General features: G+C 41.1%; 52 protein-coding genes, 1 tRNA gene and 1 pseudogene (2 of these 54 cut by a window edge). 31 read left to right on the top strand and 23 right to left on the bottom strand.

Annotation, left to right across the window (positions count from 1 at the left end):
* On the bottom strand, nt 1-232 hold the 5' portion of the coding sequence (mraZ, locus tag KKC46_19120) for a division/cell wall cluster transcriptional repressor MraZ (protein MBU1055915.1). Its footprint begins 215 nt before the window's first position; the window shows 232 of its 447 coding nt (coding positions 1-232); it begins with the start codon at nt 230-232; the stop codon falls past the left edge of the window.
* 605 nt (nt 233-837) lie between these two features.
* On the opposite strand from mraZ, the gene ffh reads away from it, so the two are divergent.
* The 10 genes from ffh (at nt 838) to rsmI (ending at nt 6,882) form a co-directional block, all read left to right on the top strand.
* Nucleotides 838-2,169 carry a signal recognition particle protein gene (gene ffh, locus KKC46_19115; protein MBU1055914.1) on the top strand — a complete coding sequence of 444 codons (1,332 nt, stop codon included), beginning with the start codon at nt 838-840 and terminating at the stop codon, nt 2,167-2,169.
* Between the two features lie 15 nt (nt 2,170-2,184).
* Nucleotides 2,185-2,424: a 30S ribosomal protein S16 gene (rpsP, locus tag KKC46_19110; GenBank protein ID MBU1055913.1), complete on the top strand. Its 240-nt coding sequence runs from the start codon at nt 2,185-2,187 to the stop codon at nt 2,422-2,424.
* Between the two features lie 72 nt (nt 2,425-2,496).
* Entirely contained in the window at nt 2,497-2,727 is a 231-nt protein-coding gene (locus KKC46_19105; GenBank protein MBU1055912.1) for a KH domain-containing protein, read from the top strand.
* Nucleotides 2,728-2,730: 3 nt separating this feature from the next.
* The gene (rimM, locus tag KKC46_19100) at nt 2,731-3,243 is read left to right on the top strand and encodes a ribosome maturation factor RimM (protein ID MBU1055911.1); all 513 of its coding nucleotides are present in this window, start codon (nt 2,731-2,733) and stop codon (nt 3,241-3,243) included.
* A gap of 24 nt (nt 3,244-3,267) precedes the next feature.
* Nucleotides 3,268-4,053 carry a tRNA (guanosine(37)-N1)-methyltransferase TrmD gene (trmD, locus tag KKC46_19095; GenBank protein ID MBU1055910.1) on the top strand — a complete coding sequence of 262 codons (786 nt, stop codon included), beginning with the start codon at nt 3,268-3,270 and terminating at the stop codon, nt 4,051-4,053.
* Nucleotides 4,025-4,564: an RNA methyltransferase gene (locus KKC46_19090; protein MBU1055909.1), complete on the top strand. Its 540-nt coding sequence runs from the start codon at nt 4,025-4,027 to the stop codon at nt 4,562-4,564. The genes trmD and KKC46_19090 overlap by 29 nt, the downstream gene beginning before the upstream one ends.
* Nucleotides 4,565-4,659: 95 nt before the next feature.
* On the top strand, nt 4,660-5,007 hold the full coding sequence (rplS, locus tag KKC46_19085; GenBank protein ID MBU1055908.1) for a 50S ribosomal protein L19: 348 nt from the start codon (nt 4,660-4,662) through the stop codon (nt 5,005-5,007).
* Between the two features lie 32 nt (nt 5,008-5,039).
* The gene (locus KKC46_19080; protein MBU1055907.1) at nt 5,040-5,645 is read left to right on the top strand and encodes a ribonuclease HII; all 606 of its coding nucleotides are present in this window, start codon (nt 5,040-5,042) and stop codon (nt 5,643-5,645) included.
* 3 nt (nt 5,646-5,648) lie between these two features.
* A complete protein-coding gene (locus tag KKC46_19075; protein MBU1055906.1) occupies nt 5,649-6,020 on the top strand; it encodes a YraN family protein in 372 nt (123 codons plus the stop codon).
* Complete coding sequence (gene rsmI / locus KKC46_19070; protein MBU1055905.1) at nt 6,013-6,882, top strand: 16S rRNA (cytidine(1402)-2'-O)-methyltransferase; 870 nt, start codon at nt 6,013-6,015, stop codon at nt 6,880-6,882. The genes KKC46_19075 and rsmI overlap by 8 nt, the downstream gene beginning before the upstream one ends.
* Before the next feature lie 35 nt (nt 6,883-6,917).
* Here rsmI and larC read toward each other — a convergent pair whose 3' ends face one another.
* Together larC and KKC46_19060 are read right to left on the bottom strand one after the other, a co-directional pair.
* On the bottom strand, nt 6,918-8,081 hold the full coding sequence (larC, locus tag KKC46_19065; protein MBU1055904.1) for a nickel pincer cofactor biosynthesis protein LarC: 1,164 nt from the start codon (nt 8,079-8,081) through the stop codon (nt 6,918-6,920).
* 12 nt (nt 8,082-8,093) lie between these two features.
* A complete protein-coding gene (locus KKC46_19060) occupies nt 8,094-9,239 on the bottom strand; it encodes a M20/M25/M40 family metallo-hydrolase (GenBank protein ID MBU1055903.1) in 1,146 nt (381 codons plus the stop codon).
* Between the two features lie 183 nt (nt 9,240-9,422).
* Here KKC46_19060 and KKC46_19055 point away from each other — a divergent pair.
* From KKC46_19055 to KKC46_19035, 5 genes are all read left to right on the top strand, one after another.
* Nucleotides 9,423-9,520 (top strand) — tRNA-Sec (locus KKC46_19055).
* A gap of 274 nt (nt 9,521-9,794) precedes the next feature.
* Entirely contained in the window at nt 9,795-10,322 is a 528-nt protein-coding gene (locus tag KKC46_19050; protein ID MBU1055902.1) for a hypothetical protein, read from the top strand.
* Nucleotides 10,323-10,418: 96 nt separating this feature from the next.
* The gene (locus KKC46_19045) at nt 10,419-11,474 is read left to right on the top strand and encodes a UDP-glucuronosyltransferase (GenBank protein ID MBU1055901.1); all 1,056 of its coding nucleotides are present in this window, start codon (nt 10,419-10,421) and stop codon (nt 11,472-11,474) included.
* Nucleotides 11,475-11,480: 6 nt separating this feature from the next.
* Nucleotides 11,481-11,999, top strand: coding sequence for a hypothetical protein (locus tag KKC46_19040; GenBank protein ID MBU1055900.1), 519 nt, complete (start codon nt 11,481-11,483; stop codon nt 11,997-11,999).
* Nucleotides 11,980-12,126, top strand: a complete 147-nt coding sequence (locus KKC46_19035; GenBank protein MBU1055899.1) for a hypothetical protein — start codon at nt 11,980-11,982, stop codon at nt 12,124-12,126. Before KKC46_19040 ends, KKC46_19035 begins: the two co-directional genes overlap by 20 nt.
* A 188-nt stretch (nt 12,127-12,314) precedes the next feature.
* Here KKC46_19035 and KKC46_19030 read toward each other — a convergent pair whose 3' ends face one another.
* The 3 genes from KKC46_19030 to hflX all read right to left on the bottom strand — a co-directional run bounded on the left by KKC46_19030 (nt 12,315) and on the right by hflX (nt 15,072).
* A complete protein-coding gene (locus tag KKC46_19030; GenBank protein MBU1055898.1) occupies nt 12,315-12,515 on the bottom strand; it encodes a hypothetical protein in 201 nt (66 codons plus the stop codon).
* 3 nt (nt 12,516-12,518) lie between these two features.
* The gene (locus KKC46_19025; protein ID MBU1055897.1) at nt 12,519-13,301 is read right to left on the bottom strand and encodes an inositol monophosphatase; all 783 of its coding nucleotides are present in this window, start codon (nt 13,299-13,301) and stop codon (nt 12,519-12,521) included.
* A 139-nt stretch (nt 13,302-13,440) separates the two neighbouring features.
* Nucleotides 13,441-15,072: a GTPase HflX gene (gene hflX, locus KKC46_19020; GenBank protein MBU1055896.1), complete on the bottom strand. Its 1,632-nt coding sequence runs from the start codon at nt 15,070-15,072 to the stop codon at nt 13,441-13,443.
* Between the two features lie 314 nt (nt 15,073-15,386).
* On the opposite strand from hflX, the gene KKC46_19015 reads away from it, so the two are divergent.
* Both KKC46_19015 and KKC46_19010 read left to right on the top strand, forming a co-directional pair.
* On the top strand, nt 15,387-18,419 hold the full coding sequence (locus KKC46_19015; GenBank protein MBU1055895.1) for a response regulator: 3,033 nt from the start codon (nt 15,387-15,389) through the stop codon (nt 18,417-18,419).
* Between the two features lie 158 nt (nt 18,420-18,577).
* A complete protein-coding gene (locus tag KKC46_19010; protein MBU1055894.1) occupies nt 18,578-18,991 on the top strand; it encodes an acyl-CoA thioesterase in 414 nt (137 codons plus the stop codon).
* 223 nt (nt 18,992-19,214) lie between these two features.
* Here the strand turns inward: KKC46_19010 and KKC46_19005 are convergent.
* Nucleotides 19,215-20,267: pseudogene (locus KKC46_19005) on the bottom strand (efflux RND transporter permease subunit).
* Between the two features lie 353 nt (nt 20,268-20,620).
* Here KKC46_19005 and KKC46_19000 point away from each other — a divergent pair.
* Entirely contained in the window at nt 20,621-21,052 is a 432-nt protein-coding gene (locus KKC46_19000; GenBank protein MBU1055893.1) for a DUF1566 domain-containing protein, read from the top strand.
* A gap of 125 nt (nt 21,053-21,177) precedes the next feature.
* On the opposite strand, the gene KKC46_18995 is transcribed toward KKC46_19000, so the two are convergent.
* The 4 genes from KKC46_18995 to KKC46_18980 all read right to left on the bottom strand — a co-directional run bounded on the left by KKC46_18995 (nt 21,178) and on the right by KKC46_18980 (nt 26,215).
* Nucleotides 21,178-23,664 carry a glycogen/starch/alpha-glucan phosphorylase gene (locus tag KKC46_18995; protein ID MBU1055892.1) on the bottom strand — a complete coding sequence of 829 codons (2,487 nt, stop codon included), beginning with the start codon at nt 23,662-23,664 and terminating at the stop codon, nt 21,178-21,180.
* A 136-nt stretch (nt 23,665-23,800) separates the two neighbouring features.
* Complete coding sequence (locus KKC46_18990; GenBank protein ID MBU1055891.1) at nt 23,801-24,016, bottom strand: hypothetical protein; 216 nt, start codon at nt 24,014-24,016, stop codon at nt 23,801-23,803.
* Nucleotides 24,017-24,066: 50 nt separating this feature from the next.
* On the bottom strand, nt 24,067-25,665 hold the full coding sequence (locus KKC46_18985; GenBank protein ID MBU1055890.1) for a PilT/PilU family type 4a pilus ATPase: 1,599 nt from the start codon (nt 25,663-25,665) through the stop codon (nt 24,067-24,069).
* 37 nt (nt 25,666-25,702) lie between these two features.
* The gene (locus KKC46_18980) at nt 25,703-26,215 is read right to left on the bottom strand and encodes a DUF3795 domain-containing protein (protein ID MBU1055889.1); all 513 of its coding nucleotides are present in this window, start codon (nt 26,213-26,215) and stop codon (nt 25,703-25,705) included.
* Nucleotides 26,216-26,501: 286 nt separating this feature from the next.
* Between KKC46_18980 and KKC46_18975 the strand changes: the two genes are divergently transcribed.
* Nucleotides 26,502-27,722, top strand: a complete 1,221-nt coding sequence (locus KKC46_18975; protein MBU1055888.1) for an MFS transporter — start codon at nt 26,502-26,504, stop codon at nt 27,720-27,722.
* Nucleotides 27,723-27,931: 209 nt separating this feature from the next.
* Here KKC46_18975 and KKC46_18970 read toward each other — a convergent pair whose 3' ends face one another.
* The gene (locus KKC46_18970; GenBank protein ID MBU1055887.1) at nt 27,932-30,412 is read right to left on the bottom strand and encodes a glycogen/starch/alpha-glucan phosphorylase; all 2,481 of its coding nucleotides are present in this window, start codon (nt 30,410-30,412) and stop codon (nt 27,932-27,934) included.
* Between the two features lie 499 nt (nt 30,413-30,911).
* Between KKC46_18970 and KKC46_18965 the strand changes: the two genes are divergently transcribed.
* Together KKC46_18965 and nspC are read left to right on the top strand one after the other, a co-directional pair.
* The gene (locus tag KKC46_18965; GenBank protein ID MBU1055886.1) at nt 30,912-32,099 is read left to right on the top strand and encodes a saccharopine dehydrogenase family protein; all 1,188 of its coding nucleotides are present in this window, start codon (nt 30,912-30,914) and stop codon (nt 32,097-32,099) included.
* Nucleotides 32,086-33,225, top strand: a complete 1,140-nt coding sequence (gene nspC / locus KKC46_18960; protein ID MBU1055885.1) for a carboxynorspermidine decarboxylase — start codon at nt 32,086-32,088, stop codon at nt 33,223-33,225. Before KKC46_18965 ends, nspC begins: the two co-directional genes overlap by 14 nt.
* Nucleotides 33,226-33,233: 8 nt before the next feature.
* On the opposite strand, the gene KKC46_18955 is transcribed toward nspC, so the two are convergent.
* A complete protein-coding gene (locus tag KKC46_18955; GenBank protein ID MBU1055884.1) occupies nt 33,234-33,671 on the bottom strand; it encodes an amino acid-binding protein in 438 nt (145 codons plus the stop codon).
* Nucleotides 33,672-34,025: 354 nt separating this feature from the next.
* Here KKC46_18955 and KKC46_18950 point away from each other — a divergent pair, with 354 nt between their 5' ends.
* From KKC46_18950 to KKC46_18940, 3 genes are all read left to right on the top strand, one after another.
* Nucleotides 34,026-35,198, top strand: a complete 1,173-nt coding sequence (locus KKC46_18950; protein ID MBU1055883.1) for an efflux RND transporter periplasmic adaptor subunit — start codon at nt 34,026-34,028, stop codon at nt 35,196-35,198.
* The gene (locus KKC46_18945) at nt 35,198-38,350 is read left to right on the top strand and encodes an efflux RND transporter permease subunit (GenBank protein ID MBU1055882.1); all 3,153 of its coding nucleotides are present in this window, start codon (nt 35,198-35,200) and stop codon (nt 38,348-38,350) included. The genes KKC46_18950 and KKC46_18945 overlap by 1 nt, the downstream gene beginning before the upstream one ends.
* 87 nt (nt 38,351-38,437) lie before the next feature.
* Nucleotides 38,438-39,967 carry an efflux transporter outer membrane subunit gene (locus KKC46_18940; GenBank protein MBU1055881.1) on the top strand — a complete coding sequence of 510 codons (1,530 nt, stop codon included), beginning with the start codon at nt 38,438-38,440 and terminating at the stop codon, nt 39,965-39,967.
* Between the two features lie 23 nt (nt 39,968-39,990).
* Here KKC46_18940 and KKC46_18935 read toward each other — a convergent pair whose 3' ends face one another.
* Genes KKC46_18935 through atpD form a run of 9 tightly spaced genes read right to left on the bottom strand, consistent with a single transcriptional unit; the run spans nt 39,991 to nt 46,520 of the window.
* Nucleotides 39,991-40,869: a F0F1 ATP synthase subunit gamma gene (locus tag KKC46_18935; GenBank protein ID MBU1055880.1), complete on the bottom strand. Its 879-nt coding sequence runs from the start codon at nt 40,867-40,869 to the stop codon at nt 39,991-39,993.
* Nucleotides 40,870-40,874: 5 nt separating this feature from the next.
* Entirely contained in the window at nt 40,875-42,392 is a 1,518-nt protein-coding gene (locus tag KKC46_18930; GenBank protein MBU1055879.1) for an alternate F1F0 ATPase, F1 subunit alpha, read from the bottom strand.
* Complete coding sequence (locus tag KKC46_18925; GenBank protein MBU1055878.1) at nt 42,389-43,144, bottom strand: hypothetical protein; 756 nt, start codon at nt 43,142-43,144, stop codon at nt 42,389-42,391. The genes KKC46_18930 and KKC46_18925 overlap by 4 nt, the downstream gene beginning before the upstream one ends.
* Nucleotides 43,145-43,147: 3 nt before the next feature.
* The gene (locus KKC46_18920) at nt 43,148-43,426 is read right to left on the bottom strand and encodes a F0F1 ATP synthase subunit C (protein MBU1055877.1); all 279 of its coding nucleotides are present in this window, start codon (nt 43,424-43,426) and stop codon (nt 43,148-43,150) included.
* Nucleotides 43,423-44,124 carry a F0F1 ATP synthase subunit A gene (locus tag KKC46_18915; protein MBU1055876.1) on the bottom strand — a complete coding sequence of 234 codons (702 nt, stop codon included), beginning with the start codon at nt 44,122-44,124 and terminating at the stop codon, nt 43,423-43,425. The genes KKC46_18920 and KKC46_18915 overlap by 4 nt, the downstream gene beginning before the upstream one ends.
* On the bottom strand, nt 44,108-44,410 hold the full coding sequence (locus tag KKC46_18910; protein MBU1055875.1) for an ATP synthase subunit I: 303 nt from the start codon (nt 44,408-44,410) through the stop codon (nt 44,108-44,110). Before KKC46_18910 ends, KKC46_18915 begins: the two co-directional genes overlap by 17 nt.
* A complete protein-coding gene (locus KKC46_18905; protein MBU1055874.1) occupies nt 44,400-44,735 on the bottom strand; it encodes an AtpZ/AtpI family protein in 336 nt (111 codons plus the stop codon). The genes KKC46_18910 and KKC46_18905 overlap by 11 nt, the downstream gene beginning before the upstream one ends.
* Nucleotides 44,728-45,114 (bottom strand): F0F1 ATP synthase subunit epsilon, encoded by a 387-nt coding sequence (locus KKC46_18900; protein ID MBU1055873.1) that lies wholly within the window; start codon nt 45,112-45,114, stop codon nt 44,728-44,730. The genes KKC46_18905 and KKC46_18900 overlap by 8 nt, the downstream gene beginning before the upstream one ends.
* On the bottom strand, nt 45,111-46,520 hold the full coding sequence (gene atpD / locus KKC46_18895) for a F0F1 ATP synthase subunit beta (GenBank protein ID MBU1055872.1): 1,410 nt from the start codon (nt 46,518-46,520) through the stop codon (nt 45,111-45,113). Before atpD ends, KKC46_18900 begins: the two co-directional genes overlap by 4 nt.
* Nucleotides 46,521-46,856: 336 nt before the next feature.
* On the opposite strand from atpD, the gene KKC46_18890 reads away from it, so the two are divergent.
* Nucleotides 46,857-48,965 carry a 6-phosphofructokinase gene (locus KKC46_18890; protein ID MBU1055871.1) on the top strand — a complete coding sequence of 703 codons (2,109 nt, stop codon included), beginning with the start codon at nt 46,857-46,859 and terminating at the stop codon, nt 48,963-48,965.
* A 50-nt stretch (nt 48,966-49,015) separates the two neighbouring features.
* On the opposite strand, the gene KKC46_18885 is transcribed toward KKC46_18890, so the two are convergent.
* Nucleotides 49,016-50,569, bottom strand: a complete 1,554-nt coding sequence (locus KKC46_18885) for a sigma-54 dependent transcriptional regulator (protein MBU1055870.1) — start codon at nt 50,567-50,569, stop codon at nt 49,016-49,018.
* A gap of 252 nt (nt 50,570-50,821) precedes the next feature.
* Here KKC46_18885 and KKC46_18880 point away from each other — a divergent pair, with 252 nt between their 5' ends.
* The 6 genes from KKC46_18880 to KKC46_18855 form a co-directional block, all read left to right on the top strand.
* Nucleotides 50,822-52,534, top strand: a complete 1,713-nt coding sequence (locus KKC46_18880; GenBank protein MBU1055869.1) for an NAD(P)/FAD-dependent oxidoreductase — start codon at nt 50,822-50,824, stop codon at nt 52,532-52,534.
* Between the two features lie 31 nt (nt 52,535-52,565).
* Entirely contained in the window at nt 52,566-54,305 is a 1,740-nt protein-coding gene (locus tag KKC46_18875) for an NAD(P)/FAD-dependent oxidoreductase (protein ID MBU1055868.1), read from the top strand.
* An 81-nt stretch (nt 54,306-54,386) separates the two neighbouring features.
* Nucleotides 54,387-55,448, top strand: coding sequence for a phosphotransferase family protein (locus KKC46_18870; protein MBU1055867.1), 1,062 nt, complete (start codon nt 54,387-54,389; stop codon nt 55,446-55,448).
* A 50-nt stretch (nt 55,449-55,498) separates the two neighbouring features.
* A complete protein-coding gene (locus KKC46_18865) occupies nt 55,499-56,491 on the top strand; it encodes a hypothetical protein (GenBank protein ID MBU1055866.1) in 993 nt (330 codons plus the stop codon).
* 33 nt (nt 56,492-56,524) lie between these two features.
* Entirely contained in the window at nt 56,525-56,815 is a 291-nt protein-coding gene (locus tag KKC46_18860; GenBank protein MBU1055865.1) for a hypothetical protein, read from the top strand.
* Between the two features lie 672 nt (nt 56,816-57,487).
* On the top strand, nt 57,488-57,671 hold the beginning of the coding sequence (locus tag KKC46_18855) for a hypothetical protein (GenBank protein MBU1055864.1). The gene runs 1,484 nt beyond the window's last position; only the first 184 of its 1,668 coding nucleotides appear in the window; the start codon lies at nt 57,488-57,490; its stop codon lies beyond the right edge, outside the window.

Below are 57,671 nucleotides of genomic sequence, written 5' to 3'. Positions count from 1 at the left end.
CGCCTATAAATACTCTCCTGAAGCGGCGCATGCTTTCGCTTTTTTCTGCAAGTGATAGTATTTTATTTTCTATTTTTCTCCATTCTTCAAAAGTGTAAGCATAAAGGGTTCCGTCCATCCGGGATACAAAAACGCCGTCATTCTCTGAATTTCTTATTATTTCCCGAAATCTTGCAGGAATGATTATGCGCCCTTTTTTATCTATGGTATGAAAGGATGTCCCTCTGAACATATTAGGCCTTTTTATTTTTTGGTTTTATTTATTGTTCACATAAAACCACTATTATTCAGATATAACCACTTTGCTCCACTATTTTTATAAATGCTATATTTAAACGAAAGTGTCAAGAAAAAAATAAAATTGATATAATTATTTTTTATAATAATTTATTAATGTTAAACGAAATAATAAAAAAATAACAAGGGTGGTTGATTGTGGATAAGTTTATGAACAATTATTTAGTGTATATATAAATATGATAAGAATTGGGGCTATAGGCTTTTATGAATTTTATCAATTTGTTATAGCGCACCATGTTTAAGGTTCTCATGGTATTGGCGAATGTTCCGATTCTTAGAAAAATTAATGCAGTCGGGGAAAATATTTTTTTATCAACTATTTTTCAAAAGCTCATGCAGGCTTTTAATATTATTCTTGACATATCATGAAATTAGAATTAATTTTTAAAACTTTGTATAGGTTATGTGGAAATCAATAGCAGGCAGATAAAGCTTTCTTGCTTTCCTGCCGATTTTAAAGCCATTTTTTGCCTTTTCACAAAGCTTTAGCTTTTAAAAGTTTATTAAAACTATGATTAGAAAAAATGTATATTAATTATGTTTGAAAGTTTAAGTGAAAAACTAGAAAATATATTCAAGCAGCTTAAAGGGCACGGCAAATTAACTGAAAAGAATATTGAAGAAGGCTTAAAAGAAGTCAGAATGGCACTTCTTGAGGCTGATGTCCATTATAAGGTTGTTAAAAAACTTGTTGCTGATATAAAAGAGCGTTCTTTAGGCCAGGAAGTTATGGCAAGCCTGACGCCGGGGCATCAGGTTATTAAGATAGTAAATGATGAGCTTACCCGGCTTATGGGTTCTTCGCACCAGGAAATTGTTCTTTCCGGGCCTGTGCCTGCTTCCATAATGCTTGTAGGTCTCCAGGGTTCGGGGAAAACGACTACGGCCGGAAAACTTGCGATTTTTTTAAGGCAAAAAGGAAAGAAGCCTTTTCTTGTTCCTGCGGATGTTTATCGGCCTGCTGCTATTGATCAGTTGAAAAAGATTGCGGATCAAATTGGTGCGCCTGTTTTTGATTCAACTATTGATATGGATCCTGTTGATATATGCCTGAAAGCAAAAACAGCTGCTTTGAGACAAGGTTGCGATACGCTTATTCTTGATACGGCGGGACGTCTTCATATTAATGAAGAGCTTATGGCTGAGCTTGGCCGCATAAAGGATACGGTTAAACCATCTGATATACTGCTTATTGCTGATGCTATGACTGGACAGGATGCTGTTAATATCGCAAAATCCTTTGACAGCTCGCTTGATATCGGTGGTGTGATTCTTACCAAAATGGATGGTGACGCCAGGGGAGGTGCAGCATTATCCATAAAGGCAATAACAAACAAACCCATAAAATTTATAGGGGTTGGTGAGAAATTAAGCGCACTTGAACCATTTTTTCCGGACAGAATGTCTTCAAGAATACTTGGAATGGGAGATATTCTGACCTTTATTGAAAAGGCACAGTCCGTTTCCGATGAGAAACAAGCCATTGAGCTTGAAAGGAAATTAAGAAAAAGCCAGTTCACTTTAGAAGATTTTCGTGACCAGATGGCCCAAATTCGCAAAATGGGTTCAATATCCGATCTTCTTGGCATGATTCCAGGATTAGGTAAAAACAAACAGCTTAAAAACTTAACCGTCGATGAAACAGAGTTGGTTAAAATTGAAGCGATAATTAATTCCATGACTCCTTTAGAACGCAGACAATATACCATAATTAATGGAAATCGAAGAAAAAGGATTGCCAAAGGGAGCGGAACTAGCGTACAAGATATAAATAGACTTCTTAAAAATTATGCTCAGGCTATGAAAATAATGAAACAAATTAACAAAGGCGGTATGCGCGGTATCAAACGTGGCATGTTGCCGTTTTAGAGGAGAAGTAAAAATATGGCAGTTAAAATCAGATTGGCAAGGCATGGAGCAAAGAAAAGGCCCTTTTACAGAATTGTCGTTGCTGATTCCGAACACCCAAGAGATGGCAGGTATATAGAAGCGGTAGGCACTTATGATCCAATTATTGACCCTGCAAAGATTTCTCTCAAGGGAGAACGTATAAAATACTGGATCGGTCAGGGAGCAAAACCTACAGATACAGTCAAAAATATTTTGAAAAAAGAAAATATATAGATTATTCTTATTACATAATATTTTATGTTGTACCCTTTGTCCTCAATCGCAAATTAAAAAGGAGATGGAGCCATGAAAGATCTGATCTATTTAATAGCGCAGGCCCTGGTTGATAATCCTGAACAAGTGACAGTTGGAGAGGTGCAGGGAAACCAAACCTCTGTTTTAGAACTCAAAGTTGCTAAAGAGGATCTGGGAAAGGTAATAGGGAAACAGGGCAGAACCGCCAGGGCAATGCGGACAATTTTAAGCGCGGCATCTGCAAAAGTAAAAAAGCGTACCGTGCTGGAAATTATTGAATAATCTGTGAGTAAAAAGAGTTTAATTGCAATCGGAAAGATCTTGGGTGCCCATGGAATCTATGGTGCGGTGAAGGTCTATGCCTATTCAGAGTCATTTTCCGTTTTTAAAACCGGCAATGAGCTGTATCTAAAGAATGATCACGATTCAACCGGCTCTTGCTACAGAATAAAAGGGTTTACGCCTCATTTCCGTTTTGCGCTTGTTTTTTTTGAAGGGGTAGACTCAAGGGATTTGGCTCACAGTTTAAAGGGCTTTGAGATTTTTATCGAAAAGTCAAAGCTCCCCGAACTTGAAGAAAAAACTTATTACTGGAATGATATAATCGGGCTTTATGTATATGCATCGGATGGTGATTATCTTGGTAAGATTGAATCAATTATACAAACAGGCAGCAATGATGTATATGTTGTAAATAATGAAGGAAAAGAAGCTCTTATTCCGGCATTGGAATCTGTTGTTTTAAATATTGATCTTGACCAAAAAACCATGAAAGTTAAATTGCCCGAAGGCTTGTAGCAAACATTTTGTAATGGACTTATGATGAAATTTACAGTTCTTACAATATTTCCTGAAATGTTTAATTCTTTCTGGTCTTATGGAATAATTAAAAAAGCGATTGAAGAAAACCATATTTTTGCTTCTGCAATTAACATAAGAGATTTTACAAAAGATAAGCACAAGACAACTGATGACAGGCCTTATGGTGGTGGTTGCGGAATGGTTATGAAGCCTGAACCTCTGGCAGATGCCATTAGAGCGGCAAAAGAAAATAATCCTGATTCGAGGACAATTTTATTAAGCCCTCAGGGAAGTATTTTTAATCAGCAATTAGCAGTTGAATTAGCTGAATCAAAAGGACTTAACCTGATTTGTGGAAGATATGAGGGCGTAGACGAACGTATAAGCAGTAATTTTATTGATGATGAAATTTCCATAGGTGATTATGTATTGATGGGCGGGGAACTTGGAGCAATGGTAATTATTGAAGCAGTTACTCGTCTGATTCCCGGAGTACTTGGCAGCCCTGACTCAGCTTCGCAGGATTCATTCTCCGGCAAGTTGCTTGATTACTGCCATTATACAAGGCCAAGAGATTTTGAAGGATCGAAAGTGCCGGAAGTCTTGCTTTCCGGAAATCATAAGGATATTGATAACTGGAGACTTGAGGCTTCTTTAATACGCACTTTTTTAAAACGGCCGGATCTTATAGAAAATAAGCCGCTTACAAAACAGGAAAATGAAATACTGAAAAAATGGTGCCGCGATATTGAAAATATTATTCAAACCCAATCTTTACGTGGCTCTGGTACATTATCCGGTAATTAATAAATCAGGAGATATTATAGCATCTGCAATAACGAACCTTGATCTGCATGACATGGCAAGAGCGGCAAAAACATACGGGGTAAAAAAATTTTACGTTGTTACACCGCTTGATGATCAAAAAGAGCTTGCCGGGCAAATAATTTCTCATTGGACAAGTGGAGCAGGATCAGCGCTTAATCCCAAAAGGCGCGAGGCTCTTGAGTTGATATATATTAAAGACTCAATTAAAGATGTTATAGAAGAAATAAGTTTAAAAGAAAAGAGTTGTCCGAAAACAGTAGTAACAAGTGCAAAAGATAGTAAGGATTACATCAGCTTTTTTGAATTAAAAAATATGCTCAAAGATTCAAGTCCGCATCTTATAGCTTTTGGAACAGGTTGGGGGCTTGCTGAAGAAATAATTTCAAACGCTGATTATATGCTTGAACCGATAAAAGGAAATACTGATTACAACCACCTTTCAGTAAGATCGGCTTGCTCAATTATTTTAGACAGACTTATTTGTGGTTGAAAACAGGCTTTTTTGCAAATAGAAATTTTAGTTATACTTGTTTTTGCTATACTTCATGGTGAAAACAAAATATATTTTATATTAGGAGATTAACAATGGACCCATTAAAACAGTTGGCACTTGAAACCATGCGGCTTGATTTTCCCACATTTAAAACGGGAGATACGGTAAAAGTCCATGTCAAAATAAAAGAAGGTGAAAAAGAGCGGATTCAGGTATTTGAAGGAGTTATTATCGGCAGACACAGAAAAACCACCAATTCAACTTTTACCGTAAGAAAAGTATCATACGGTGTTGGTGTAGAACGTATATTTCAGCTTAATTCACCTATTTTAGATAGAATTGAAGTTATGAGCCATGGCCGGGTAAGGCAGTCGAAAATTTATTACCTTCGTAAACTCAGAGGCAAAGCGGCCAGGTTAAAAGAACGGCGCGTAAATTAAATTTAAGTAACTTTATAATTAGAAGCGAATCCATGGGAAACAACCTGTGGGCATATGAATTGAGTGCCTTTGAAAAAGGCTATAGAAAAATAGCGGGCGTAGATGAGGCCGGCAGAGGACCTATTGCCGGCCCTGTTGTTTCCGCAGCAGTAATTCTTCCTCTTTCGCATGCTATTGAAGGCGTTACAGACTCAAAAAAATTAACTCCCAAGAAACGTAATTTTCTTTACAACATTATATATGAACGTGCTATTTCCATAGGAGTGGGGATAATTGACCCACCGGAAATTGAGCGTATAAATATTCTTAGAGCATCTCTTCTTTCTATGTCAATTGCGGTTCAAAACCTTAAGCCGAAATCCGATTTTCTTCTTATTGATGGGATATTTCAAATTCCCTATGCCCTTTCGCAGCAAGCTATTGCTCACGGTGATTCTTTGAGTTTATCAATTGCTGCGGCATCAATAGTTGCAAAAGTCACAAGAGACAGGCTTATGGAGAGGTATCATTATGAATATCCCGAATATGGCTTCATAAAACATAAAGGATATCCGACCAAAGAACACAAAGAAGCTGTTCGCAGATTCGGGATTTGTCCTATTCACAGGAGAACTTTTAAAGGGGTGAAAGAAGAATAGTATATGCCGTCAAAAGATCAACTTTTTGGAAAAGAAGGTGAATCTCTTGCCGTTTTATATCTCAAAAAAAAAGGATATAAAATACTTGAGCAAAATTATCGCACCAAATTCGGTGAAATTGATATAATTGCAAAAGAAAAAAACACCTTGGTATTTGTTGAAGTAAAATCCAGAAAAACCGGCGGGTTTGGAAGTCCCAAATACGCAGTGACTCCAAAAAAAATGAAAAAAATATCCATGGTTGCTCTTTACTTTTTAAAAATTACTAATCAAAGCGGTGTAAAAGCAAGATTTGATGTTGTAGCAATCAGTCCGGGAGTACAAGAACCTGAAATTGAAATAATAAAAAATGCGTTTGATCTTGCTTATGGATAATACAGAAACCTCAGTTATATCCGGCACTCTTTATGTTGTTGCAACTCCCATAGGAAACAGGGATGATATTACTTTAAGAGCATTAAAGGTTTTAAGTAATGTTGATCTTATTGCAGCAGAAGATACCCGCCATACAGGAAATTTTCTATCTTTTCATAATATAAAAAAAAGCCTGATATCTTATCACGAATATAATGAAGAAAAACGGACACCGGACTTGATTGCCAGGCTTAATGCAGGAGCATCTGTTGCGCTTGTTACTAATGCGGGCACACCGCTTTTATCCGATCCCGGATTTCGGCTGGTAAAAGAAGCTGTCGCTGCCGGAATAAACATTGTTCCGGTTCCCGGCGTATCCGCAGCCATAGCTGCTTTAAGTATTTCCGGGCTACCGACGGATTCTTTTATTTTTATCGGTTTTTGTCCCAGAAAAAAACAAAAACGTCTGGATCTGTTGAGTGAGATAAATAAAGAAAAAAGGACTATAGTATTTTACGAATCGCCAAAAAGAATTATACGGTTTCTCGAAGAAGTACTTGATGTAATGGGTGAGAGATATTGCGTTTTAACACGTGAACTGACCAAGATTTACGAAGAGATTATAAGAGGAACCCAGGCCGAAATACTTTATATTTTAAAGCAGCGCCCCGAAATAAAAGGGGAGATAACTATGCTGATATCCGGCTATAAAGAAAAAGATGATTATTCTTATGATATTCTAGTAAAGGAACTTACCGAAAGTATATATGAGCAAAAAACTCCATTGCCTGTTCTATCAAAAGAAAAAGCAAAAAAATTTGGTCTATCAAGAAAACAGGTTTATGAAGAAGCTTTAAGGATAAAAAAAGAAGTTAAAGAGTAGATAGTTCTATGTTAAGATTTATAGTATGTTACTATTCATGATATCTCTTTTGAAATATTATCATAAACGTTTTTGATGGGGATTTTTTTCTCAAGTGCTATCTTTTTGCATACTTCGTATTCAGGAACAAACCGTGAGGTACCGTCCGGATTTGTGATACATTTTACCGAAATCATACCATAGCTTGTTTCCATTTCAGCCTGTCGTCTTGCCAGCTTTTTCCTTTGAAGTTCGTGATATCTGACACCTGTTGTAGTAGTTTCGGATAATATCCGGTTAATTACAGTATCCTTATTGTAATAGTTGCAAATCACATACAGCTTTGTTCCCGGTCTGTTTTTCTTCATGTAAACAGGCGACCAGTAAACATCAAGAACCCCTTCATCAAACAGACGATCCATTAAAAACCCGAAAATTTCAGGATTCATGTCATCTATGCAGGTTTCTATCTGAACTACCACATCCTTTTCATAGTATTTTTGTGAATTGTCTCTTCCTGTTATTATTCTTAAAAGATTTGGGATATGCCCAAGATCATATTTGCCAGCTCCATAGCCTGTTTTATCTACAAGCATATCGGGAAAGTTTCCGAATGATTGGCAAAGGGCCTTAACGATAGCGGCACCGGTAGGTGTGACAATCTCCTTTTTTATATCAACACCATATACGGCAACATCTTTTAATATTGATAACACGGCAGGAGGCGGAACCGGAATTGTGCCGTGCTGGCAGTTTACAAAGCCTGAGCTCATTGGAATTTTTGATGAATATAACTTTGTTATTCCAAGGTAGTTAATGCAAAGGGCTGTTCCTACAATATCAACGATTGAATCAACACCGCCCAGTTCATGAAAATGTACTAGTGCTTTCGGACATGCATGTATCATAGCTTCAGCTTCGGCAATTACTTCAAAAACAGATATACTCATTTCTTTAACATCTGCCAAAAGCGAGCTTTCTGAAAGAAGAGATAAAATCTGGGAATAATTTCTTGATGTGCCAAATTTGGCAATTTTAACTTCAATTTGTTTTGCGCTGATTCCGTTTTTAGAAACACTTGATACTGACAAATCGAAATCATTTAGGGGTATATTCTTAATATGTTCTATTAGCCAATCAACTGGTACGCCAAGATCAATAAAAGCTGCCAGAGTCATATCTCCGCTTATCCCCGAAAAACAGTCAAAATATGCAATCATATATATTTTCCTTCAGCCTGGGATAGAAATTGAATGAAGTTTTATAATCTCAAGTAAAAGTTCGCCGGTTTTTACCATATCATCTACTTTAACCGATTCGCGCACAGTATGCATATCTATCATGCCGGTGCCTATAACTCCTGTCATAATACCTTTTGCAAAAAATATGTTGGCATCCGCTCCGCCGCCTGTGATTTTTGTTATCATATTTCTTCCAAGATTGGCGGCGGCTTGTTTGGCTAAATTTACAACCGTATGGTTTTCGGGGATGTTTGTGCTTGAAAAATCATCATCCACAATAATGTCCACTCTTGGAAGGGCATCGGATGAATTTCTCTGGTAATTTTTCACAACATTTTCAAATGAAGATATTATTTTATTTGTGACTTCTTTAAGTTTTTCATTATTATGACTTCTGACTTCACCCTTAATGCTGACGTAACTTGGAACGATATTTGTTGCAACTCCACCTTTTATTATTCCAAGATTACATGTTGTTTCATGGTCGATACGTCCAATCTCAAGCCCGGCGATTGCTTTTCCGGCAAGAAGTATAGCATTTATGCCCTTTTCAGGAGCTGCCCCTGCATGAGCATCCCGCCCGTGAATTATAAACTCAAGCCTGTTAGCGCCCGGAGCGCGTGTAACTATACCTTCCGTGTCAGTGGCATCAAGGGCATATCCGTATTTGGCGTTTATAAGGCTCGTATCAAGATGTTTTGCGCCCAGCAGTCCGATTTCTTCACATATGGTCAAAACTATCTCAATCGGTCCAAATCCTATATTTTTTTCCTTAAGAACCGTCATTACTTCTATCAGTATTGCTATTGCGCTTTTATCGTCGGCTCCAAGTATTGTATTACCGTCACTTGTAAAAACACCGTCTTTTAATACAGGCATAATACCTCTTCCGGGTTCAACGGTATCCATATGCGCATTCAAGAGTAGGGGAGGGGCCTTTTTATCGCCGGTAAACTTTACAAACAAATTCCCGGTATCGCTTCCGATAATTTCTCCCGCATTGTCAAAAGCGGTTTTAGCCCCCATGGATTCAAAAATCTTTTTTAATTCGAAAGCAATCTTACCTTCCTGTTTTGAAACACTGTCTATCCCGACAAGAAAGCGGAATGTATCAGCAAGCCTTTTGCTGTTTATCATATAAACTCCCTTAGATTTACTTCATTATATAACCTTTTTCTATTGAATGTTTTATAACTTATGCATCCGGTTTACAATAGTCTGTTATATTTATTTATAGCATAATGCCTTTATAAACAATTGTCATGATATAAAATGATTGACAAATATACGGGGACTACTATTATATGCCAACAATTAATTGGAAGTGCGCAGTTCACTGGTGGGGCTCCCGGACTTCAAATCCGGTGTGGGGCGCTAATACCGTCCCGGGTGGGTTCGATTCCCATGCACTTCCGCCATTTTATTTAATGATTACAATGCATCATTTGTTTAAATACCTACCTTTTTCCCTGCCCAAGAAATGTTCAAGAGTGTATCATGCCAGGAAAATTATTGCCATTATTTTGATTGGGAGTCGTGGTGTCTAAACTTTATTAATGAGGAAATATTGACAAAGATAAAATTATTATTTAAGTGGTTTACTCCAAAGTTTAGCAACCTATCCTCCGGGGGTTTAGAATTAGGAACATAAAATTGTAGAATAATGTGGAATTGTATTTAGGAGAAAATAAAATGAAGCAAATTGTAAAAATAGGAATATGTATTACAATTCTTCTGGTTTTGTCCGGATGCTGGAGTATAAGAACCAACACCAAAGCCCCTGTCTTTCCAGATAATGCAGTTTCAAAGCTAAATGTTAAACAACCGGTGGGGCTTATAAATTCCTCATCAAGGTCAGGAGAAATCGCAATTGGAAAAATGACCGGCGTAACTGTTTATGGGGATTTGTATAAATTTACAGAATCGTCTATTAGTGCGCTAATGAAAATATTTGAAAAGCAGAACATAGAGATTGATAATAGCGCTAGTAAGACATTGGCCCTGTCGGTTTATGATGCCAAGTCTGAGATGGGGGAAGGCTACTTCATAATTACAACGGCATTGAGGGTTAGAACAGGCGATGATTTGGAAAAAGAATATGTTGGGATGCAAAAGTACAGTTATCATTTTGGGACTAGCACTGCAGTTGAGCACAGCCTCGCTGAGTGTTTGAAACAAATGCTGAGTGATAAGGACTTGATACACTACCTTGAAAATTAAGAGACCAGAGGTGCTTAATCATTTTGTTTCTAATTCTTGTGATATGGGCCCTTATTGAAGTTATTAAAAATCCTGTTATCAGAAAAGGAGATGGTCTTGAAAATATTGTACGGGTTGCCAAGCGAGGGAATGGGGCATGCCACTCGTAGTAATGTTATCATATCGCACCTGGTAAAACACCACGATGTGAGGATAGTAACCAGCGACAGGGCATACCTGTTTCTAAAAGATCGCTTTCCCGACAGGGTTTTTGAAATAAAGGGTTTTCACCTTGCCTATAAGAATGGAAAAGTTTCAAAATATAATTCTGCATCAATGCTTTTAAAAACCGGACCGAAGGATCTGATTACCAATTTCAATAAATATTGGGAGGTCCATAAAGAGTTCAAGCCGGATTTGGTTATATCCGATTTTGACTCTTTTGCCTTTTTCTTTGCCAAATTCAATAAAACGCCGTTAATCAGCATTGATAATATACAGGTACTAAACCGCTGTGAACTCGACTTTGCTATCCCAAAATCGGAAAAAAGCAACTATCGCTTTGCCAAAAATATTGTTAAGGCAAAGGTGCCCAATGCAAACTATTATTTAATTACTTCGTTTTTCAATGCTCAAACCATCAAAAAAAATACTTCTCTTGTTCCTCCTATTTTAAGAAATAAAATACTTAACACACATAGTAAACCAGGAGAACACATCCTTGTTTATCAAACTTCGGCAAGCCAAAACAATGTTATCCCGGTTTTAAACCAGCTTTCCAAAACAAATTTTGTCGTTTATGGATTTAATAAAAGTGAACATTGCAACAATGTCACTTTAAAAGAATTCAGTGAGGATGATTTTATTGAAGATCTTTCTTCAGCAAAGGCGGTAATTGCAAATGGCGGGTTCTCCCTTCTAAGCGAAGCGGTTTATTTAAAAAAACCGGTTTGCAGTGTTCCGATAAAAGGACAATTTGAACAATATGTGAATGCGGCATATATTGAAAAGTGCGGATATGGAAGACATTTTAATGAATTTTCTTCTGATTCGATAAAAGCATTTCTTTTTGATGTAGATATTTTTCAGCACAATATCAATCAGTATAAACAAGACGGCAACAATGAAACATTTAAAAAGCTTGATGAAATTATTGCTATGGCTACAAAGTAGGAAACAATGGGAATAAAACAAAAATCATGGAAGATAGAGCTGGCGTTTCTACTCTTTTGGGTAATACTTACGGCATTTTTTTTCTCACAAGTAGAGATTCAAATTGAAGGTCCGGCAGGCTGGGCTTCAAGCCTTCCAACATGGAGGGTTGAAAATCACTGGCTGCTTGATATATTCTGGGGCGGAAGACCGATGACCGGCTATCATGCATGGGTATTCAGCTTTATGTTTCTGGTATTTCATCTCGGAGTATTTATCAATTTCAATTGGTCATTAAAAATTGAAGCCAGAATCATAGCATCTCTTATGCTTTTCTGGATCATAGAGGATTTTCTCTGGTTTATACTGAATCCTGCCTTTGGGATTGCTAATTTTTCACCGGATAAGATTCCGTGGCACAAGCAATGGTTCTTGAATATACCTGTTGATTACTGGACGTTTACCATTGTGGCAGCGGTGTTATTATGGTTATCTTACGCGAAATTACCTTGGAGCAAAGGCTCGCGTGATCAGAATCAAAACTGATAAATCTTTTAAGAAACGAATTGATGAACTTATTACTGTTTCAAATGACAATGCTTTTGAAACTGCAAGAAAGCTTGCAGAAATAGAAGGGATTCTTTGCAAAATATCTTCGGGAGCCTCTGCATAGGCTACAATTCAATATGCAAAAAAGAATAAAGGTAAGCGTATTGTTGCAATACTTCCCGGCACAGGTGAGCGCTATATAACAACAGACCTTTTTATATAAATTTCAAAAACCAATACAGCGGATATTTCAGCAATCTAATCAAAAGATTAGGTCCAAAAATTTGGCATAACTGAATTTATGTAACCGAACTATTGCATCTTACCTGTATAGTTATTATCTCCAAAAACAAGTTCTTCAATAATCTCTATACGCACATTCTGGTTTCGTTCCACATAGCATTTTAAGCTAAGAGCGCAAAACTTTTTGCATACAGTGTCATCGATTGAAAAATTACCAAAGCATCCTATATGGTTGTCCAATATTTTTTTTTCTTTACAAACCTTTTTCATATTTTATCCTTTTAATTCAAGCAACTTTAATATTTCTTCGTGTATTTTGCCATTTGTTGCCAGAATTTCCGGTTGATATATATCAAACGAATTTCCTGAAAAATCGGTAACCGACCCTCCTGCTTCTTTAGCAATAATTAAGCCAGCTGCCGTATCCCAAGGTTTTAGTTCTTGCTCAAAGAATCCCTCAAACCGTCCTGCTGCTGTATAACATAAGTCCAGAGCTGCCGATCCAAGCCTTCTGACCCCCTGGGTTGCCATGAGGCAATTAAAAAACCGGGTTTTTATATCACCAATAATATCCTTAAAATTATAAGGAAATCCGGTCACAAGCAAACTGTCTGAAAGCTTTTCAGTAGTTGAGACATGAATTGGGATACCGTTTAAAAATGCTCCTTCGCCTTTTGCTGCTGTATAAAGCTCCCCTGTTACAGGGTTAAAAACTATTCCTGCAACAATATCACCTTTTAAGGCAAAGGCTATGGAAACGGCAAAAATTGGTAGATGATGAGCAAAATTTGTAGTTCCATCAAGAGGATCAATAATCCACAAACATTCTGCATCCCCTTTTTTAAGTCCGCTTTCTTCCGCCAAAACAGCATGTGATGGAAATTTGTTTTTGATGGTTTCTATGATTACTTTCTCGGATTCTATATCCGATTCCGTAACAAGATCTATAGCACCTTTCTTTGTGATTTTGGGGGTTTTACCAAAATTTGCTTTCAGTATCGCGCCACCTTTATATGCAGCTGCAATACCGGTTCTTTTTATCTGGCTAATATTCATGTGTATGATCTTTTACATTTGTTTGTTAACTTATGTCAACCCATTTTGATATATCCACAGCAATTATATATAGATTTAAATATCTTATAACATACTTAAATATTAAATAAAATTATCAGGTGCTGCGGTATGTTTCTTTTTATATGTAAACGGATTGTACCGTCTGTTCCATTTTATTTATAAGTTTAAAAAGGGTTGATTCTCTGTTTGCTGAAACAGCAATTGCGTCAAATACATGACAAAGTCTTTCTGTCATATCTTTGTCGACAAGATCCTGTTTATTAAATATTCTAATTGAAGGAATATTGTTTAAGTTCAGATCAGACAGTATTTTTTCAACAGACTCTATCTGGTCCTCAAAACGAGGGTTGCTTATATCTATTACATGAAGTAGAAGATCCGCGCTGTTTAATTCTTCAAGAGTAGCCCGGAAAGCAACAAGCAAGTCTTTCGGGATATTTTTTATAAAACCTACAGTATCGGTTATTATAACTTCTGTATCCTGGGGAAATTTCAGACGCCTGCTTGAAGGATCAAGAGTTGCAAAAAGCCTTTTTTCAGCAAGAACACTGCTTTTTGTAAGGGTATTTAACAGGGTTGACTTACCGGCATTTGTATATCCTATTATTGAAATAATAGGCAGATTTTTCTTGCTTCGTTTTGCTCTTTGCTGCTGACGATGCCTTATCACCAGTTCAAGATCTTTTTCAGCCTGGCCTATACGATTGCGAACCAGCCTGCGATTTAACTCAAGCTTAGTTTCTCCCGGACCTCTTCCCCCAATACCACCGGTTAAACGGGACATAGCAGTGTTTTTGGTAACAAGGCGCGGAAGCATGTATTTTAGCTGGGCAAGCTCGACTTGCAGTTTTCCTTCTTTTGTTATGGCTCTTTGCGCGAATATATCCAGGATCAACTGGGTTCTGTCTATTACTTTAATATCTATTTTATTGGTTATAGATCTTATTTGAGATGGATTCAATTCCTGATCAAAAATTATAATGGAAGCATCTTTTTGAAGAGCAAGAAGATATAAATCTTCAAGCTTTCCTTGTCCCATCAAAAACCTCGGATCAGCTTTACTGCGCTGCTGTATTATACTTTCAAGAACTTCAATGCCACCGGATGAGGCAAGCTCCTTCAATTCATCCATAGATTCTCCAGCTTTATCTTTAGAATCTGTTGAAACACTCACAAGAATTGCTCTTTCCTGTGCTATCCCTGTAGTTGGTGAGGATCGCTTTGACTGTGCAAGGCCGGTTTCTATCTCATGAATTAATTCAACACAGCCTATATCAAGCCGGTTTGGTTTTAAAGGTCGAAGAATATTATAGTTAAAACCGTTTTTATCAGACTGTATATGCCCGATATGTATTTCATAAGGCTCTCCCTCTTTTGTCAATGTAAGGGCAGCAATCATATCAAGTCTTAAAAGGGTGAGATCGGTTAAATCATCTCTTGATAAAACCTCATTTTTCATATGAACGTGTATGCACCTTAACCCAATTAATCTTTGTGAAGCAGTTCTGTAATCGCTTAAATCCGGTATTACAATGCGCTTATTATCTCCAACAATTACAAAATCTATCCTGCCCCGGCGGTCAATTAGAAGTCCTGTCTGACGGCGTATTTCAGCTGAAACAAGACAAAGCTCACGCGCAACTTCCGGGGTAATAAGAAATTCGGGGGGTATGCGACGGCGGTAAAGTTTTTCAAGCCTTCTTATTTGATCAGACTTAAGGCCTGAGGTGTTACCAAAAAGTTTTTTCATTATATATGTTTAAATAATTTAAGTGATTGTTGCCAAAAAGCCCACATCTTTCGTTAATAATAAGTCTTTGTTTTGTAAAATCAACTTTTGTAGTTTAATACCTGATAGACTCTAAATTCATAACACACAGAATTATATATAGTTACATATTTCATAACCTAATATGTTCTTGCAATAAAAACTAATCTATAATAAACATGCCTCCAAAAAATCTTACCACAGATGTTGGTATATGTATCTTATATAATATCATGGCCGATAAAAAAATATCTCTTAGAAATTTTATATCCCGCGAATTTTTTAAGGCAGCTCTATTGCCGCTTCTTATTATTGAAATTACTCTGCTCGCTTTATATTTTTTCATGAACTCTTATCTGATAGATAAATCGGTATATACTCTTAGCAATGATAGACTTTCACATCTTATGGAAATTACGGAAAGTCAAACCCGGATTACCAGCGAGCAATTGCGCACCGTTTCCGATTTATCATTGATATTGCAATCGGAAATAATACGGTTTTATAATCATCCCGACCAATTTTCATTGCAAAAACAAATTCCTGAATTCAGATTTGCTTCAAACGGTGTATATTATAAACCGGAAGACAACGGGGGTTGCAGCCTCTACTATTCTGCACTACGACCCATCGAATACAAAGAAAGAAAAAAGGCATTACAAAGTGAATCACTTGATCCATTGTTAAAAGGTATATATCATGCAAACAGAAATATTGTGGCTGTCTATCTTAATACTTTCGATTCCATGAGCCGGTACTACCCGTTTTTTAAAGATGTTTTTAAGCAACTGCCTCCGAAAATGAACATCCCTGATTTTAACTTTTACTATCTGGCCGATGAAAAACACAATCCGGGACGCAGCAATGTCTGGACGGAGGCATATCTTGATCCTATGGGCAAGGGGTGGATGATGTCCTGCATTGTTCCGATATATCGAGCTGATTTCTTAGAAGGAGTTGTTGGCATAGATATCACCATAACAAATTTTATCGAAAATCTGATAAAACTGAAACTGCCTTGGGGAACCCATGCGTTTTTGATTGATTCTAAGGGAACAATCATGGCTATGCCGCCGGAAGTGGAAAAAATATTCGGATTGGCCGAGTTGCATAAATATACTTACAAGGGTAAAGTCCAACAAGACACACATAAGCCTCAAATATTTAATTTGTTAAACTCAGTACTCCCGCATGCTGCTGAATCAATTTCAAAATTAATACAGCAAACAAAAGGTTCCGCAGAGATTATCTTAAACGATGATAGTTATTTGCTCTGTCAACACACTGTCCCGGAAACCGGTTGGAAACTCATAGTAATTGCAGATAAAAAAACAATATTAAGCCCGGTTTCAAAATTGGAGCATCAATCAAAATATGTTGGATATGCCGCAGCCGGTTTCATGGTGCTTTTTTACATTGCATTCTTTTTATATCTGTTGAGAAATACCCGGCGCATGTCCGGAAAAATAGCGGAAACCACGGGCGGTTTATCAAATGCAATCCAACGTCTGGGCACAGGTATTTATGAAACCAAAATTAAGCCAAGCAATGTAATTGAAATGGATGCACTATCCGGCCAATTTAAGTCCATGGTCAATGACTTAAAGACCCTGCATCAAAACCTGGAAAAAGAAGTTGAAAATGCAAACCAGGCAAAAACAGCTGCAACACAAGCCGAAGAACAACTCAGGGAACATCGGAATCATCTGGAAAATATAGTTAAAGACCGGACTAATGAACTTACCGAAGCAAATAAAAAGCTTAAAGAAGATATTATTAAACTGGAACAGGTTGAAATAAAGCTGGATTCCGAACGCAGGCAGTTGCTTTCCGTATTCGACAGCATTGATGAACCGATATATGTATGCGACCCTGATACATATGAAATGTTATATGCTAATGAAGCTTTTAAAAAATATTGGCCGGATCCTGTCGGTAAAAAATGCTATAAAGTTTTGCAAAATCTGGATTTGCCCTGTTCGTTTTGTACCAATGATATCATTTTTGGAGAAAAGTTTGGAGAGCCGCATATCTGGAAATTCAAAAATAAAGTAGCGGATAGATGGTTTAGGTGCATAGATAAAGCTATCCAATGGCCAGACGGTCGAATGGTTCGCTGCGAGATGGCTATTGATATTACCGATCAGGAAGAGGCTCATGCAGAAAAGCAGAAACTTATGGAACGCTTAAAACGCTCAGAGAAAATGGAGGCTCTTGGCACGCTGGCAGGAGGTGTTGCCCATGATCTCAATAATATATTAGGTGGAATTGTAGGATATCCTGAAATGATCTTGATGGATATGCCTTACGATAATCCTTTGAGGGCATCGATTCTGGCTATTCAGGAATCAGGCCTTAGAGCTGCTGCTGTTGTTCAGGATTTACTTACACTGGCAAGACGCGGGGTTGCCGTAATGGAACTTACTAATATAAATGATATTATTAATGCTTACCTGTCATCGCCTGAGAATGAATTGTTATATCAAAATAATCTGATCACACTTAAAACGAATTTATCCGAAAATCTGCTGAATTGTACAGGTTCACCGATACATTTATCCAAAATGATTATGAACCTGGTTTATAATGCAGCCGAAGCCATGCCAAACGGAGGTGAGATTATAATATCAACACATAACCAGTATGTTGACAAACCATTGAAAGGTTATGACGAGGTAATGGAAGGTGATTATGTTGTATTAAAAGTAATGGATTCAGGCATCGGTATTTCATCTGAAGATCTTGAAAGAATTTTTGAGCCTTTTTATACTAAGAAAAAAATGGGCAGAAGCGGGTCAGGCCTTGGTATGGCGGTTGTCTGGGGAACTGTAAAAGATCACAAAGGATATATTGAAGTGAAAAGTACAATCGGAAAAGGTGCTACTTTTGAAATATATTTGCCGGCTACCCGTGAAGTAATTGAAAACAGAAAAATGGATTATAATATTTGCGAATTCAGAGGTAATAATGAATCAATTCTGGTCATAGATGATGTTAAAATACAAAGAGAAATTGCCGTTGATATACTGACTAAACTCGGATATGACGCCAGTTCCGTTTCAAGCGGCGAGGGTGCCGTAGCTTACCTTGAACATAATAAAGTTGATCTGGTAATATTGGATATGATTATGGAACCAAATATAGATGGACTTGAAACATATAAACGGATTCTTAAAATCCATCCCAGACAAAAAGCTATTATTGTAAGCGGCTATACAGATACGGTTGTTATAAGAGAAGTACAAAAACTAGGAGCCGGCAAATATGTTAAAAAGCCTTATACAGCTAATGAAATCGGCCGTGCAGTTAAAGAAGAACTAAACAAATGAGCCAGTTTCAAAACGCCCCATTTTGGCCGATCTCAGCGTTGGGCTCAAATTTCAATCCTCGAAATACTCAATGTATTCCTGCGGTTGAAATTTTCTCCCGTCTTGAGCTTGACCAAACTGAAACGTTTTGAAAGTGGCTCCAATAAAAGGTTATTACTATGACAGAATTTAAATTTTTAATTCCTCTTAAAGTACGTATAGACGATCTGAATTATGGCAATCATGTCGGTTACCAGATGCATTTTGTATATTTCCAACAAGCAAGAGTCGCTTATCTAAATCAGTTCGGTTTTTCAGAATTTGATATAAGCGGTTATGGGATGATCATATCCGAGGCAAATTGCAAATACAAAAAGGAACTGTTTTTCGGAGATGATATTATCATAGGATGTAAAGTAAGCGAATTGAAATCAAAGATGTTTATAATGGATTATCTGATTACAAAAGCAGATCAAGTTTGTGCCTTTGGTTTTACCTATAACATGTGTTTTGAATTTAATAACAAGAAAGTTGTCAAACTGCCGCAGGAATTTATAGATAAAATAAAAAAATTCGAAAGTATTGACTATTAATAAAACACAGCAATTCTATGGAGCCGGTTTCAAAACGTCCCATTTTGGCCGATCTCTGCGTTGGATGAAAATTTTAATCATCGAAATACTCCATGTATTCCTGCGGTTAAAATTTTTCCCTGCCTTGAACTTGACCAAACTGAAATGTTTTGAAAGTGGCTCTATGTTTTGCAAGTAATAAAGAAAAGATTCCCCTTGATCGCTTTGCTCCAAGCCATCGGATTTAGCCGATAGTAGCCGGTTTAAACAAATTTCCTGCCTTAACTTTTAATTTATCCATATAATAGAATACCACAGGCGTTATATAAAGTGTAAGGAGCTGGGAAACCACAAGGCCTCTTACAACAGCAAGGCCAAGCGGTCGCCGTGCTTCTGCTCCTGCTCCTAATCCTGCTGCCGGAAGGCCTGAAAGTATGGTAAGAGGATGTATAAAGCTTTCATAAAGAATTCCAAGTACTACATAATTAACAAGAAGGGCCAGTATGAGAAGCGGAAAAAGTCCTTTTGTTGATGACTGGAATGCCTGAGCGGTACCCTGAAAACTTTTGGTAACGGTTTGCGGTTAAGTGACATGAGCAAGTTCTTCAACCGCATTAATGGCATCACTAAGTGCTATTCCTGTTTTTAAGTCAAAGGAAATGGTAACGGCAGGAAGCTGGCCAAGATGATTAACTGATAGAGGACCAACATCTTTTGTCAGAGTTGAAATTGTATTAAGCGGCACCAACTTATCGGAGTTTGTCCTTACATAAAGCAGTGAAAGAGCTGCCGGGTCCATCTGATATTCGGGTTCAAGTTCAAGTATGACCTGATACTGGTTGTTTGGTGCATAAATAGTCGAAACCTGTTTTGAACCATAGGCATAGTAAAGAGTATCTTCTATCTGCCGCGAAGTTATTCCCAAAGCCGATGACTTGTCCCGGTCTATACGGATATTAACCTGAGGATTGTTTAACTGTAGACCGCTGGTTACATCCCGGAGTTCAGGCAAATCCTGCATTTTTGCTTCAAGTGTTTTTGCGGCCTTATAAAGTTCGGCTGTATCAGGACTCTGCAGAGTCAATTGATACTGGCTCTTGGTCAATTTATCACCAACCCGGATCGTTGGAGTATTTTGTAAAAATATCTTGATACCGGGTACATGAGTTAGCTTGGGCCTTAGTTCCCGTATAATTTCATCTACATTCTTTTCCCGCTCTCTTTGGGGTTTTAAAGCAAAAAAGATCCGGCCTATATTACTTGCAGCACTGTACCCGCCTGAGCCAACCGCTGACATATACGCATGGATATCGGGATGTTCAGATGCTATGGCGACCAGTTTCTTATACCATTTTAAGTGGAAATTAAAGTTGATGAATTAGTAAAAAGTCCCCAAACCGTCATACCGGCGAAAGCCGGTATCCAGAACCTATTGAAATGCTGGATGCCGGATCGGGTCCGGCATGACGAAACAGGAATTTCCAGACTTTTTTACGAGACCATCAAAGTTCAGATAACCAATTAATCAAAAAAGAAGGAATTCGCACATGAAGAAGTTGAGTCTGTTATTGGTGCTAACAGTGATGCTTTTAGTGATTATGCCAGTCAAAGCTGGTGCAACTTTAGCAATACATGGGACTGCCGATTATCTTGGAAACACCTACAACCTTATCTTTGAGTATGATGGAATCGGTCCTGGCTGGCTATAACATAACGTCCAGCGAAATGGAACATCTGTTTTATGAGTCACTGGGTAATATTGGCTATAGTGCAACTGATGGAACATATTCTCAACCTGGCTGGGGTCTTCAAAACACAGGCCTATTCAGCAATTTGCAGGCATCTGATTACTGGTCTGGTATGGAGTGTTCTTCCAATCCGTTCCAGGCTTGGGGCTTTGATTTCACAGGTGGGGCCCAAGGTGACTTTATTAAGGTCTGGGTTCATGATGCGTTTGCAGTTCATCCAGTTTATGTCACTTCTATCGGCACCGGTGATATCTCCGCCATTCCCATACCCGGAGCAGTCTGGCTCCTTGGTTTTAGGGCTGATTGGATTGGTAGGGATAAGGAGAAAGTTTAAAAACTAAACTGGATTGCTCTAAGCAAAGGTAGTATAGAGTTTTTTAAAAAAGAGGCGAAAAAACATAATACTCAGTATCAGAAAATGATTCGCAGGTTATTGGATGAATACACGGCTCATCAAGCTTAATCGATAACCACCGGTTTTATTTGCCAGATATGATCGCAGTATTCACTGATTGCGCGGTCTGAAGAAAATTTCCCCATCCTTGCTACGTTCAGCATGCTCATACGAAGCCAGTCTTCTTGTTTTAGATAGGTTTGACCGACCTGTTCCTGACAGGCGATATACAGTGGATAATCTGCACATAGCATGTACTCATCATGCTCGCGGAGCGTTTTTGTGAGTGGTCTGAACATGTCACGATCGCCGTGTGAGAAAAGGCCGCTGTCAATCAGTTCAATTGCCTCGTGCAGCTCGTTGTTCACCATGATCACATCCTGCGGGCGATAGCCTTCTATTCTTTTCTGAACCACTTCATTTGCAGTGAGGCCGAAAAGAAAGAAATTATCGGCCCCAACTTCTTCACGGATTTCTACATTGGCACCGTCCAGTGTTCCTATCGTTAGCGCTCCATTTAAGGAGAATTTCATATTTCCTGTACCGGAAGCCTCCTTGCCTGCAGTTGAAATCTGTTCGGACAGATCGGCTGCCGGATAGACGCGATAAGCATTTTTCACGTTGAAATTCGGAAGAAAGACTACCTTTAGCAGATCGGCTGCTTTAGTTTCGTTGTTGATAACCTCGGCAATGGAGTGGATAAGTTTAATAATCAGCTTTGCCATAAAATATCCGGGCGCGGCTTTACCGCTGAAGATAACTGTGCGAGGCGGCATGTCCTGCGTCTGCCCTTTCATGATACGGTTATAAAGGGTGGTAACGTGCAGTACATTAAGATGCTGCCTTTTGTATTCGTGAATTCTTTTGGCCTGGATGTCAAAGAGCGAATCCGGGTTTGTTACAATGCCTGTGCGATTTCTGATGATTTCAGAAAGGAGCGCCTTGTTTTGGCGTTTGATTGTGCGCCATTGATCAAGAAAAGATGAGTCTTTAGTACATGCTTCTAATTTCCTGAGTTGGGATAGATCCTTTATCCATCCGTCACCTATGCACTCTGATATCAGCAAAGCAAGCTTGGGGTTGGAAGCAAGGACAAAGCGGCGGGGCGTAACGCCGTTTGTTACGTTCGTAAATTTTTCCGGAGTGATATGATTAAAGTCGTTTAAAACCAGTTTGCGTAAAAGTTCGGTATGCATTTGTGCAACGCCGTTTATTTTATGGCTGCCGATACAGGCCAGATTTGCCATTCGTACATAATGCTCTCCACCTTCATCAATTATGGAAAGCCGTCGGATCATGTTTTCATCATCCGGATAGGTTCTGCGAATATCATCTAAGAAACGCCGGTTGATTTCATAGATGATTTCCATGTGACGCGGGAGAATAATCTTAAAGAGCGGTACGGGCCATTTTTCCAGTGCCTCTGACAACAGCGTATGATTGGTGTAGCAGAAGGTTCTTCTTGTAATATCCCATGCATTGTCCCATTGCATATCATAAACATCGACCAAAAGGCGCATTAACTCCGCAACGCCGATTGCAGGGTGTGTGTCGTTAAGTTGGATAGTGTATTTTTCATGAAATTTATCTATCGTTTTTTCCCGCTGGAAGTATATGCGGATCATGTCCTGCAGGGCGCAGGAAACGAAAAAGAACTGTTGCATCAGCCGCAGCTGCCTGCCTGCAAGTGGCTCGTCATTGGGGTAGAGTACTTTGGTCAGGTTTTCCGATCCGATCTTTTCATGAACTGCACCATAGTAATCACCGATATTGAAAGATTCAAAATCAAAAGACATGGTTGCTTCCGCCTTAAACAGGCGCAACATTATAACGGAATGCGAGCGATAACCGGTAATCATTGTATCATAGGCAACGCCGCGCACACTATGACCGGGTATCCAGTCAACATGGTACTTTCCGGAATCTTCATCAAAACTTTCCGTATAACCGCCGAAGGGAATATCGTAGATGATTTCCGGACGTGCCACTTCCCACGGATTTCCCTTGTGCAGCCACTGGTCGGCAACCTCCACCTGCCAGCCGTCCCGAATTTCCTGCGTGAAGATGCCGAATTCATAACGAATGCCATAACCGATAGACGGGATATTGAGTGTTGCAAGTGAGTCTAGATAGCAGGCGGCGAGCCGCCCAAGTCCTCCGTTTCCTAAGCCCGGTTCTTCCTCCTGATCTATGAGTTCCTGTAAATCCAGCCCCAGTTCAGAAACGGCCTGTTTCACCTCTTCATAGATGCCGAGGTTTATCATATTATTTTCCAGTAATGGTCCGAGAAGAAATTCTGCCGAGAGATAGCAAACGGTTCTGCTTGCTTTCTGATAGTAGGTACGTGCTGTTTTCGCCCATTGCCCCAATATCCGGTCGCGGATAGCATAGGCGACAGCAAGATAGTAGTCATTTTTAGATGCAATGGGTGCAAAGCGGCCCTGAATGCAAATAAGATTGTCGAGAATAGACTGTTTGATTTCTGCCACATCGCTGCCGGTTCTTACTATGCATGTCAAATTGTCCATGACCGTTCCTTTCAGCTGTTTCATATACGATTCCAACATGATTTGTATTAAGCGGCAGTTTAAATGAGGTGTAAATCGGATCTATTGGAAACATTTATCAGGTTCAGATGCAATTAAAGTGGCTCAATAGGTATCAGCTCAATATATTTCAAAAACAAAGTCAGACGAAATAAGCTGAAACAAAAATACTGCTCCACTTATTTGTTCTCACCCAACCTTTTCGCTGTTCTCCATTTTTTCTTCTATCAAAGGCCGGTCTTCGACGCTCCTGACCTAATATATCCGTGGCTATAACATCGTAAGCCTGCCTGCGGTCAAGGCTGTTTCTTCGGTCAACATCAGTGCGGTCTCGTCTGTCTGGTCTTAAATTTTCCATAATAAGATTTCCTCATGTTAATATAAATGTGACGATTTTCTACCGATTTATTAAATTTTTACGCCGCTTATGTCTTGATAGAGTTGTTTGTTATACGAAAAAATGAGCCCTTCCTCAAAATCGATTTTCCCTTCTTTATATAATTTTGCAAGGGACATGTCGATAGACATAAATTCTTCACATCCGGTTTCCATCTGGGAGCGGATCTGATGCAGTTTGCCTTCCCGTATCAGGTTTCCTACCCGATTTGAATTTGAGAAGCGTTCCAAAACCAGAAGCTGTTTGCTTTTGTCTTTATTGAGTACCAGACGTTGTGCTAAAGAAAGCAGCAGAGTGTCCGCCAATAACATACTAATCAGGTTTTGCTGATTTTCCGGGAACATGTTTACTATCATGCGAAATACTGCTGTGGAATTAGCGGCATTCATGGTGCTTAGAACAAGGCTGCCGGTTCCTGCGGCTCTTAAAGCAATCTCGAAAGATTCCGTATCACGTAATTCACCAATGACAACCACATCAGGGGATTGCCGGAAAACAGAGCGCAAACCTATGGCAAAACTTTGGGTATCTCTGCCGATTTCCCGTTGGTTGACATTACTTTTTTTGTGTTTGTGCAGATATTCTACAGGATCTTCCAAAGTGATAATATTGCATTGCCGGTTTGTATTGATGATATCTATCATAGAGCACAGGGTCGTTGATTTTCCATGGCCGGCCGGGCCGGATATGATGATCAGGCCATGAGGTTTTAATGCATAATTTTTTATCCATTCAGGCAGGTTGAGTTCTTCCATTGTGGGAAGGTTGTCGTACAGACGACGAATATTAATGGATACGGAATTTCTTTGTTTATAAAAATTTATTCTGAACCGGCCTGTATTCGGATATGTTACTGCTATATCCAAATCATTGGTCTGTTGGAATTTTACCCAGCCGGAAGCATTGTTACTTAAAAGTTCTTTGGCATATAATTCGCAATCAGCAGGGGTTAAGGAAGCACTCGACAGTCGTTTGACCTGATTGCTTACTTTAATGGACGGGGGAACTCCTGCCGTCAGCAGCATGTCGGTAGCCCTTGTTTTGACAAGATAGGCCAGAAGCGATTCGATTTTGGGAGAAGAATGGGCTTCACTTTTATCTTGCAGTGCTATAGCCTTGATTGTCTTCCCAATGACATCGTTATCATAATTTGAAGATAAAAAGTTTAATGCTGCCTCCATCATAAAAAACGGTACCACCACGGGTTTGATTTTGATTCCCATTGTAAATTCCAGATCGCTGACTACCCCAAAATCATGTGGGCTGACCATGCCAAGGGTAAGGATATTGCTTTCTTTGGATATGGGAAGAATTTTATATTGTTTGATCTGGTTTAGTGGGATTAACTTAATTATTTCGTGGGCAATGTTGATACCAAACAAGTTAATATGGGGCACGGCAAATTTTTTCGACAGAAATATCAGCATATTATCAGTTGACACAAAACCCATCTTTATAAGAAGCGAGCCTATGGGCATGTCAACCTGAGACCGTCTGGCAAGAGCTTTTTTAAGTTGTTCTTTTGTAATGAGCCCAGAGCTTATAAGTTCTTCACCAATAAGGCCCCGAAAATTTAGAGATGTACTTCTGCTCTTTGATTCGACCGGCATTACTTTATTCCCTGATCCTTTATGGTTTTTGATTGCTTTAGCGACCATCCTGTGACAGCTTGAGCAGGCGGGTCGGTTGCAATGTTTCACATTTTGGGCATGATCCGGAATACCAATGGATTGCGGTGCCACACGCATGACATTGCCAGCGTTTTTCCTGTTCAATGGTCCAGTTTTCGATACCAATCAGGCGCATATCAATCATATTTTTAACTGCCTCAGCATGATGAGGTATACCATCATTATTAAAGTCTGTGATTAAAGAACATGGGAAATCTTTGCATTCTGTGCAATGGCCGGCATCTGATTTTTTTTCCACACACAGGCGGATCTTACAATCCATACAATAGGATGTTAGCTGGCCTCCACCACGACAGCCATCGCAGTCTATTTCCTCCATATTAATTTTCTTGTCGGGCACCGGCAACTCATTTCTAATGACTTGCATCATCTCATCAATAAACTGTGGGCTTTTGTCACGTCTGGCCCGGTAGAGTGAGCAGGCACCGCAGTAAAGCCCGCAGTTTGCTGCCAAATGTTCTTTAGACATAACATGCTCCTTTCTCAAGTGTTTTTTGTTGTGGTTGCGCAGATTATTTTTAAAACCAGAATAACCTGAATTTTTGAAAATTTAAAGTTATTATTTTTTATATTTATAAACTCAGGCAAAATAATTAAAGAGGTGAACAGTTCTTTTGCAAGAAATACAGTATGTGCTATACTGACAAAAAACTCATAAGACAGCACTTTGAAGGAGTTATAATCCGAACTGATGAAGAATTTTTACAATATGCCATAGAATGTAGAATATTACAATATACATAATCCAATGATACATGAAGACTTTACATACAAATAGCAGCCGATCTTCTCCAACCGGCTTGGGAGCATTCAAAGCTTTGCCTGCTGGCATCTGGGCGCTGGGTTTTGTATCAATGTTCATGGATATCTCTTCCGAACTTATTCACAGTCTGCTGCCGGTATTTATGTCCACTGTCCTTGGAGCTTCCATGATAACCATTGGTATCATTGAAGGAATAGGCGAGGCCGCCGCCTCTATAACAAAAGTATTTTCCGGAGCAATCAGTGACTATCTTGGAAAACGCAAGTTGCTCGCTGTTATTGGATACGGATTGGCGGCTGTCACTAAGCCGGTCTTTCCGCTGGCAATCAGTATTAATTGGGTATTTGCAGCACGCTTCACAGACCGGATCGGCAAGGGCATTCGTGGTGCCCCAAGAGACGCTCTGGTGGCGGATATAGCACCTATCGAGCTGCGTGGTGCGGCATATGGTTTCCGCCAGTCGCTGGATTCCGTTGGCGCATTTATAGGCCCGCTGATAGCACTTGCATTTATGGCATGGCTTGCAAACGATATCAGAATGGTGCTGTGGATTGCAGTTGTCCCTGCGTTTATCGCTGTAGCGTTGCTTATCTTTGGCGTTCATGATCCGGAGAGCACAAAGAAAAATTCGGGTGTACGAAATACTTTGACCTTAACCGATGCAAAGCGTTTACCGCTTCGTTATTGGCACGTCGTGCTACTCGGTGCTGTATTTACTCTGGCTCGCTTCAGCGAAGCATTTCTGATACTTCGTGCCCAGGATGTAGGGCTGAACATAGGCTACGTGCCGCTTGTTATGATTGTAATGAATATCGTTTATACGGCAACTGCCTATCCTGCCGGAGTTGCCGCCGATCGGCTTAGTCAGAAGAAAATACTTATCATAGGGCTTGCTATGCTAATTGCCGCTGATTTAGTATTGGCCGCAGCAAAATCACCGTTAACAGCATTTATAGGAGCAGCACTTTGGGGACTGCATATGGGACTTACGCAAGGATTATTCACTAAACTTGTGGCTGATACTGCTCCTGCTGAACTTCGCGGCACTGCTTTTGGGATTTTTAATCTTGTCGGAGGTAGTTCGCTTCTGCTTGCCAGTGTGGTTGCAGGTACACTTTGGAATGCATTCGGTGCGCCGGCTACATTTTGGGCAGGAGGAGCTTTCGCTACGATTGCTTTGTCAGGGTTGCTTGCCTATCGAAGGAAGCATTAAGGTATCTACTCAGGTTGTTAAGTTCAAAGTTCACGGTTCACAGTTGATTGCCTTGAGCCCTTCATATACAAAGACCGCTCAGGTGGGTAAACTTTTTGAGTCAATTCACAAGCCGGTTGCCAAGCCTCAATGTCATCAAAACGTGCGATTCTCATCGCTTTCTGAACTTGAACTGTGAACCTGGAACTCAAGAACCTGAGTAGTTATGTTTATTCTTTAAGCACAGGCCATGGCTCAGTATGCCATATATCACGATTATATTCCATAATAGTCCTGTCGGATGAAAACTTGCCAATTCTTGCAATATTTAATATTGCTTTTTTGCTCCATGCGTCCTGATCTCTGTACAGGGAATCAACTGCCCTCTGGCAATTAAAATACGCCTCGAAATCGGCAAGAATGAAATATTTGTCATCATTAAGCAGCAAATTGACAAGATCATGGAATATATCAGGCTCTTCAGGGCTGAAGAAACCATTACGGATAAGTTCTATCGTTTTAACAAGAAGAGGATCTTTCTCATAGTATTCGCGAGGATTATAGCTTTGACGATTGTCGGCTACTTCATCCGCAGTTAAGCCGAATATAAATATATTTTCCCTGCCGACTTCTTCCATGATTTCTATGTTTGCTCCGTCAAGAGTACCTACAGTGAGTGCCCCATTTAAAGCAAATTTCATATTGGAAGTGCCCGAAGCTTCCAGTCCGGCAGTTGAAATCTGCTGAGAGACATCGGCTGCAGGAAAGATCTTTTCGGCCAGTGAGACCCGATAGTTTGGAATAAATACTACTTTTATAATATTATTTGTTGATGTGTCACGATTTACCATTTCGGCAACATGGCAAATAAGCCGGATAATAGTTTTTGCCGTTATATATCCGGGAGCAGCTTTGCCGCCAAATATAAACGTTCGGGGATGCATCGAAAAATCCGCATTCTCTTTGAGTTTTAACCAGCAGTAGATTATATGAATAACATTTAAGAGCTGTCTTTTGTATTCATGAATTCGTTTCACCTGGATATCAAAAATAGAATTGGGACTAGCTATGATACCGGTTTGGTTTTTTATGATTTTTGCAAGCCGTTTTTTATTGTAAAGCTTTACAGCTTTTAATTCTTTTATAAAATCGGGGTCTTCTGTAAAGGGCTCAATTTTTCTAAGTTGCTCAAGATCTTTCGCCCATTCGTTTCCTATTCTTAAAGTAATAAGTTCGGATAATTTAGGGTTTGAGGCAAGCAGCCATCTTCGGGGAGTAATTCCATTTGTTTTGTTATTGAACTTACCCGGATACATTATATCAAAATCTTTTAATTTACTTTCCTTCAGCAGTTTGCTGTGAAGTGCAGCTACTCCGTTTACAGAGTGCGAGCCTACGATTGCAAGGTGAGCCATACGGATTCTCTTTTCAGAATCTTCTCCAACAATGGACATTCTTTGCAATTTATTTTCATCACCCAGATAACGAACAGATACGTCTCTTAAAAACCGACGGTTTATTTCATATATTATTTGCAGGTGCCGGGGAAGAAGTGATTCAAACATGGTTACCGGCCATTTCTCAAGAGCTTCCGAAAGAAGTGTATGGTTAGTATAGGCGCATGACTTTTCGGTAATATCCCATGCGGTTTCCCAGTCAAGGCCGTGTTGATCGAGAAAAAGGCGCATAAGTTCGGGGATCGCAAGGGCAGGGTGGGTGTCGTTCATCTGTATAGCTACTTTTTCGGGAAATTCATCAAAAGAATCATGATTTACCAGATACCTCCTGATTATATCCTGAATTGAGCAGGAAACGAAAAAGTATTCCTGTTTAAGTCTCAACTCTCTTCCGGCAAACAACTCATCATTTGGATAAAGTACTTTTGAGATATTTTCGGAGATATTTTTTTCTTCAACCGCTTTGAGGTAATTGCCATGCTGAAAATATTGAAGATCAAATTCTTTTGAGGCTCTTGCCGACCAGAGCCTTAAGGTATTTACAGTATTATTGGCATAACCGGATATCGGAGTATCATAGGCAATACCAATTAAATCGTTAGTATCAATCCATTCAGTTTTAAGTTTTCCGTCAGGCAGGATAATTTGTTTTATCTTACCGTAGAATTTAACCGTAAAGCTGTATTCAGGTCTGGCGATTTCCCAGGGATTTGTATATTTGAGCCAATTTTCAGGACGCTCGACCTGGCCAAGATTTCTTATAGCCTGATCGAAAATACCAAACTCATATCTTATGCCGTAGCCATATGCAGGGATTTCAAGGGTTGCCATTGAATCAAGAAAACAGGAAGCAAGCCTTCCAAGACCGCCGTTTCCCAGGCCCATATCCGGCTCATTTTCTACAAGCTCTTCCATCTCAATATTGAGTTCATCCATGGCTTTTTTTGATTCTTTATAAATTTCCAGATTAATCAGGTTATTAACAAGCAGGCGACCCATAAGATATTCGGCTGAAAGATAATATACTCTTTTAACATCATGATTATAATAAAGCTGCTGAGTACGTATCCAGCGCTCAATAAGACGGTCTCTGGCAGAAAGTGCCAGAGAAAGATATAGATCGCGATCGGTTGCGGTATATTGATCTTTAGAAAGAGAATATTCAAGATGGTTCGCAAAAGATATCTGTATGCTTTTCCAGTCTGTTCCTTTATTAAAAGTGCCCCATTTATGAAACAGTGTACTCTTTTTCATGGTTTTCCTCTTTTTTCAAAGCAATCATGTTAACAAAATCAATCCTGATGCCTTCACAAAAAGGTCAGGTTTTTATAGAAGGTTGTGTATAACAAATAAAGCAGCAAAAAGCGGGCCAAATTATAATAGTGGCTAATCTGCTTAATTTAATAGTATTTATTAATTCCAATATCCGCAGTCACTGTTTTGAATATAAATTATTGAAAATATATGTCATTTAATTGACATAAAATAGGGAGGCAGTTGATATGCCATATTATTTTAAATAATAGAAGATCAGGCAAATTCAACCTAACCCTAATCCGGTGCTAAATTATCATAAGCCTTTTATCGAACTTCCTGCGAGTGTGCAATTATTACTGATATAATAATCCGTATAATGCTGACATGCAAGAACAATCCAATTTAATTATCTTTACGAATGAGCTTTGATTTTTAATCGGCATTATGCTACCAGAGAGTCTATAATATTTATCATATGAGATTGGAGGATATATAGATGAGCAAAGTTCTTATAATTGGTGCAGGTGGAGTGGGAGGTGTTGTAACTCATAAATGTGCCCAGGTTCCGGATGTTTTTTCGAAAATAGTCCTTGCAAGCAGGACAATTGAAAAATGTGAAAAAATTAAAAACCAGATTTCAGTGCCTGTAGAAACAGCAAAGGTTGATGCTGACAATACGCCGGAGCTGATTGAACTCATCAAAAAAGTATCTCCGGATCTTGTTATTAATACGGCCCTTCCTTATCAGGACTTGACTATAATGGATGCATGTCTTGAAACAGGTGTTGACTACCTGGATACTGCAAATTATGAACCGCCTGATGAAGCAAAGTTTTGCTATAAATGGCAGTGGGATTATCATGAAAGATTTAAGGAAAAAGGAATAATGGCTCTTCTTGGATGTGGATTTGATCCGGGAGTAACAAATATATTTTGCGCCCATGCAGCAAAAAACCATTTTGATGAAATCAATTATATTGACATAATGGACTGTAATGCCGGGGATCACGGGCATCCTTTTGCCACCAATTTTAATCCTGAAATAAACATAAGAGAAGTATCGGCAAGAGGCAAGTACTATGAAAACGGTAAGTGGGTTGAAACTGATCCTCTTTCTCTGCATAAATCATTTGATTTTCCCGAAATTGGTCCTAAAGAGATGTATCTTATGTACCATGAAGAACTTGAGTCTCTTATTAAAAATATACCAAGCATAAAACGTATCAGATTCTGGATGACTTTTTCGCAGGAATATCTGACACATCTCAGAGTACTTGAAAATGTCGGGATGACAAGAATAGATCCGGTAGAATTTGAGGGGTTTCAGATTGTACCGTTAAAATTTTTAAAAGCTCTTCTTCCCGAGCCCACATCTCTAGCCGAAAACTATAAAGGTAAAACCTGCATAGGATGCATGATTGAAGGAATAAAAGACGGTAAAAAAAGAAAGTATTATATTTATAACATCTGTGATCATGCGAAATGCTACAAAGAAATAAAAGCGCAGGCAATATCTTACACAACCGGAGTTCCAACCATGATAGGGGCAATGATGATGTTAACCGGCAAATGGAAAGGCAAAGGAGTGTTTAATGTAGAGGAATTTGACCCTTCTCCTTTTATGGAAAAGCTTGGAGTGCATGGCCTGCCGTGGGTTGAAAGATTTATAGATGAATCAAAGTAAAACAAAACATATATCAACACCTTGCTATATTCTTGAAGAAGAAGCTCTTTTGCGAAATCTGGAAATTCTTGATTTGGTGCAAAAACAAACCGGGTGTAAAATTATAATGGCGCTTAAAGGTTTTGCCATGTTTGCCGTTTTTCCGCTGATAAAGCAATATCTTTATGGAGTTACTGCAAGCTCTGTAGATGAAGCAAGATTGGGATATGAAGAATTCGGCAAAGAAGTTCATGTTTGTTCTCCGGCTTACAGTTATGATGAATTTTACGAAATATTAAACTACGCAGACCATATTGTTTTCAACTCATTTTCGCAGTGGAAACGCTTTAAAAAAGCTATTGCTGCAAGCAAAAAAAAGATTATGTGCGGCATAAGAATTAACCCGGAACATTCCGAGGTCAAAGTATCTATTTACGATCCCTGCGGACAATTTTCCAGGCTGGGTACAACAAGAAATAATTTTGATGAAAATGAGCTGGACGGCATTACGGGCCTTCATTTCCACAATCTGTGTGAACTGAATTCGGATTCTCTTTTAAGAACATTGAAAGTAGCAGAAGAAAAGTTTGGAATGTTTTTCAACAGGTTAAAATGGATAAACTTTGGAGGCGGGCATCATATTACCAGAAAAGATTATGATATAAATCTATTGTGCAACCTGATAAATGATTTTAAGAAACGTTATCCGATAGAAGTCTATCTTGAGCCCGGAGAAGCGATAGCGCTTAATGCCGGTGTTCTTGAAGCGTCAGTTATTGATATTATTCATAATGAAATGGACATCGCAATACTTGATGCTTCGGCTGCGACGCATATGCCTGATGTTTTGGAAATGCCATACAGACCGAATATAAGGGGAGCGGGCCTTTCCGGAGAATATAAACACTTATACAGACTTGGCGGCGCAACATGTCTTGCTGGAGATATTGTAGGAGATTATTCTTTTCCCAAACCGCTTGAAGTGGGTTCGCGGATCGTGTTTGAAGATATGGCTCATTATACAATGGTTAAAAACAACACATTCAATGGCATTCGCCTGCCATCCATTGCTATAAGAAAAGAATCAGGAGATATAAAGATAGTTAGAAAATTCGGATATGAAGATTATAAATACAGACTTTCCTAAAAAAAACTTCATGTCGTATCAATTCCAAGAGCTTTTGCATCAATTAACTTTATTCCGTTTTCCTGTAAAACTTCAATTGCTTTATCATTATCACTGAAACGAAAAATCATGACAGTTTTGCCTGAGCAAAAACCAATATAGGTATACATGTAAATTACTCGTACTTTTGCATTTTGCAAAGGTTCAAGTAATGCTGCAAGCTGTCCCGGCTTGTCTTCAATTTCTGCGGCGACCACATTTTCGACTATTGCAGGCAGTTGCTTTTCCATAAGTATACGTCTTGCTTTGGCAAGATCGGAAACGATAAGTCGCAGGATTCCACATTCTCCGGTATCAACAAGGTTATGGGCCCTTAAGTTTATTCCGGCATTGCCTAATATTTGGATTACCTCAAAAAAACGACCTGGCGAATTTTCGATATTTACTGCTATCTGTTTTAACTTCAATTGAACCTCCTGTTAAGCTTTGTGAAAAAGATAAAATAATTGATATTTAAACGGGAGATAAAAACATAAATATACAAAAACCCCTTTATTCCTTTTTATACTATAATAATTTTGTTTAAAAGACCTATTTGCACCAATGCCGGGATAAATAATTTTTATAACAGGTATTGAAAAGTAAGTTAATATTTATTACTTTCTATTTGCAAAGAAAGTAATAATGTATTAACATTTCTCAATACAATATTTATAATATTATTAATTATTTATTAAAATACGTTGTGGCCGGAATAGCTTTTCTATCTGTTTATTAATTGTATCATATGATTATTTCAATATTCTACTAGAGGTAAGGTAATGAAACCATATATGGAAATCAACGATAACAACTTCAGGTTATTTGATATCACACGTTTGATATTGATCGGCCTGATTATTTTTTTAGTAGTTTTTATAAGTTCTTGTTCAAAAGAAAAAGCGGCAATTGATAAAGAACCGGTTGTAAGACCTGTTAAAATATTGACTTTGACAGATATTTGCGAAATCTCCACACGGAAGTTTCCCGGCAAGGTTCGCGCTTCACAGCGTGTGGATCTGGCTTTCCAGGTACCGGGCCTGCTAATTAAACTTTCCGTAAAGGAAGGGCAATATGTAGGAAAAGGTGAACTTTTGGCACAGATAAATCCAAAAGACTTTCAGATAAATCTCAAACAGGCACAAGGACAATTGGCGATGGCCAGGGCATCTGTCGAACGCGCACAAAGCGATTATGAAAGAATATTAAGAATCAAAAAAGAAGATTCCGGTGCGACAAGTCAGGCAATGGTTGACCAGAGGCGTGCGGCATTAGACATAGCAAATGCTGAAATTACATCTCTTGAGGCTGCGGTTGAAGGAGCAAAGGATAAATTGAGTTATACTTATATGAGTGCCCCTTTTGCCGGTGTTATTGCCAAGCGCTATGTTAACAATTTTGGTGAAGTTCAGGCCAAACAGCCCATTGTAAGTCTTCAGGACATTTCCTATGTTGAAATACTTATAAATGTGCCCGAAAATGTGGTAGCAAATATTAAAGAGAAAAACTCAAGTACTTTTGCGGAATTTACAGCAGATCCCGGAAAATTTTATAAACTGGACTATAAGGAAATCGGCACGGAAGCTGATCCCATGACCTTGACCTATCAGGTTGTTCTGATGATGAAATCCCCGAAAGGTATCAATATTTTCCCTGGTATGACGGCAAATGTTCTTGCCAAGGCTGAATTGGGAGAATGCGACAGCCAGACATATGTGATTCCGGCTATTTGTGTTTTTGCCGATGAAGCCGGGAATTCAAATGTATGGGTGGTTGATCCCGGTAAAATGACTGTTCACAAGCGCAAAGTTGCTACGGGTAATCTCACGGGAGAAGATAGTATCCAGATTCTTAAAGGTCTTTCATACGGCGAAAAGATCGCTACCTCAGGTGTTAGCATGTTAAGAGAAGGAATGAAAGTTCGGGACCTCGATGAACTGGAGGCCTATAAATGATGAATATTGCCGAACTCAGTATAAGAAAAAACGTGGTTACATGGGTGATAACCATACTTGTTTTTGTCCTCGGAGGGTTCGCCTACAACAATTTGTCCCGCCTTGAAGATCCGGAGTTCACGATTAAAGAAGCAGTTGTTGTTACATTATATCCGGGTGCGTCTGCTGCGGAAGTGGAAGAAGAAGTTACAAACGTCCTTGAAAAGGCCATCCAGGAGCTGGGGCAGGTAAACTGGATTGAGTCACGGTCTTCCAGGGGCTATTCACAGATAAAGGTCAGTATCCAGGAAAAGTTTAACAAGGACACACTTCCACAGATTTGGGACGAAATTCGTCGTAAGGTTAATGATTACCAGTCCAGGCTTCCCCCCGGCGCCGGGCCATCTATTGTAAACGATGATTTTGGAGATGTATTCGGCGTTTATGTAGCTATTACCGGTGACGGTTATACTTATAACGAGATTTATAAGTACGCTAAATTACTTCAGCGCGAATTGCTCCAGGCTCAGGATGTTAAAAAGATTGTGCTTTACGGGGTGCAGCCGGAAGTGATCTATGTGGAAATGAGGCGTGAACAAATGGCGGAGCTGGGTATTTCCCAGGAACATATCTATAACGCCCTGGCTTCCAAAAACCTGCCTGTGGAATCGGGCCATCTGACGCTTGGCAAAGAATATATTCCGGTAAATCCAACGGGAATGTTTAAGTCGGAAAAGGATTTCGGTGATCTTCTTATTAGAGGAATAGGCCCAAATGCCCGGAGCATGGTTTATTTGCGTGATGTTGCTGTTATCAAACGCGGATACAAGGAACCATCGGATCCCATTTTACGGTATGATCGCAAACCGGCTATCGGGATGGCCATTTCGACCGTATCCGGTGGTAATGTAATCGCAATGGGCGAGGCGTTAAAAAAACGTTTTTTCGAACTCGAGGCTTTGGCGCCTTTGGGAATGAAAGCTTATCCAATTTATCTCCAGACCGATGCCGTAAGCACGGCCATTAACGGTTTTCTGATAAATCTTTTGGAAGCAGTAGGTGTTGTGATAATTGTTCTTTTGATATTTATGGGACTGCGAAGCGGCCTTATCATCGGGGCTATCCTGCTTATCACAATTATGAGTACTTTATTGTTCATGGATGTATTTGAAATCACACTTCAAAGGATTTCACTCGGCGCACTTGTGATTGCCCTGGGAATGCTGGTTGATAATGCAATAGTAGTGACAGACGGCATGCGGGTAAGAATGGCCAGGGGTGCGGATGCGCGCACGTCTGCCAAAGAAGTGGCAGGGCAGGTGGCTGTGCCGCTATTTTATGCAACACTGATTGCAATTGCCGCATTTGCTGCTATAGGGATGTCACAGGATAGTACCGGAGAATACTGCCGGACATTATTTTACGTGATTTTGATATCACTGTCGATAAGCTGGCTGACTGCCGTAACCAGCACGCCGCTATTTTGTCTAAATTTCTTAACAACAAAAAACGGGAAAAATAACAACGGCGAATCCGGCGATCCTTATGCGGGTAAATTCTATCAGTTTTATAGAAAATTTCTGTCAGTCAGTATACGTTTCAGGTGGATTACGGTTTGTATTGTAATCGGTTTATTCTTTCTTTCCCTTTTTGGGTTTAAATATGTCAAAAACAGTTTTTTCCCTGATTCGACCAGCCAGCAATATTATATTGATTTCCGGTTTCCCGAAGGAACACATATCAATGAAACGGCAAAAGAAATCAAGCGGGCTGAAAATTATCTCATGGAATGCGAAGGGGTTGATCATGTGATTACTTTTATTGGCGGGGGGCAGATCCGGTTTTTACTGACTTATGCTCCTGAGTCGCGCTATAACTGCTATGCGCAGATTCTTGTAAAAGTGGATGACTATAAAAAGATTCCCGCATTGATAAAAAAGACGCAAAGAGATCTTGAAAATCTGTTTCCCCAGGCTGTTGTTAATACAAAGGCTTTTGTACTTGGGCCGTCAACCGGCGGAAAAATTCAGCTTAGGATCAGTGGATCTGATCCTGAAGAATTGAGAAAGCTGGGCAAAAAAGCAGAGGAAATTATTTTATCCGATCCTGCAGCAAAAGGGCTGCGAAATGAATGGGGCAATAAGGTAAAGGTGTTAAGACCGCAGATGGCTGAGACACAGGCCAGGCGCGCAGGTCTTGGAAGGCCGGATATAGCAAGGGCCATCGCGGCTTCGGTAGAAGGAATCCGGGCAGGAGTTTACAGAAAAAGAGATGAGCTGATTCCGATTATTGCCAGGTCACCGGAATCGGAACGTGTGGATATGGACAACCTGAGCACAATTAATGTCTGGAGTCCGGTGGCCGGCAAAACGATTCCCCTTGGCCAGTTGATAACCGGTTTTAAGACCGATTTTGAGGATGCCAATATCTGGAGGCGTGACCGGAAAAAGATGTTAAGAATTCATGCTGATCCGAGGTCAGGCCTTGCCAGTGAGCTTCTGGCGCGGATAAAGCCCAGGATTGAAAAGGCGCTGGGTGCGGATGTTGAACAAAAACTCGGAAAACCTGTTAAACCGGATGAATGGGATGCTTCAACTATTCCGGTTAAGGATCAGGATTTGGTACCCCTTAAAGACATGCCGGGTTATTATATATCATGGGGTGGTGAAGCTGAAGACTCGAGTAGGGCGCAGTCCAGACTTAGCTCTAACATACCCATATTTTTCGGACTTATGATTCTTTTGGTAATTATTCTCTTTAATTCCATAAAAAAGACCCTGATCATATGGCTTACGGTGCCGCTTGCAATTATTGGTGTTACGGCCGGTTTGCTTTTGTTTAATCAGCCATTCGGATTTATGGCCCTTTTGGGATTGATGAGCCTTTCCGGGATGATGATCAAAAATGCAATTGTTTTAATCGATCAGATAGATCTGGAGATGACAAGCGGAAAGACTTCCTTTGAGGCAATTGTGGATTCCGGAGTTAGTCGTCTTATACCGGTTTCAATGGCAGCTCTGACAACTATACTAGGTATGGCACCGCTGCTCCAGGATGCTTTTTTTATATCAATGGCTGTGTCCATTATGTTTGGGCTTGGCTTTGCAACTTTGCTGACGCTGATTGTGATTCCGGTATTGTATGCAATATTTTTCAGGGTAAAAAATCCATAATTTTTGATACCAAGCAAGGGAGTTTAAATGCTATTGCTATTGCAATATTTTTATTTATCAGATGCCAAGAAAGGAAAGCTTTTATATATGAAGCGGTTTTTAATTGTTCTTGTAAGTTGTGTATTAATGTTTTGCGGCTGTGCCGTAGGGCCCGACTATATCAAACCTTCGGCGCCGGAACCGCAAAAATGGCTTGAGCACGAAGATAACAGGGTAAAAACTGAAACCGTAAGTTACAGCCATTGGTGGCGTGCTTTCAATGATCCGGTACTGGATGTTTTGATTGAATCTGCATATAAGCAGAATCTTTCGTTGCGTATTGCAGGAATTCGAATCCTGGAAGCCAGAGCGCAACTGGGAATTGCTTTCGGAAATCTATTCCCGCAGTCACAACAATTACGTGGCGGGTATTCTTATAACAGTGCAAGTGAAAACTCGGCCAACACAATTTCCGGAGACTTGTCTTACGCCGATGTGGCTGTTGGATTTGATGCCGCCTGGGAGCTGGATTTCTGGGGCAAGTTCAGGCGTTTGGTGGAATCCGGCGCTGCTAATCTGGATACCTCTGTCGCAAGCTATGATGATATGCTTGTTACACTTACAGCCGAAGTTGCCCGAACCTATGTCAGTATTCGAACATTTGAAAAAAGGCTGGCAATTGCGCGGGAAAATGTGAATATCCAACAACGTTCTCTTAGAATCGCCAATGTACGCTTTAAAGCCGGGGAAGTGACTGAACTTGATGTTGCACAGGCTACAGCGCTTCTTAAAAATACCCAGGCCCTGATACCGCGGCTGGAAGCAGCCTTGCGCCAAACCAGGAATGCGCTCTGTGTTCTGCTGGGTAAAATGCCGGATGATCTTGATGATATAATTACCGGAGAATCCGTTATTCCTAAAGCTTTTGCAGAAGTTGCCGTGGGTATACCTGCCGATCTTTTGCGCAGACGCCCGGATATACGGCTGGCGGAATCTTATGTGGCTGCCCAGAGTCCTTTGGTAGGTGTTGCCAAAGCGGATTTATTTCCTCATTTTAAACTTTTTGGTTCAATAGGGCTTCGTTCAAGCAATGGCGACTTTACCAAAGACGGAGGCTTGAACGGCAGTAGATTAAAAGATGTTTTTGATACGGACAGCCTGGAATTCTTCGGCGGGCCATCTTTTGGCTGGGATTTGTTTAACTACGGCCGGATAAAAAACAGGGTTCGTGTTCAGGATGCCAGACTTCAGCAAACGATAGTTAATTATCAAAATACTGTTCTGCGTGCTACACAGGAGGTGGAAAATGCTTTGGCCGGTTTTCTGAGAGCACAGGAAGAAGAAATTTTTTTATCTGAAGCGGAAAAAGCCGCCAAACGCTCGGTTCAAATATCAGTATTGCAGTACAGAGAAGGCTTGATAGATTATCAGAGGGTGCTTGATACTCAAAGGGCTCAGGCAACACAGGAAGATATTCTTGCCGAAACAAAAGGGTCTGTTGCGCTTAATCTGATTGCCATTTACAAAGCTCTTGGCGGAGGCTGGGAGATACGGGAAGGAAAGGATTTTGTGCCGGAAGAGACCAAGGAAGAAATGCGAAAAAGAACAAACTGGGGGAATCTTTTAAATAAACAATAAGAGCCGGTTTATTTAACGGCGGTTCAGGAAAAATCATCACTTAGCGCCTCGAAGCCGGAAATAATATCCAGCAGTTCATTGGTGATACCAGCCTGTCGTTCTTCACGGTGCTGTTTTTTAAGGTCAGCTTCGAGTTCTTCAATATTTTTTTCCGCTGCCTGCATGGCGGTGAGACGGGCCAGATTTTCGCCGGCAAGGGATTGGACAAGCGCCCTGTAAAGAGAAATATACAGATATTGCCTGAACAAATGCCGAAACATTTCGGTAGGAGGAAGGCCTAAAAGGGGCAGGCATCTTTCCGGCCATTGTATATTTCGTTTGTCAACCCAGCTTTTGTCCAGCGGAAGAACGGGGTAGCATGTCTGATCATAGCTTGTTTTTCCGGAAAGTATATTATGGCACAGATAGAAATAATCTGTTCCATGTTTGCTTTTCCGGTTTTCCAGTTTTTCCGTCAAATCCGCCACCATGATATTTACAGTATTCAGGCTTCCCGGAGCATTGTAATGCAGCTCTGTCGTAACGTTTTCATCGGTTATAGCTGCGGCAACTTTTTCTCCGACAGACCAGAAAGCCACATCCGCTCCCTGTTTTTTAAGTACTTTGTATTCAGTCATAGCTTTGGCGGCAATAATCTCATTGAACTGGCCGCACATGCCCTGGTCTGTTCCGATAACTATAATGACAGCATGTTTTTCGGCAAGGTTGCCTGAATCCGGAATAAAGTGGCTGAAGAGAATCTGCCATCCTTTATCCACTATATTTCTGTATGCTTCCAGAGATTCCACTGCCATCTCATAATGCCGGATATTCACCGCTGAAAGGGTTTTCATGCTTTTAACCACCGAGAGCAGGTCTTCAGCGGTCCTGATTTTTTTGTCCAGTACTTCCAGGGTTTGCATTGTTTTTATATAAAGGCTTTCAACACTTCGGTTATTATCTGATTCATCTTGTCCCAGACAGGATCTTTGGGCTCTGCTGTCTCAATGCTTTGGTTGAATCCGGGAATCAGTTTGGTTAATTGTTCGCAAACGGCCAATTCCGCATCCCTTATGCGTTTTATGGGGATATTATCCAGCGTGCCACTGGCAACGGACAAAAGAATTGCTATTTGACTTGCCGCACCAAGGGGAGAAAACTGGTCCTGTTTTAATACTTCGCGCACCCTTAGGCCATGGTCGAGGGTTTTTCTGGTATGATCGTCAAGCCTGGCTCCGAAACGGGCAAATGCTTCCAGTTCCTGAAACTGACTGTAGGAAAGTCTTAAATCCCCGGAGACTTTTCGATAAGCCGGAATTTGTGCCCTTCCGCCTACGCGGGAAACTGATTTGCTTACATCTACAGCCGGCAGCAATCCTTTCTGGAACATATCCGGGGAAAGATAAATCTGCCCGTCGGTGATGGATATCAGATTGGTGGGAATATATGCTGAGATGTTCTGTGCCTCGGTTTCGGCAATAGGCAGAGCCGTCAGGCTGCCTCCTCCAAGTTCGGTTTTCAAATGGGTGGCTCTTTCCAGCAGTCTGGAATGAATATAAAATATATCACCTGGAAAAGCCTCTCTGCCTGGCGGTCTGCGCATCAGCAGCGAAAGCTGCCGGTAAGCCAGGGCATGCCGCGTCAAATCGTCATAGATTATTATCGCATCATGGCCTTCATGCATGAAATACTCGGCTATACTGGTTGCTGCGTAAGGGGCGATATATTGAAGCCCCGGCGGATCATCTCCTGCTACTACCACGACGGTTGTGTAATCCATAGCATTTTGCTCTTTAAGATCGGCAATAACCTTGGCTACACTTGCGCCTCTTTGTCCTATGGCGCAATAGATGCATTTTACGTCTTTTCCTTTCTGGTTTATTATCGTATCTAAAGCAATGGCTGTTTTTCCGGTTTGCCTGTCTCCTAAAATCAGTTCCCGCTGGCCCCTTCCGATGGGAATCAGGGCGTCAATTACTTTCAGGCCGGTTTGTAAAGGTTTTTCAACCGGTGCCCGGTCTAAAATTCTTGGAGCTTGCCTTAAAACATCGTATCTTTTTTCTTCCTTTATCGAACCCAGATCATCCAGAGGCTCTCCCAGAGGATTTACTACCCGTCCCAAAAAATCAGGGCCGACGGGAATATCGAGGATGCGGTGGCTTCGGGAAACTTTTTGTCCGGCGGAAAGGTTTTCGTTATGGCCGAAAAGAACAATTCCAACACGGTCAGGCAAAATATCTAATACCATGCCCATATTCCCGTCTTCAAAAAGGACCAGTTCCTCATATTTTACATGGCTTAAGCCTTTAGCCCATACAATTCCTTCGTCTACGGATCGAATTGTTCCTATTTCTTCGGTTTCGGGAAGCGGGTTATACTGATTAGTTCCCTTTTCTATTGCATGGGACACTTCTTCAAGAATGGAATTAATATCAAAATCATTCATGCTGCATTCCGTGTTTTTGATGGAAATACCAAAAGTATTTCCTTTTCAAGATCTATTAAATATTTATCAAGATTCCAGGCAATTTTTTTATCTCCTGCAAATACTTCAATTCCCATTCCCAGGTCACGGGAAGTTTCAAAACGGACAGGTTCGGAAGATGGAAGCCATTGGCTGAATTTTTTTCGGATGTCATCGGCGACTTTTTCGGAAAGCCCGAATCCTGAAATTACCTGAACAGTTCCGGCATATTTTTCGCTTTGAAAGTACTTCTTTTCATTTTCAATTTTTTCCATGAAAACTGCGATAATCCGCGCTTCAAGCTGTTGATCGGCCAGATCCCTTATGACCTTATTGCCTATATTCATAATGTGCCGGATCGTATCCTTTTTCAGATTCGTTAAAAATTTCCGGCGTTCACGGTCAAGATTATCTGTCCAGGATTGACGCATATCGTCTATTTCCATCCGCAGTTCGGCAATTTTTATCTCGTGCCATTTTTCTATTTCCGCTTTGGCATCGGCCAGCATTTTTTCTTTGTTTTCCAAAAAATCCTGTTGCCTGGCTGCAAGTGATTCGGCATGTGCTCTGGCTTCTTTTTCGGCGTTTTTTGCCTGCTCTAATGCATTTGCAATCCTTTTTTCCCTTTCTTCCATCGCACGGATTACAGGGCGGTATAAAAATTTTTTTAAGAGAAAAATAAGGATAAAAAAATTAATGATCTGAGCGGCAATTGTAAACCAGTCTATAGGCACGATTTATCCTCCGGCTTTGGAAAGAAAATAATTCCAGAAAGGATTTGCGAAAATAAGTATCATTGTCACTACAAAACAATAGATTGCAGTTGATTCCACCATTGCCATTCCCACAAAAAGCGTTCGGGTAATCGCATTGGTTTCATCAGGCTGCTGTGCAATGGAACTTAAAGCCTGTGCCAAAGCTTTTCCTTCACCAAGGGCAGGGCCTATCGATCCTATTCCGATGCATATGCTCGAAGCAAGTATGGATGCTACAGCCACCCATGTTAAATCACTCATATTTTTTCTCCTTTTTTTATTTTTTTCGGTATTGATTGTATTTCCATCGCGGCGCCGATATACACTGCCGCGAGAATGGCAAAGATATATGCCTGAACCACTCCTGTGAGCAGCCCCAGCAACTGCATTATAACAGGGAAAAAAAGCGGGGTGATAAGCAGAAGAATGGCTCCTATCATATTGCTGCTCATAACATTGCCGAAGAGACGCACGGCAAGTGCTAACGTTCTGCTGATTTCTCCCATAATATTAAACGGAAGCATGAAAAATGAAGGACGCAGATAATTTGAAAGATAGTTAAAAAAACCCGCTCTTGAAATTCCGTAAACCGGAACAGCTATAAAAACCAGAAGGGCAAGGGCTGCTGTGGTCGAAAGCGAGCCTGTAGGCGGTTGAAATCCGGGAATTACGGAAAGTATATTGGAAACGGCTATAAACAGAAACAATGTTCCAAGAAAATCCATAATTCCTTTGGGCTGGTAAGGAGTTACTTCTTTTAACTGCTGCCGGATAGAACCGACAATTGCTTCCAGCATGCTTTGCAACAGGGAAACATCTCCGTCCGGTTTAAACCGTCTGGTTATCAGCCATGAGCCAAAAGACAGTAAAGCCATGACTATCCATGTGAAAACAATGGTTCCGTTTAAGGAAAATATGCCGTATTCCCAGAAAACAATGCTGTCAGGACTGATTGACATTCTTTTCGTCTCCTTTTGCGGAACCCAACCGGTGTGTTAAAATAAAGCGCATAAGAGCAAATGCGGCCATTGTTATCCCAAAAGCCGCAAGGCTGTGGTTTAAAGCCAGCCAGAATCCACCAAGCGCTATAGATGTTCGTATAATGAAGCTGTATCCAAGAAAACGTTGGGGATTTTGTTTTTGCGGGATTTTTTTTAAAGTCCACCACAACCCCCCGAAAAAGAGAATACTCAGGATTACTCCCCATACCGTTGCAACACATATGACAAAAGGGTCAATCTCCATTATCTTCCCTTTCTTCTTTGATGCCGTTTCTTTCCCGCGTAATCCATCTCCAGGCGTTGGCGCATCCTGAAACAATGCCGATTATCATAAGCATCAGTGTCCAGGAATAGCGGCTCGGATATTTGATGTCTATCCATAATCCGATAAAAATTCCTGCCACGGTCGGAACGGCCACAGACCATCCCACCACACCGAACATACCCAGGCCAAACCAGAATCCTTCTTTTTTTTTCTTTTCCGCCCGGATTTTGCGCTTTTCACGGATGTCTACGGCATGGGAAAACTGCCGTTCTTTTTTATCGAAATTTTCAGAATCTTCAGGCATTTTTTCCGATTTCCATAAAACTTCGTATAAAACCGGCTTCAAGCCGGGCTACTGCTGTTTGGGTTTGCTTTTCACGATCATCGGTCTCATAGATAATTCTATCTACCGTTTCCTTTAAAAATCCAAGTTCTCCCTTAAAAGCCATTTGGGTAGTAACAGCAACACGCTCCTGTTGCTTGACCAGTATTCCTTCCTTTAGTGCGAGAAATTGTTCACTGCCGGATTCCGAAAAATATTTCAGAATACCCGGAACAAGAGCGGTCACGAAATCGATATGTTTCGGCAAAATGCAAAATGAGCCCTCCGGGCCTTCTCCCACAATTTTTTTGACAGGAGAGTCCAAAAAGATTTCCGATGGAAGATAAATGGTTAGATTCAAGTTTTTTCTCCCATTGTTTTTTTTGCTTCATCAACTGAACCAATCATATACAAAGCGCTTTCCGGAATATCGGAAAATTCGTCATTTATTATTCTTTCACATCCTGAAATTGTGTCTTCAATACCCACAAATTTTCCATCAAGTCCTGTAAACTGATTTGTTGTAAAAAAGGGCTGGGTAAGAAACCGTTCCAGCCGTCTTGCCCTGAAAACCGTTTTGCGGTCTTCGCGTGCCAGCTCCTCAATGCCAAGCATGGCGATAATATCTTTTAATTCTTCATAATTTGCCAGAGTTTTTCTGACTTCCCGTGCAATATCGTAATGTCTTTGTCCTACAATACGGGGCTGGAGCATGGCGGATCTGGACTGTAAAGGATCAATAGCAGGATAAAATCCTTCACCTGCCCGTTTTCGTGAAAGAACGATGGAGGCTGACAAATGTGAAAAAGTATGAACCGCCGAAGGGTCGGTTAAATCATCGGCAGGTACGTAAACCGCCTGTATGGATGTAATGGCGGCTTTGGCGCCACTTGATATGCGTTCTTCCAGTTCGGCCAGTTCAGTGCCCATGGTGGGTTGGTATCCCATTCTTGAGGGCAGCCTTCCCAGAAGTCCCGATAGTTCGGAACCGGCCTGTATGAAACGGAAAATATTATCAATGAGAAGCAATACGTCCTGGCCCAGGTCATCCCGGAAATACTCGGCCATAGTCAGAGCAACGTGACCCACGCGAAACCGGGCGCCGGGAGGCTCATCCATCTGGCCGAAAACCATCACCGTATTTTTAAGTACGCCGGCCTGGCTCATTTCCCTGTAAAGTTCTTCCCCTTCCCTGCAACGTTCCCCGATGCCGCAGAAAATGCTCATCCCTTTATGTTTGCCGACTATATTATGGATCAACTCGGTTATAACCACGGTCTTACCCACACCCGCCCCTCCGAACAATCCGGCTTTGCCGCCCCGTTCAAGAGGGACTAAAAGGTCGATGGCTTTTATTCCGGTTAAAAAAATTTCCTGGCTGGTAGTACGCCCGGATAAATTAATGGATGGGCGATGAATAGATCTGTATTCGGAATATTCGGTTTTTTCAAGTCCGTCGATAGTTTCTCCGAACACATTGAACATCCGGCCCAGAAGATTTTTGCCTACAGGCGATGTCAGTGTTTTGCCGTATGAACGCGCTATGTCACCCCTGCCAAGCCCTGAAGTGGAAGAAAGGGCTATACCTCTGATGCGGTTTGCATCTATATGGGTGACGGCTTCAATGGGAATTGGCTTATCTTCGCCTGCCCAAAGCAGGGTATATAAGGGTGGCAGGTCTTTATTGAAAAATATGTCAACGATGCCGCCGCGCACGGAAACTACAATACCTTCGTTTATAGTTGCCTGGTTCCCGTAATTGGTCATTCTCAGCTCCGAAAAAGTCAAAAAGCAATAATTAAGGATGTATATTGCTAAATTCAGCACATACAGATTGAAAAATAATTCTACTGCTAAAGATTTTGATAGACAACAAAAAACTGATAATGAAAATAATGAGAATTAAAACTATAAACAATTACCGTAATATATAAACCATAGGGTTTGAAGGATTTTATAAATATTCTTGACATAATCGTTTGCCGGAAGTTATTAAAAACAATCATACCTATATATTTGTTGATAGCCATAATTTGATAAGCAGATAAATAGTTTATTATTGCTAAAAAGAATTTTCATTAATAATTTTTTGCGGAGAAACCAATGCCAAGCAAAGAAAACACCGATTTCACCCACATTATAAAAAACAATTCTTCGATTCAGCAAGTTGTAAGCCGTGTAAGTCCTGAGCTAACCGCAAGAAGATATCACAAACCGGCCGTATGCAATGTATTTATGAATGACTCTATAAGAACAGATGAAACAGATGATTATAAGTTTGAGATTCATGTTGAAGCAAAAAAACGATTGCCTGACATAATAGGAAACAAAGTTCAAATTTTAAAAGGCATGGATTCTGCCGATGAATCATTCAAAAAGAAATATTGTAAAAAACGAAATATAGGAATTGTGTTTTCGGGTGGACCGGCGCCAGGGGGGCACAATGTTATCGCAGGTATGTATGATGCCGCAAAGAAAGCCAATCCCGAAAGTGCTATATACGGTTTTTTGCTTGGCCCTGACGGGATTATTGAAAATGAATGCGTAGAATTGACAGATGATATAGTTGATGCCTACAGAAACCTTGGCGGATTCGGCATGATAAAAACAGGCCGTACAAAAATTGATTCCAAGGGAAAAACGTCTCTCTCAAAGGAGACATGCAGCAAATTGAAACTGGATGCACTTGTAATTGTGGGAGGAGATGATTCAAATACAAATGCTGCCTTTCTTGCACAAGACATGTTTGATGATGGTGTGCAAATCATTGGTGTTCCAAAAACAATTGATGGTGATATCCAGGTAAGGGATGCAAACGGAACGATTCTTTGTGCAATTTCTTTCGGCTTTCATACGGCAGCTCTTGCTTTTGCAAATTCCGTAAGCAATCTATGCACAGACAGCAGTTCGGATGTAAAGTACTGGCACATATGTAAAGTAATGGGAAGGGTTGCAAGCCATCTTGCCCTAGAAGTTGCCCTCCAGACTCATGCCAATATAACTCTTATAGGTGAGGATCTGGCCGATTATGTGGATGTAAGAAGGTTGGAAAAAGCAAAAAAAGATGGAACTGTTGATTATACGGCTTTCGGGATGACTTTGCGTCATTTGTCCCGTATGCTTTGTGACGGGATTGTGCGAAGAGCCGCAGTCGGGAAAAATTTTGGAGTAATAGTTATTCCGGAAGGTGTTCTTGAATTTGTAAATGAGATCCAGGTATTTATTATCAAACTTAACACGATTATCGCCAAATACAATTCAACCCATGATAACGACTTTCACAGCGATTTTCCCGTTTTGGAAGAAAAGCTTGATTACTTACGCAGATTGGCAAAAACTTCACGGGAAGAGGGTGGTTTTACTATCTGGAACACAAGAGATGATGATTTGTTTAATGACATTCCGGCTTTTTTCCAGGAAGGTCTTCTTACAGAAAGAGATAGCCATGGCAATTTTCAGTTCTCTCAGGTTGAAACGGATAAAGTGCTTATGGGTCTTGTTAAAGATTATCTTAAAATATTAAAAGAAAAAGGTCAGTACAAGGTTGGAATCAAAAAAAGCTATTTCAGTAAAACTCTGAAAAAGGGTAATCTTAACCCCGATCTTTACGGCCCTGCGCTTTTTAATGATTATAAAGAAGAGTTTCTGATAGTCAAAGATTCCATTACATCGCTTAAAACCTTAACTATGGAGCTTGTTAAAGAAGGCTTTTTGGCGGAAGATGAGAAAATTCCGGGGCCGGTAGAAAAAATCTACAAAAAATCCGTACCCAGCTTTAAGACACAGCTTCATTTTTATGGCTACGATGGAAGAGGAAATGATCCAAGCGGTTTTGACTGTGTTTATGGATATAATTTAGGCCTTACAGCTTTCAGCCTCGTAGCAAACGGGGCAACCGGCCAAATGGCTGCTATAAAAAACCTTGAAAAAGAATTTAACAAATGGGAACCGATAGGTATTCCCATAGCTCCTCTTATGCGGATTGAAGAAAGAAAAGGAAAGATGGAACTGGTTTTGGAAAAAACTATTGTAGATGTAAATTCGCCGGCCTTTAATATAGTAAAAGAACTTCGGGAAAAATGGCTTGGTGCTTACCATGGTGAAGATAACTACCGTAAGCCCGGGCCTATAAGATTTAGTGAAAACTGTGAAGAAAACAGGCCATTGACGTTTATCTTGAATGAACTTGTAAGACAAGAGTCGGGCAAGTAAGGCCGGAACTCAGGATTATTTGTTCCGGGCATTTGAATTACTCTTTTTTACTAAACGTTTACTTTCCTGCCGAATGGGATGCCTAATTTGCGCATTTTTGTTCGAAGAGTTGAAGGGTTTATTTTTAAAAGCTTTGCCGCACCTTTTTCCCCGTCTACACGGCCACCGGTTATGTTCAGTGCATTTATAATCGCTTGTGACATCGTTTCTTCAAGACCGAGAGGATTTCTATCGTAACTCTCGGATATCATAACAGTCGCGTGAGGCATAATATCACCCAGATTGTCAAATGCCAGCGGTTGTCCCATGCTGAGGATAAGGGCACGTTCGACCGCGTTCTGTAGTTCCCTGACATTGCCGGGCCAGTTGTAATTCATCAGTTTCTCAATTGCTCCGGGAGCAAGAGTGGGAACATTAGTAAACCCCATCTCCTGTGTCTTTTTCATCATGAAATATTGGACCAGGGCTGGAATATCAATGCGTCGGTCACGCAGCGGCGGAATCATGATGGGAAAAACCCGCAAGCGGAAATAGAGATCCTCACGGAACTTTCCCTCTGCCAGCATGGCCTCCAGATTGCGATGCGTAGCAGCGATTATACGAATATCAACCTTGATGGTTTCTGTCCCACCTACCCGTTCAATCTCTTTTTCCTGGATAACCCGCAAGAGACTGATTTGTGCCCCCGGTGTTAACTCGCCGATCTCATCGAGAAAGATTGTGCCGCCCTGGGCGCGCTCGAAGCGGCCCCGTTTCTGAAAGAAGGCGCCTGTAAATGCTCCCTTCTCATGACCGAACAGCTCGCTATCCATAAGTGACTCCGGGATAGCGCCACAATTCACCTTAATAAAAGGACCGTTTCTACGCGGTGACAAATTATGAATGGCTGTGGCAATTACCTCTTTTCCGGTTCCGGTTTCTCCCAGCAAGAGAACGGGGCTGGCCAGGGGAGCCACCTGGCCAACCATTCCCGTGACCTGTTTCAGACCGAAATGGGCGCCCACGATCTCTTCTCCCGTTTGTTGCCGTAACTCATCCTGTAAATATTTGTTGTCATCTGCCAGGATTTCCTTCAGTCTTAGGACCTCCCGGTAACGCAGATAATTGCTTAGGGCAATGGCAAAGGGTTCATTCAAAAGCGAAAAAAGTCGGATATGTTTTTTTGAATACTTATTGTTCCCATGATTACCGACAAAAATACCGGCTATAAAATCCCATTCCAGCTTTGGTCCTATCGCCATAAAAGCTGCATCATGATAGCCTATAATTTCAGATAGATAATTTACAATGGGATGATCGCCAATCCTGTCAGCCACCAATACCTTTGGCCTTACCTTAGGATTTATTCTCATTTCCTCGATAATTTGTTTCGTATCTTCCGGAACAACGCTTTTTAAGGATGTAAGTTCTCCTCCCCTCAAATCAGCCTTTGCAATAATTTCAGCGGTTTCCGGTGCTGGATCATAAACAGCGATCAGCATGATCTCCGCCGGGATAAAGTCGCGTATGTACATAAAGCAATCCCACAGTGCTCTTTCGATCTCCAGGCTGCCACAGATCCGTAATGTGGCCTCCCGGAAAAAATAATTTTCATCTAGTGGCATGGGAATTTCCTATTATTAATGTATAAAGTCCGTTTATTACCACAGTTTAATGAAATATACGTGCAATGCAACAAATATTATCGTTGCATACAACATATTCGTTGCTATCTTTGTATATATATCTGTATTTACATGCAAATTTACTTTGGCACGATTTGAGCTAAGACTATAAATAACTATATAAAATGAAATACCTGAAGATGGGATCCTTTGATTTGTTGATAACATAATCGTCGTTAAGGAGGGTAAGAAATGGAAAAGTATGATTTCGTAATCGTTGGTGGAGGGCACAATGGGTTATCAACTGCTGCTTACCTGGCTAAGTCGGGATATACGGTAGCAGTGGCCGAGGCGCGGGTTGAGGCCGGCGGATGTATGGACTTTTCCGAAGTCAGGGCAGGTTGCATCATTCAGCCACATGCTCTTATAAGTTATGCGAACGCATCTCCAGGCATGGATCATCTTGACCTGTGGAGGTTTGGGCTTCGGTTTGCGCCCGTTAAAGGGCCTTTTATGTTGGTTAACTCGGATGACAGGCCTGTTCTGGGTCTTCACCCTCAAGACCCAGCGATGACCAGCAGGGCCTTTGAGGTTTTGAAAACGTGGTCGGTAAAGGATGCTCAGTTGTGGGAGAAGATTGCATATGAGATGGTTCCCCATCTGAAGGATATATTGCGATCAATATTTTGGGTTCCCCCATGGCCTCTTGACCTTGAGTATGAGCCGGAGGATCTCCCATGGTACCAAGTACTCTGCAAGGCCATGCCGCAATTGTTCCGTCCCGACTGGCTTGAGTTGAGTCTGGTTGAAATCATGGAAGAAATCATGGAATGCGGACCCATGAAGGCTGCGATGATGTACCAAATCTACTACCAGGGAGTAGCGCCGCATTGGCGGAAGCTGGCGATCCCAGCCTTTGGAACCTATCTCTTGATGAATTATTCTGACGGCATGTTTGTTGGCGGGATGCATATGTATGCTCATGCAATCATCCGTAGCGCTATGCACCACGGTGCCAAAATTCTCACCAACTCGCCTGTGGAAGAGATTATAGTGAAAGATAACAAAGCAGTGGGGATACGTCTTTCCGATAGCGCTCAATACAAAGAGAAGCTCATCATGGCTAACAAGGCTGTGATAAGTTCTGTGGATACTCAGCAGACTTTCTTAAGGCTGGTCGGTTCCGATCATCTGGACAAATCATTTAAACAAAGGGTAGCGGACCTGGATATGAGATCCGGTTCCTGTGTCTACACGCATATCATCGCCAAGGATTACCCCAGATGCAAGGGGGAAGCGGGCAAATTGATGGCCGAGTTTGACTTGCCGCCTGCCGCATACATTTATCCCATGGATGATACCCAGGGTTATATGAATTATATTCGGGACGTGGAAGGGTTTAAAAATAGTGGAAAATTCGGTCCCCATCTGGCTGGGGGCGGCTATGCCAATGTGACGGCCTTAGATCCCACAATAGCTCCTAAGGGCTATACTGTCCTGGGTGGCTTTCAGACTAATGTTCCGCCTCCTGAATATCATTGTGACGGACCTGATGCCATTTCCTTTGAGAAAAAGGAGGAGTTTAACAATATGATCAAGGAAATGGTATGTCAGATGGCGCCGAACATGAGAGAAGACATAGTGTATTTCAATAGTAATACTCCGCTTGAAGATGAGTTCCGCAATGCCGGACTTGGTGGTGGTGCATGGTGCGGGCCTGCCGAGACCGCAGACCAGTGGTGGAGCAACCGGCCCTTGCCGGAACTATCGCGATACCGTGCGCCGATAGAGAACCTTTACCTTGCTCATCAGTCACAATATCCCGGTGGCCTTTGCCTGATGGCGGTTGCATACAACCTGATGCATATCCTGATAGATGATGGGGTGGTGGAGCCTAAAGCCTGGTGGTATCCCTCGCCATGGCATGTCAAGGACGGAGACAAGACAATACCGCGAATCGGTTGATACTACAAAGATAAATTAAAGGAGGTACAATATGTCAAGCGCTACGAATAATGCAATTGATAAACTGGTTCCCTATAAACGCGATGCTGTGGGGGCGATCCCCGAGTTTCCGAGGGAATCCGAATTCGATGTGGTGATTATTGGCGGGGGCCCCAATGGGCTTATTGCCGGTGCGTATCTGGCTCGTGCGGGCTTAAGTGTGATTGTGCTTGAAAAGCGCACGGAAGTCGGCGGCGGGCTGGCTACAGAAGAAGTTCTTTTCCCGTGCTATTATACCCACACCCATGCCATTTATCATATGATGACGGATTACATGCCCCTTTTGCAGGATTTTGATCTTTCAAAACATGGGGTGAGTTTTTATACTCCCAATTACCAGACCGGGATGGTCTACGAAGACGGATCATCCTTTGTCCTGTGCAGAAGCATCGACGATACCGCCGATTCCCTGCGCCGGCTGTCCCATAAAGATGCCGAAACTTTTTTGAAGTTAATGCGGACATGGGAGCCGATGTTCGATGAGATTCTGGGGCCTGCAACCTACTATCCGCCCATGCCCGCACTGGAACAGGTCGTCAGTATGCAGAGAACTGCTATAGGTAAAGCATTAATTGACCTGACGGAAAAAACCCCCCTTGAGGTGATTACTGAGTTATTTGAGAATAAAAAGATACAGGCCGCAATGCTTTATTGCGTCTGCATGTTTGGACTAGACCCCAATGGCGCAGGAATGGGATTCTTAATCCCCCTGTTGCTGCAAAGGGCGGGGTGGAACAAAGCCTATTGTAACGGCGGCTCACACCGAATGGCTGCTGCCCTGGCGCGGGAGATTATGGGAGCCGGCGGTATGATCATGAGTCCTGCGCCTGTTACCAAAATACTTGTAGCAAATGGTAAAGCAACGGGCGTGGAAATGTATGACGGCCGTCAGATAAAGGCGAAAGCTATTCTATCCAGCCTTGATCCGCAACAGACTTTCCAGGAGATGGTGGGGCCGGAGCATCTGGATGGTTACCTGAATCAGACATCAAAAGCCTGGCAGTATGAAAAAAAGAGTTTTTTTACTACACATGCAGTGCTGTATGAGCCGCCAAAATATAAGGCCGATGATGCCTGGGTAGATAAAGCTTTTATGACTGTTATGGGATTTGAGAATGTGGACGAACTCCTGCAATACTGGAAGGGTGTTAAAGACGGGGATATTTCAGATCAACTGGTCGGGCACTCTACCTGTGAGACTTTAATTGATCCGCATCTGGCCAGAGTTCCTCCCGTTTCTATAACACCGGTAATGCTGGATACCTCCAAGCTCAAGCCGAGAGCACAGCATATAGCATTCTTCCAGATGCATGCCCCTTACGATCTTAAGGGCGGGTGGGAGAAGAGAACTGATGAAATTACCGAAAAGGTTCTTGAGAGATGGCGCAGGTATGCTCCGAACATGACAAAAGAGAATATGTACATGGTGCATAGCGAGACACCTGTGGATATCGAAACGCGCCTTGCAAGCATGCGCCGTGGCTCGTTCAAGCATGGAGATTATATTCCGTTTCAGATGGGCATGTTCCGGCCCAATGAACAGTGTTCGTCCGGCCGGACACCGATTGAGGGTCTCTACACCTGTGGTGCTTCGAACTATCCCGGCGGTCTGGTACTGGGAGGGCCAGGGTATCTTGCAGCCAATGCTGTAGCTGAAAATTTAGAAATCAAAAAATGGTGGAAACCGACCAAGAATATGCGCCGGTATGAACGGGTGTATCTGAGCAAATAAAGAAAGGTTCCGGTGGGGTGTAAAACCCCACCATACTATGGCGAACAACCCAAATATGCACCGTAACTGCGGGAGACTTTGATGGCTGTAGTGGATTTAGATACTGCCCGGAGCAGGCTTAGGGATTGGTTCGCTATCAAGCTGCCGCAGGCCGGCGATGTGGTGATTTCATCATTAAGGAGGCCCGACTCCGGTGCCTCCAACGAAACATTTTTTGTCGAGCTTCAGTGGCGTTGTGGCAGTGACATCCGCGTGGAAAAACTCGTGGTGCGCTGGCCGCCTGGGGGGTACAAGGTGTTTCCTGACTATGCCTACGACATGACGCAGCAATACACACTGCTGTATCGTCTTGGCGATACCAGCGTACCGGTCCCCCCGGCGCGTTGGCTGGAGGAGGACGCTGCGGTGATTGGCGCCCCCTTTTATATTGTTGACCAGGTCGATGGGTGGGTTCCGGGCGACTTTCCGCCCTACCAAATAGCCGGCCCGCTGTTCGAGGCGAAGGCCGCAGAGAAGGCCAAGACCTGGTGGAGCGCCGTCGATACCATGGCTGCCATCCATACCCTGGACTGGCGAAAGGCCGGCCTGGATTTCCTCGGCGTGCCTGGCGCCGGCAAGAACTACATAGAGCGGCAGGTTGCCTATTACGAAGAGGTGTTCCAGCAAAACAGCGAGCCCATGCCGGGCATCCTGAAAACCAGCCGGGACTGGCTCCTGAAAAACAGCTTCGAACCAAGGCACTTTTCCTTATGTTGGGGCGATGCCCGGTTGGGCAACATGATCATTTGCGACCATCAGGTCGCGGCGGTACTGGATTGGGAAATGGCGTGTATAGGCGACCCGGAATCCGATCTTGGTTGGTTTGCCCACATCGATTGGGCCACCAGCGTCGGTCGCCCGGCCTCGCCTTTCCCGCGCATGACGGGTCTTCCAAGCATGCAGGAGACTATCGCACACTACGAACAGGCGACAAAACGGAAGGTGGAAAACCTGCATTACTACGAGGTGCTTGCCACTTGGCGCCTGGCCATTCTTTTCACCCGCATGGAGAACAACGAAAGTTATCTGGAGCGCTCCAAAAACAAGAAGGGCTTTATCACCTGGTCCCATTTTGAAAAGCTGCGGAACCTTTTGGGTCTGTAGTTGCTTAATAACTATTAACAGAACAAAAAGAAATAAGGGAGGAAGATACTATGGAGAGAGATCCAAAATTATATTGGCCCGATGAAAAATACCAGGGCCTTCGGCCTCAGCCGGGGGTAATGCAGTTGTGGTTTCATGATGGTATTTTTACTAACGGATATTCCATGCAACTTATGTTTCATACTGCTCCCGCCAAGTCCAGTATTTGGCTCGACGTCTGTGGACCGGATGGAAAAAATACCAATGTAGTAACTTTTTTTGATACGGATACTATTACCGCATCAACGGAATACTGTGATGTCAAGATGGGCGATAATTATGTGTTTGGTAAATTTCCTAAATACGAGATGCATTTTCGTCATGAAAACATGGGCGCGGATTTTGTCTACGAATGCCTGACACAACCGATTTTTGAACCCCCCGACGGGGTTTATCAGGGAAGAGAGCAAGGACCGCCAACACCATTATATTTTGGATATGCCGTTCGCCCCCGATGCCGGGTTACCGGCAAATTGATAATAGATGGTAAAGAAATCCCGGTAGAGGGAGAGGGCTATGGAGATCATGAATGGAAATACGCTCCTCCAGGTCACTTCCAGCACCATTGCTGGACATGGGGAAAGGTATATCTTCCCGAACATACGCTTGTTTGGTGGGATGCGGTACTTAACCCTACCTTTGGTTTCCAAAGATGCAAGTGGCTTTGGTCTTTAAGCGGGGATAAGCTGTTCGAATATTCAAATCATGCCGCCATGTATGTGGAATTAGTCGACCTTGAAATGACGGAGTCTGGCGCCACCCTGCCTAAAAAGATTGTTCTTACTATTGATGAACCAAGGATCAAGGGAACGGCAACCTATAACATTAAACACATAGCAAAAAACGTACCTATTGACGCTTTTGGCAGCTTTAAAATTGATCCTGAAACATGGATAGGCCTAAGGCATTATGCCCGGTTTGTATCCGAATGTCATTCCGATTTTGAAATAGATGGTAAAAGGATTGTAGCAGACTCAATGGAATCCCATGAAGTGGGGAAATGATAATTTAATATAATTACATAAAATGGGGGAACCATGGCTGAAGAAAAAGAAGAAAAAAAAGTTAGTGCAAGCATGCTGATGAAATCAACTGGTCTGGGAGAGACTATGCTGTATGCCGAACCGGTAAGTTGTAATATAGTAGGAGATATTCTCATTCTTCATGTCAAAACGGTTTCACCGGTACAGTGGCATATAAGAACCGGGATTACATATAGGGGGATACTAAAGCTGTTGTGGTGTATCTTTAAAAATTTCTCCGTAGTCAAATTCCTGTTTTCCGGTTTTATAAGACTTAAAAATCCCAGGTTGAACGAGGAATTTTAAAGAGTTTAAGAACTAAACGATAATACTTTTACTCCGGCATGGAGCAGCCTTCTTGTCGTTTCGTGTCCTGCCTGACATAATAAAAAGTTGTTGCTACCCTTCTAAGGGTTGTTTCATGCCGGAGATAGAAATAATTATATTAATCTAACGTAGTCTCTTTCTATTTACATTGCCAACTCCAATTCAACGTTTCCTTACTTAAAGTTCACCGACATTGTAGACTACTCAACCCTAAAATGCATCTTTAATCATCTTTATTCAATAAAAGGTAAGCCATAGAAGATTACCGGTCTTATGTAATTATGCTTATACTTTTTACACCTCTGATTCTACTACAGTTGCTATTGATTGAATGTAGCCCCAAGGGCTCATGTCCTTTTGCGATTATCTAAACTCGAAAAATTTATATTGGTTTTATTGTTTAGGATAAGACCGGCTCGAAAAAACGGTTAACTAAATCGAATACCATTAATATATTCCGGGAATCCGTTATCACTGGTCCAATAATTTATATACTTTGTAAAGGCGTATCAACTTTTTGTATTTGCTCGGGTGCTATTTATAGTTCGATATCTTTTAATGAAGTCAAATAAAAAAAAGGAGGTGAAGATAAGAAATTAAATTAACGGGAGGTCATATCTTTTAAAAAACTTAACTTTTAGGAGGAAAGACATGAGTAAGAGAAGATGGGGCGAAGCAGTCTTGTGTATGTTTGTGGTGCTAATCATGGTGGGAAGTTTCTCATCAAATGCAGCTGCACAAATGTCTACCGGTTTTCATGGTTTTTTTGAATCCAGTTTTGTTTTACGTGATACAACCGGTATTCAGAACGGTTTTTTCGATCAAGCAGAAGGAG

This window comes from Pseudomonadota bacterium, from assembly GCA_018817425.1.
In the GTDB taxonomy this organism is placed as follows: domain Bacteria; phylum Desulfobacterota; class Desulfobacteria; order Desulfobacterales; family RPRI01; genus RPRI01.
Note: the sequence above shows the minus strand (reverse complement) of the source record. Positions and strands in the feature narration are given on the sequence as shown.

Coding starts and splice junctions, on each gene's coding strand:
- nspC (MBU1055885.1), top strand. CDS start 32,086: ATGAATCAAAGTAAAACAAAACATATATCAACACCTTGCTATATTCTT.
- KKC46_19105 (MBU1055912.1), top strand. CDS start 2,497: ATGAAAGATCTGATCTATTTAATAGCGCAGGCCCTGGTTGATAATCCT.
- ffh (MBU1055914.1), top strand. CDS start 838: ATGTTTGAAAGTTTAAGTGAAAAACTAGAAAATATATTCAAGCAGCTT.
- rplS (MBU1055908.1), top strand. CDS start 4,660: ATGGACCCATTAAAACAGTTGGCACTTGAAACCATGCGGCTTGATTTT.
- KKC46_18915 (MBU1055876.1), bottom strand. CDS start 44,124: ATGTCAATCAGTCCTGACAGCATTGTTTTCTGGGAATACGGCATATTT.
- KKC46_18975 (MBU1055888.1), top strand. CDS start 26,502: ATGAAGACTTTACATACAAATAGCAGCCGATCTTCTCCAACCGGCTTG.
- KKC46_18980 (MBU1055889.1), bottom strand. CDS start 26,215: ATGTCTAAAGAACATTTGGCAGCAAACTGCGGGCTTTACTGCGGTGCC.
- KKC46_18985 (MBU1055890.1), bottom strand. CDS start 25,665: ATGCCGGTCGAATCAAAGAGCAGAAGTACATCTCTAAATTTTCGGGGC.
- KKC46_19040 (MBU1055900.1), top strand. CDS start 11,481: ATGGGAATAAAACAAAAATCATGGAAGATAGAGCTGGCGTTTCTACTC.
- KKC46_18970 (MBU1055887.1), bottom strand. CDS start 30,412: ATGAAAAAGAGTACACTGTTTCATAAATGGGGCACTTTTAATAAAGGA.
- KKC46_19025 (MBU1055897.1), bottom strand. CDS start 13,301: ATGAATATTAGCCAGATAAAAAGAACCGGTATTGCAGCTGCATATAAA.
- KKC46_18885 (MBU1055870.1), bottom strand. CDS start 50,569: ATGCCACTAGATGAAAATTATTTTTTCCGGGAGGCCACATTACGGATC.
- KKC46_18990 (MBU1055891.1), bottom strand. CDS start 24,016: ATGGAAAATTTAAGACCAGACAGACGAGACCGCACTGATGTTGACCGA.
- KKC46_19060 (MBU1055903.1), bottom strand. CDS start 9,239: ATGATAAACAGCAAAAGGCTTGCTGATACATTCCGCTTTCTTGTCGGG.
- KKC46_18880 (MBU1055869.1), top strand. CDS start 50,822: ATGGAAAAGTATGATTTCGTAATCGTTGGTGGAGGGCACAATGGGTTA.
- KKC46_18870 (MBU1055867.1), top strand. CDS start 54,387: ATGGCTGTAGTGGATTTAGATACTGCCCGGAGCAGGCTTAGGGATTGG.
- KKC46_18950 (MBU1055883.1), top strand. CDS start 34,026: ATGAAACCATATATGGAAATCAACGATAACAACTTCAGGTTATTTGAT.
- KKC46_18940 (MBU1055881.1), top strand. CDS start 38,438: ATGAAGCGGTTTTTAATTGTTCTTGTAAGTTGTGTATTAATGTTTTGC.
- KKC46_18930 (MBU1055879.1), bottom strand. CDS start 42,392: ATGAATGATTTTGATATTAATTCCATTCTTGAAGAAGTGTCCCATGCA.
- KKC46_18890 (MBU1055871.1), top strand. CDS start 46,857: ATGCCAAGCAAAGAAAACACCGATTTCACCCACATTATAAAAAACAAT.
- KKC46_18935 (MBU1055880.1), bottom strand. CDS start 40,869: ATGCAAACCCTGGAAGTACTGGACAAAAAAATCAGGACCGCTGAAGAC.
- KKC46_18865 (MBU1055866.1), top strand. CDS start 55,499: ATGGAGAGAGATCCAAAATTATATTGGCCCGATGAAAAATACCAGGGC.
- KKC46_18860 (MBU1055865.1), top strand. CDS start 56,525: ATGGCTGAAGAAAAAGAAGAAAAAAAAGTTAGTGCAAGCATGCTGATG.
- KKC46_19010 (MBU1055894.1), top strand. CDS start 18,578: ATGACAGAATTTAAATTTTTAATTCCTCTTAAAGTACGTATAGACGAT.
- KKC46_18945 (MBU1055882.1), top strand. CDS start 35,198: ATGAATATTGCCGAACTCAGTATAAGAAAAAACGTGGTTACATGGGTG.
- KKC46_19075 (MBU1055906.1), top strand. CDS start 5,649: ATGCCGTCAAAAGATCAACTTTTTGGAAAAGAAGGTGAATCTCTTGCC.
- KKC46_18910 (MBU1055875.1), bottom strand. CDS start 44,410: ATGGAGATTGACCCTTTTGTCATATGTGTTGCAACGGTATGGGGAGTA.
- rpsP (MBU1055913.1), top strand. CDS start 2,185: ATGGCAGTTAAAATCAGATTGGCAAGGCATGGAGCAAAGAAAAGGCCC.
- larC (MBU1055904.1), bottom strand. CDS start 8,081: ATGATTGCATATTTTGACTGTTTTTCGGGGATAAGCGGAGATATGACT.
- KKC46_18965 (MBU1055886.1), top strand. CDS start 30,912: ATGAGCAAAGTTCTTATAATTGGTGCAGGTGGAGTGGGAGGTGTTGTA.
- KKC46_19080 (MBU1055907.1), top strand. CDS start 5,040: ATGGGAAACAACCTGTGGGCATATGAATTGAGTGCCTTTGAAAAAGGC.
- KKC46_18920 (MBU1055877.1), bottom strand. CDS start 43,426: ATGAGTGATTTAACATGGGTGGCTGTAGCATCCATACTTGCTTCGAGC.
- hflX (MBU1055896.1), bottom strand. CDS start 15,072: ATGAAAAAACTTTTTGGTAACACCTCAGGCCTTAAGTCTGATCAAATA.
- trmD (MBU1055910.1), top strand. CDS start 3,268: ATGAAATTTACAGTTCTTACAATATTTCCTGAAATGTTTAATTCTTTC.
- rsmI (MBU1055905.1), top strand. CDS start 6,013: ATGGATAATACAGAAACCTCAGTTATATCCGGCACTCTTTATGTTGTT.
- atpD (MBU1055872.1), bottom strand. CDS start 46,520: ATGACCAATTACGGGAACCAGGCAACTATAAACGAAGGTATTGTAGTT.
- KKC46_18905 (MBU1055874.1), bottom strand. CDS start 44,735: ATGCCTGAAGATTCTGAAAATTTCGATAAAAAAGAACGGCAGTTTTCC.
- KKC46_19030 (MBU1055898.1), bottom strand. CDS start 12,515: ATGAAAAAGGTTTGTAAAGAAAAAAAAATATTGGACAACCATATAGGA.
- KKC46_19050 (MBU1055902.1), top strand. CDS start 9,795: ATGAAGCAAATTGTAAAAATAGGAATATGTATTACAATTCTTCTGGTT.
- KKC46_18995 (MBU1055892.1), bottom strand. CDS start 23,664: ATGAAACAGCTGAAAGGAACGGTCATGGACAATTTGACATGCATAGTA.
- KKC46_18875 (MBU1055868.1), top strand. CDS start 52,566: ATGTCAAGCGCTACGAATAATGCAATTGATAAACTGGTTCCCTATAAA.